The organism is Mesorhizobium sp. L-8-3, assembly GCF_016756615.1.
Taxonomy (GTDB): Bacteria; Pseudomonadota; Alphaproteobacteria; order Rhizobiales; family Rhizobiaceae.
The window spans coordinates 3,126,990-3,182,577 of sequence record NZ_AP023262.1; the positions used below are offsets into that span (position 1 = coordinate 3,126,990).

The following is a 55,588-nucleotide window of genomic DNA, read 5'->3' on the forward strand; positions in this document are numbered from 1 at the left end:
GAAGGCGACGAAGGCGACGAGGACAACGAGGGCGACGAGGGCAACGAAGGCAACGAAGGCGACGAGAGCTGACTATCGGCTCAATGCCATAGGGCTGCCGGCTGCGCTTTTGCGCAGCCGCTCAAGCCAAGCGAAGACGGGAGCCCGGTATGCCGGGCTCTCCTTTCAACAGGTGATGGCGGACTGCCGCCCCGCTTGGAACTGCCGTTCTTGCGCCCCTCCGCGACCGGATCAACCGTTCTACATCAGATCCAGACTTGAACGAGCGCAACTCGCTCGAGCTGGATGGGCAACAAGACCGCTGGACAGAATTGCCGGATCCGCTTGACCGGGTCCGATCATCGTGACGGAATCCGTATTGCGCATGCAAGACGGAAAGCCACTGCAGAACGGATGGAGTGCAGCCATGGCCGAAGGAAGAAAACCGGACTTCGATGTGTTCTCGATCAGGGAACGCGACGGCGGAAAGGACGTGTTCACCAAGATCGGCGTAGCCTTCAAACGCCACGAGGCGGAGGGAATATCGATTCTCCTCGATGCCTTGCCCCTGGGGCGCCGTCTTGCCGTATTGCCCCCTCTGCCCCCGCAGGACGAGGAAAAGCGCTAGTTGGACTGCCTATGTCGGCTGCGTGAGTTGCCGATTGCGGCGTGTGTCCTTGCGCGAAAGCCGGGCGGGCCCGGATGGGCCGCGCCGGCGACTGACGTCGAAAAAAGCCGGGCGTTGTCGTCGAACAGCTGGCGCCAGCTGTTCGACCGGCGTTTTCTTCTTGCCTTCCTCGCCCTTGCAGAAGGTGCCAACGATGCTCGATCCGACGCCGGCCTTCGCGCGGCGGCCACCGGAGGGAGCCTTCAGAACAGGTCGAAGTCGCCCGCCTCGTGCTTGCCGCCCCGAGCCTTGTCGCCGTTTCCGGCGCCGATCTTGCCGACGAGTTCGTCGAGACGCAGCTTTCCGGTCGCACGACGGGTCTCGACGTGGAAGTCGGCGGGCACGGCCTCGGCGATCATGCGCAGGAAATCCGCAATGCCGGCCAGTTTCTGTGAGACCAGGTCCGATTCCTGCATGGCCTTCACATAGGCGGTGTCCGCCGCGCCCGCTGCCCAGGTGAGGCGGGCGATCAGTGACTGGTTGTGGTCGACGAGTTGCGCCATGGCGGCGAGTTCCTGCTCGACGCGAAGCATCACCGCCGCCAGCGGCTCGTGGAATTCCTCGGCATGGGCGATGGTCTGCGCGGTGAGCATGTTATCCTCAGAAGAGTTCGACATTGCCGAGTTCCGCCGGAGCCGGCCGCTGGATCACGGGCTGCGGGGGCTCGACGGTGCTGCGCGGCAGAAGGAACTGGCGCGCCTTGCCGGTCGAGGGCTGGTATTCGAGCTTGCGGCCCTGGTCGCCGCCGACGCTGCCGCCGGCATAGCGGATCGATTCATTGTCCAGGAACTTGCGGGCGAATTCGAAGTTCTTGGCCCCGATGTCGGCAAAACCCTGCACGGTGCGGGCGCCGCCGAACAGCTTGGCCTCAAGTGTGTGCCGGGTCGCGCCGCGCTGGAGCAGGCCGTTCACCAGCAACTCCATCAGATACACGCCGAAACGTTCGGCTTCGTTCTGCTTCGCGCGCTCTCCCTCGCCGGGCAGGAGAAAGTGATTCATGCCGCCAATGCCGAGCACGGGGTCGCGCATGCAGGCGGCGATGCAGGAGCCGAGCACGGTGGTGAGCACGGTGTCGCTCTCATCCGTGACGTAGCAGTCGCCCTGGATGATATGGACCCGGTTGGGCCGTCGGGAGGCTTGGCTCAATGAAGCCTCCCGACGATCGCTTCGAGCGAGCGCCGCAGATTGTCCGGCGTGAAGGGCTTCGTCAGGTAGTTGTTGAGGCCCAGCTTGGAGCCGTCCTCGAGCACCTTGCGGTCGGCATTGCCCGTCAGGATGATGAAGGGCGTGCGGCTGAGCGGCTTGCATTCCCGGATCGCCTTCAGCAGTTGCAGGCCGTCCATCTTCGGCATGTTGTAGTCCGAGATGATCAGGTGGCAGGGGGCAGTCATCATCATCTTCAGCGCCTGCTCGCCGTCGGCTGCCACGTGGATCTGGCGGAAGCCGAGATTCTCCAGCGCGTCGCGCAGCAGGAGCCGGCTGGTGGTCGTGTCGTCGACGACGAGGATCTTCAATTGGGCGAGGAGTGACACTTTATGCTCCCTTGTTTCCGGCCCCGGTGGGGTCGAGAATTTCCTGGCTTATTCTTGTTAGGTGCACCTGTTTCTCAACCGCACCGATTTCGTGGGCGACCCGCGGCATGCCGTAGATCAGTGAACTCGCTTCGTTCTGGCCGATCGTGCGCGCACCCGCTTGGCGCATCTGCAGCAGGCCCTGCGCGCCGTCCCTTCCCATGCCCGTGAGGATGGCGCCGACGGCGCTGCGCCCCGCCGCCCTGGCCACCGAGGACATCAGCACGTCGACCGACGGGCGATGGCCGGAGACCGCATCGCCTTCGCGCAGGCGGCTCTCGAACAGATCGCCGCGCCTCGTCACCTCCAGATGGAACTGGCCGCCGGGCGCGATATAGACGTGGCCGGGGCTGAGCAACTCGCGGTCCCGCGCCTCGGTGACGGTCGGCTTGCACTGCCGGTCGAGCCGCTCGGAGAAGCTCCTGGTGAAATTCGCCGGCATATGCTGGGTTATGACGGTCGGCGGGCAGTCGGTCGGAAAGCCCGACAGCACGGTGATGAGCGCTTCGACGCCGCCGGTCGACGCGCCGATCGCGACGATGCGCTCCGGCGCCCGATAGCCGTGCGCGACCGGGGCCGCGGCGGCCGGGTGCGATTGTTGCGCCGCCTGGCTGCGTTCCTGCCGGGCCCGCCGTGATTCGCCGGCGGCCCGGACCTTGTCGGCGAGGTCGGCAAAGGTCCTGTCGTCCTGCAGCGACGGCTTGGCCACGCAGTCGAAGGCGCCGTTCATCAGGGCCTCGACGGTGACAGCTGCGCCGCTGACGGTGAGCGTCGACACCATGATGACCGGGCGAGGGCGATGTTTCATGACGCGCCGCAGGAAGTCGAGCCCGTTCATCTTGGGCATTTCGACGTCGAGGGTGATCACGTCAGGGTCGAGCGTATCGACCAGGCGAAAGGCTTCCGTCGGGTCCGGCGCTTCGCCGACGACCTCGATGCCGGGCGAGCTGCTCAGTGCATAGGAGATGATCTTGCGCATCGTGGCGCTGTCGTCGATGACCAGTGCGCGGACGGGTTTCATCGCAGGCTCCCCGGCGCGCGGCGCCATGTGGTGATGCCGTCATTGACGAAGATGTCGGCGGCCGGTCCGGCGATGCGCTCGGAATGGCCGATATAGAGATAGCCGCCCGGCAGCAGCGTGCCGGCGAAACGCGCCCAAAGCTCGGCCTGCTTGTCCTTGTCGAAATAGATCGCGACGTTGCGGCAGAAGATCACGTCGAAAGGCCGCTTCATAGGCCAGCGGGCGAACAGGTTGAGCTCGCGGAAGGCGACCAGCTCGCGCGCCTCGTCGGGCACCTGCCATTTCAGCTCGCCGCCGTCGCGGACCTTGCGCAGCCAGCGGTTCCTGATCTCGGCCGGAACATCCTCGACAGCGACGTCGCTGTAGAGGCCGGCACGGCCCTCGGCGACCATGTTGGGGTCGATGTCGCTCGCCAGGATCTTGAAATCGCAGTCGAGCACGTCGGGCATCATCTGCAGGATGACCAGGGCGGCGGAGTAAGCCTCCTGGCCGTTCGAGCAGCCGGCCGACCAGATGCGCACCTGCCCGCCCCGGCGGGCGCGGGCGACGAGCTGCGGCAGAACGGTCCGCTGCAGATGGTCGAAATGATGCTTCTCCCGGAAGAACTTGGTGACGTTGGTGGTGAGGGCGGCGACCAGCTTCTGGCGCTCGTCGACCGCGTTGCCGCTGGAGACGAGCGCGCAATAGTCGCGGAAGCTCGACAGGCCGAGCGCGCGAAGGCGCTTGGCGAGGCGGGCATAGACGAGCGCCGCCTTCGCTTCCGACAGGCTTATCCCGGCATCGTCGTGGAGGATCGCCGCGATCTGCCGGAAATCGGCCATCGTCAGCAGATACTCGCCCGGAACGAGAGCCGGAGCCTCCCTGGTCGCCGACATGGTCAATGGACGGTTCCCGCCGATTCCTGGCTCTGCGGCAGGACGCAATCCAGCGAGATGAGGCTGATCATCCGGCCTTCGATCGCCAGGACGCCTCGCATGAAGAGGCGGGCCAGCTCGGAAGCCACGTCGGGCGTCGGCTGGATCGTGTTGGCGTTGATCGTGAGGATGTCCGAGACGGCCTCGACCAATAGCCCGACGCTCTGGTTGTTGACCTGCGTGACGATGATGACGTGGCGTGCCGTCGGCTCCGTTGCCGTGAAGCCCAGGCGAGCCGCGAGGTCTATCACCGGCAGCACCGAGCCGCGCAGGTTGATCACGCCCTTCACATAGTCCGGCGAATGGGGCAGGGGGGTCGTCTGGGTCCAGCCCCGGATGTCCCGCACCGACATGATGTCGACGCAGAACTCCTGGCCGCCGAGACGGAAGGCGATCAGCTCGCTGTTCGCGGAGAGGTCTTTCTCGCTGGCTTGCATCATGCTGCGTTCCTTTTGCGATTGGAGAGGTCGGACCGATTCATCTCGGAGCGGGTGCCGGCGACGATCGCGTCGACATCGAGGATGACGGCCACACGCCCGTCACCCAGGATGGTGGCGGCGGCAACGCCGACGACGTGGCCGTAGTTGGTTTCGAGGCTTTTGATCACAACCTGCTGCTGGCCGATAATGCCGTCGACGAGCAGGGCATTCTGGGTACGGTTCTCCGATTCCACCAGGATGGCCACGCTGTTGAGCGGGTCGGCCTCCTCGTCGCGATAACCGAGCTGCAGCCCGATATCGATGAGCGGAATGAAGGAGCCGCGTATGGCGATGACCTGGCTCGTCTCACCGAGCCCGTGCACATCCTGCCGCTTGGGTTGCAGCGTCTCCACAATGGCGGTCAGCGGCACCACGAGCGTCTGGCCGGCGATGGTCACGACCATGCCGTCGAGCACGGCCAGCGTCAGCGGCAGGCTGAGCGTGAAGGTGGTGCCCAGGCCCGGCCGCGAGGTGATCGAGATGCGGCCGCCGAGAGCCTGGATCGAACGTTTCACCACGTCCATGCCGACGCCGCGCCCCGAAACATCCGAGATCGTGCTCGCGGTGGAGAAGCCGGGATGGAAAATCAGGTCGTCGATCTCGCCGTCGGTCAGCTGCGCATTGGGGTCGATGAGCCCCTTCGTGATCGCGATATCCCTGACGCGCGCCCGGTTGATGCCGCCGCCGTCGTCGGACACCTCGATGATCACACGGCCGGAACGGTGGGCCGCGGTCATGCGTACTACGCCCTGCTCGCTCTTGCCGGCGGCAAGCCGATCCTCCGGTTTTTCAAGGCCGTGGTCGATGGCGTTGCGGATCATGTGGGTAAGGGGATCCGCCAGCCTTTCGATGACCGTCTTGTCAACCTCGCAATTCTCGCCCTCGGTCACCAGGCGGACCGACTTGCCGACCATGTCGGCGACCTCGCGGACGACGCGCGACATGCGCTGGAAGATCGGCCGCACGGGCTGGGCGCGGATCGCCATGACGCTGTCCTGGATCTCGCGGGTCAGGTGCTCGAGATCGTCGAGGCCGACCGCCACTTCCGAAAGCCGCGCGATGCCGGCCTCGGTGACGCGCTGCGCCAGCATCGACTGGTTGATGACCAGTTCCCCGACGAGGTCGATCAGCCGGTCGACACGATCGAGGTCGACGCGGATCGTGGTCTGCTGTCCGGATTGGGCTGCCGCCTGCGCGGTGCCGGCCTTGATCAGAAGTTCGGTCGGTGTCGGCTCGCGCTGCGGCTGGGGAGCGGCTGCGGCCTCGACCGGAGCGACCGGACCCGGCAGTTCCGCTACCAGCGCCGAGATGTCGGCTATCGGGATCACCTGGAAGTCGGCGGATTCGGTGGCGTCCGGATCGCTCGGCGCCTTGCGGGCGATGTCGAGATCGCAGTCGAAGGTGACGAATTCGAACACCTCGCGCACCGCGCTTTCCTCGATCGACGGATCGAGCTCGATTGTCCAGGAAAGATAGGAGCCCTCGGGATCGAGTTCCGTCAGCAGCGGCACCGCAGATATGTCGCAGGCGATCCTGGCCTCGCCGAGGCGGCGCAGCTCGCGCAGCAGCACGACGGCGTCATTGGCCTTGGCATAAAGCTCGGGCTTCGGCCGGAAAGTGACCTGGAGCGGGGCCGAGGCATCGTCGCCGAAGGGCGAGTCGAGGCCGGAGCCGACCAGATCCTCGAGCGAGAAGCGGATCGGCGTGAAGCCGTTCTCGTCCGGACCGGGCTCCGGCTCGGCCGCTGCGTCCGGCGCGGTCCCTTCCGTCTGCGCGGCTGACGGGGCGGCGTCTCCCGAAGCCGCGCGCGTCAGCTCGCCATTGAGCTGCGAGATGCGGGCGCGGTCGAGATCGGTTCCGTCGCGCGAGAAGCGCACGAGGTCGGCAAGACCGTCGGCGGCGCGCAGCATGAGCTTGATCAGGCTGCTGCTGATCTCGAGCGCATTGGAGCGCATGAGGTCGAGGGTGGTTTCGAATGTGTGTGCGAAGCGGACGAGTTCATCGAGCCCGAATGCGCCCGCGCCGCCCTTGATGGAATGAACAGCGCGGAAGACGGCGTTGATCGTCTCGGAATCGCTCTCCTGCTGTTCGATCGCCAGCAGCCCGCTTTCCAGCTCGGCGAGTTGTTCCTCGCATTCCTGGAAGAAGGTCTGCCTGATTGCCGCCATCGTATCCATGATGAAATGCCCCCCGGCGGATCAGGCTGCGACGCGATTGATGGCGCTGACCAGCTTCACCGGATCGAAAGGCTTGACGATCCAGCCGGTGGCGCCGGCGCGGCGGGCGCGGTCCTTCTTCTCGTCCATGCTTTCAGTCGTGAGCACGAGGATCGGGATGGCCCGATACTGATCATTGCTGCGCACCGCTTCGATGAAACCGAAACCGTCCAGCCGCGGCATGTTGATGTCGGTGACGATCACGTTCGGCGTGGTGGACTGGAGCACCTCCAGGCCCTCCATGCCGTCCTCAGCCTGCACCACTTCCATCCCGGCGTCACAGAGCGCCGTGCGCAGCATTTCGCGGATGGTCCTGGAATCGTCGACGGTAAGAATGACTTTCTTCATCTAGCTGTTCCTCGCCGAAAGGTGGTTCATGCCTAGCCCCGCCGTTTCGAGGGCCTCGGTGAATTCGGGTGATGCTTCGGTGACTTCAAATTCCATTCCGTCCTGCGACCAGGTAGCCGCCGCCGATAGCAGCACCTGAAGGCACTGCGCCCCCATGCGCTGCACCTGCGCCGCGTTCACCGCCAGGTCCTTGCCGCGGTGCCCGAGGATTTCGCTCGCCAGCGGGCCTGCCGCGGTGATGTCGAGCAATGGCGGGAGAGCCATCGTCGCCTGGATTCCGGTCTTCTCGGTCAGCACCTCAGAACTCCTCCCATCCATCCACGTCTCCTGCGGTCAAAGCGGTGTTGCCCTGCACGGCATAGCCGGTCCGTCTCGGCGCAGGCGCGGCGCGGGTCTGCAGCACCTGGCGCGGCGCGGCGGCGCGCATGCCGTCCTCGATGCTGAAACCGGAAACCGTACGAAGCAGCTCGGCGACCTGGCTGCGCAGCGAATGGACCGCGGCCGTCGTCTGCTCGACCATCGCCGCGTTCTGCTGTGTCGCCTGGTCCATCTGGTTGATGGCGATGTTTACCTCGCCGAGGCCGGTCGACTGCTCCTGCGAAGAGGAGGCGATCTGGGCGACCAGGCTGTTGATCTCCGTGACCTGGACGATGATGTCCTCCGAGACTTTGCCGGTCTCGGCCATCAACTGCACCCCGGCCTCGACCTGAGTGGAACTGGCCGAAATCAGCGCCTTGATTTCCTTGGCGGCCTCCGCCGAGCGTTGGGCGAGCGAACGCACCTCCGAGGCGACCACCGCGAAACCGCGGCCGGCCTCGCCGGCGCGCGCCGCCTCGACGCCGGCATTGAGCGCCAGAAGATTGGTCTGGAAGGCGATCTCGTCGATGACGCCGATGATATGGGAGATCTCGCGCGAGGACTTCTCGATCTCGCTCATGGCGGTCACGGCATTCTGCACGATCTCGCCGGCATGCTCGGCCTGCACGCGTGCGGCGACGACCTTGCTGGCGGCCTCGCCGGCTCCCGCAGTGGCGCGCTTGACGCCGGCGGTCAACTGGTTGAGCGCGGCGGCCGTCTCTTCGAGGCTTGCCGCCTGCTGCTCGGTGCGGCGGGACAGGTCGTCGGCGGCCTGCCCGATCTCGGCCGAACCGCCGCCGATGGCGTTCGCCGAACGGGCGACCGAAGCGATCGCCTTCTCGAGCGAGGCGGTGGCGCTGTTGAAGTCCGATTTGAGCGGCACGAATGCGCTGGAAAGCTCGTCGCTTATCCGCGTCTTGAGGTCGCCGCCGGCAAGGCTGCGCAAAGCCGCGTTCACCGCGTCGAGCGCGACTGCCTGATGCGCTTCCGCGGCGGCGCGCTCGGCTTCCACCTTCCGCCGCTCGGCTTCGAGCTCCTCCATATAGGTCGAGATCGCGAGGCCGATGTCGACCATCACCGCCTTGATCAGCAGGCCGATGGCGTTGGTGACGTCGTCCCGGCCACCCTTGGACAGGCCGAAGCGGCGGGGCCAGTGCTCGGCCACCACTGCCTTGACGAGCTGCTCGGTGACGAGTGCGTAGCCGGCGACGTAGATGCCCGGCTCGATGCCCAGCTTCGCATGGGCCTTGCCGATGCCGCGCACCGCATTCTCGTAGGTGCTGCCGAATTCGGCATCGGCGATGATGTTCCAATGTTGCTCCTGACGACTTTTCGCCGACGCCATATGGGCGTCGTTGGCGAAGAACCGGCGCGTCTCGGAGTGGGAGCGGACCTTGTCATAGAAGACGCCGAGGGCGGGGCCGATCGCCTTGGCGACGGTCGGTTTCAGTGCCTTGAGCCGGCCGCGCGCTTCAGCGTCGAGACCCATGAATGCGAGATGGCTGGTCAAAGAGGGGCGAGCGCTGTCATGCACGGCGATATGCGATCCGAAAGATATGAAGAAGGCGAAGGCATTCCGGATCGGCCGGGCCCCAAGGCGCGGCATCATGCCTATGGTTAAGAAACAACCAAGCCCGGGTAGGCCGAGTATCGGGACCAATGGTTTCGGTCAGATTAACAGGTCGCACGCCGTCCAGGGATAATTGCGAGACTGAGTACGGCGGCGCCTGGCTGCGTGTTTCCGCCTGTTTCGGCATCAACCGGAGGTTTTGGCCGCCCCCTTCGCAGGAGCGTGACGGCCGGGCGATTTCTTTGCGAACATGGTTAACAACCGATTTCGATTAGCCATTTGTTAAGGATGTTTGTTCATAGAAGTTAACAGCAGCACAGGCCTTCTCCACGCTTCGACAGGCCTGAAGCTGCTCCGGCGGCCGGGCTGTTCCGGCGGGCGGACAATCAGGATTAAGGGCGGGTTCCATGACGAGCATCTTGACCAATGCGTCCGCGATGACGGCGCTGAGAAGTCTCCAGACCACCAACAAGGCCCTGGAGCAGGCGCAGGCGCGGATCTCGACCGGTTACCGCGTGGCCGGCGCAAGCGACAATGCCGCCTACTGGTCGATCGCCACCACGATGCGCTCCGACAACAAGGCGTTGCTGACGGTCCAGGATGCGCTCGGCCTCGGCGCCTCGAAAATCGATATCGCCTACACCGCCACCAACAGCGCCATCGACGTGGTCGACGAGATCAAGTCGAAGCTGGTCGCGGCGCGCGAGCCCGGCGTCGACCGTGCCAAGGTACAGGCCGAAATCAGCCAGCTGCAGCAGCAGCTCATCAATATCGGCGCATCGGCCTCGTTCTCCGGCGAGAACTGGCTGTCGGTCGATTCGGCCAGCCCCGACTACAGCACCACCAAGAGCATCGTCGCGTCCTTCGCGCGCGCCTCCGACGGCACCGTATCGATCGGCACTATCACCATCGACGTCGACTCCTCCAAGCTTTTCGATGCCAACGGCCAGACGGGCATTCTCGACACGACCAGCACCACCACCAATGGCGGCGTGGTCTATTCGGTGTCGACGCTCAACATCTCGACGCTGTCGAGCTCCGCCAACGATCTCGCCGATCTCGATGAGATGATCCGTACGGTCGACGCCGCCCTGCAGGCGATGACCAATGCGGCCAGCGATCTCGGCGCCGCCAAGAAGCGCATCGGGCTCCAGGTCGAGTTCGTCGACAATCTGATGGACGCCATCGAGCGCGGCGTCGGCGCCCTCGTCGATGCCGACATGAACGAGGAATCGACCCGCCTCCAGGCGCTCCAGGTGCAGCAGCAGCTCGGCATCCAGGGCCTGTCGATCGCCAATGCCAGCGTCCAGGGCATCCTCTCGCTGTTCCAGAACTGATCGCGCTGAAAGCCCGACGCCCCGGCGCCGCCTCGCAAGCGCCGGAGCGTCGCGCATTCGGATCTGACATGGCCCATCGCCGATCATTCGGCTGCGACCTTCCGCGCGGGCCGAAAATATGCGAGGCCTTTGTCCCTGCAGCATGCGGAGGACATCATGAAACGGTCGCGCGTCAACGAGATCATTCGGGAAGGCGACGCCTTCATCCGGTCCTTCGGCTACATCATGCCGCCCTTCGCCTATTGGTCGCCGCAGGAGCTCAAGGATCGGCGGCCGGCCGGCATCGTCGATGCCCGTCTCGGATGGGATATCACCGACTACGGGCTGGAGAAATTCGACGAACTCGGGCTCTTCCTCTTCACCGTGCGCAACGGCCGCGCCGCGGATCTGGCGCGCGGCACCGGCATGCTCTACGCCGAGAAGATCATGATCTCCCGCAAGGACCAGCTGTCGCCGATGCACCGCCATGTCGTGAAGGCGGAGGACATCATCAACCGCGGCGGCGGCAAGCTGGTGCTCGAACTCTTCATGTCGCAGCCGGACGGCGGCATCGACGACAAGGCCGAGGTGAGCGTGCCCACCGACGGCGTGATCCGGACCATGCCGGCCGGCTCGCGGCTCGGTCTCGATCCAGGCGAAAGCGTGACGCTGCTGCCGGGGGTCTGGCACGCTTTCTGGGGCGAGGGTGGGGACGTTCTGATCGGCGAAGTCTCGACCGTCAACGACGACCTCACCGACAACATCTTCGCCCAGCCGATCGGCCGCTTTTCCAGCATCGAGGAGGACGAGCCGCCGCAGCATCTGCTGGTGTCGGACTATGACAGATGGGTGAAGAGCGAATAGGGAAAGAGCGAGTAGCGAGTAGCGAATAGCGAAAAAGAGGGGTTGCGTGCCGCCAAATTCCGCGGACTTCTTTCGCTATTCGCTATTCGCTATTCGCTATTCGCTATTCGCTATTCGCTATTCGCTATTCGCTATTCGCTATTCGCTATTCGCTATTCGCTATTCGCTCCTACCCGCTTGCGATCAGCTTCTTCAATTTGTCCACCTTGCGAGCCAGCAGCGTCGGGTTGGCGCGGGTCTCGACATTCAGCCTCAGCAACGGCTCGGTGTTCGAGGCGCGCAGGTTGAAGCGCCAGTCGTCGAATTCCATGCCGAGCCCGTCGAGCGTGTCCACATGAGGGTTGAAGCGCTGATAGGCTTCGGCGACCTTCTGCTGGCTCGCTTTGGCGTCGGCCACCGTGAAATTGATCTCGCCGGAGCAGGGAAAGGCGGCGATGCGCTCTTCCATGACCTCGGCGAGCTGCGCGCCGGAAGCGGATAGTTCGGCCACGACCTCCAACCAGGCCAGCATGCCGGAATCGCAGTAGCTGAAATCGCGGAAATAGTGGTGCGCGCTCATCTCGCCGCCGTAGATGGCGTCCTCGGCGCGCATCCTGGCCTTGAAGAAGGCATGGCCCGTCGGACAGGGTTTCGCCACGCCGCCGGCGCGCTCCACGAGCGCGATCGTGTTCCAGGTGAGCCGGGGATCGTAGACGACCGTGCCGCCGGGGCGCTCGCGCAGCATCGTCTCGGCGATCATGCCGACCAGATAGTAACCTTCGACGAATGCGCCGCGATGATCATAGAGGAAGCAGCGGTCGAAATCGCCGTCCCAGGCGATGCCGAGATCGGCGCCGCTGTCGACCACCGCCTGCGCGGCCCTGGCGCGCTTCTCCGGAAGCAGCGGGTTGGGAATGCCGTTGGGCAGGCTCGCATCCGGCTGATGGTCGATCTTGATGAATTCGAAGGGCAGATGCCGTTCGAGGAGGTCGATGACCGGGCCGGCGCAGCCATTGCCGGCGTGGCAGACGATCTTCATCGGCTTCAGCGCCTTGCCGGCAACCTGCTGCAGCAGCCTTTCGACGTAGCGGGAACGGTCGAGCATGTCTTCGAGCCGACCACGGGCTGCATAAGAAGCGACGGCGGGTAGGTCTGTCTCGGAGAAAACGACGGCCTCGATCGCGGCGAAGGCGTTATCCCGCGTGGCTGCGGTCGCGCCCTTCAGCACCATCTTGATGCCGTTGTAGTCCTCCGGATTGTGGCTCGCGGTCACCATTAGCCCGGCGTCGGCGCCGGTGTCCGCGGTATGGAAATAGACCTCCTCCGTGCCGCACAAGCCGACCGGCAGGACGCCGACGCCGCTGTCGAGGAAGCCTTGAGTCAGCGCTTCTGCCAATGCCGGGCTGTCGCGCCGCATGTCGTGGCCGACGACGATCTTTTTCGGGTCGAGCGAACGGGCCGCAGCCTGTGCGAATCGATAGGCGAAGGGCACGTTGATCTCGGCCGGGATACGGCCGCGCAGGTCATAGGCTTTGAAAGGAGGCTTCATCCGGATTCCCGTCGCGTCTGTCGGACGGCGCACTCCTAACAAGAACCTGCCCTCCCGCATAGCGGGGTGTCGCGGGGAGGGCCCGCATGCCGTCACCTTCGATCCCCGGTTTTCCACTTCGTCCGGAGCGGGCAGGGGCGTTCGAGCCTTTATCCCGCCAGGGCCTGGTCGAGATCCGCGATCAGGTCGTCGGCATCCTCGATGCCGGCCGAGAGGCGCACCAGCGAATCGGAGATGCCGATCGCGTCGCGCTTCTCGGCCGGGATGCTGCCATGGGTCATCAGGGCAGGATGCTCGATCAGGCTTTCGACCCCGCCGAGGCTCTCGGCCAGGGTGAAGAGCCGGGTGCGCTCCAGGAAGCGCCTCGTACCGGCGAGGTCGCGGTCGAGTTCGACGGAGATCATGCCGCCGAAGGCATGCATCTGGCGTGCTGCGATCGCGTGCTGGGGATGGCTGGGGAGCCCTGGATAGACGACGCGTCGGACGTCGCGGCGCCCTTCGAGCCACCGGGCGATCTTCAGGCCGTTGGCCGAATGGCGCTCCATGCGGAGCGCCAGCGTCTTGATGCCGCGCAAAGCCAGGAAGCTGTCGAACGGCCCCGAGATCGCGCCGACCGCGTTCTGCAGGAATTTCAGCCGGTCGGCGATGTCCTTGTCCTCGCCGACGACGGCGACCCCGCCCACCATGTCGGAATGTCCGTTCAGATATTTCGTGGTCGAGTGCACGACGATGTCGATGCCGAGCTCCAGCGGGCGTTGCAGATAGGGGCTGCAGAAGGTGTTGTCGGCGACCGAGATCAGGCCCTTGCGCCGCGCCAGTGCGGCGACGCCCTCGAGATCGACGACGCGCAGCAGCGGGTTGGTCGGCGTCTCGACCCAGAGCAGCTTCGTCTCCGGGCGGATCGCCGCCTCGACCGCCTCGAGGTCGGTGAAGTCGACGAAGCTCGCCTGCAGGTTCGCCGAGCGCTTGCGCACCCTTTCGAGCAGCCGGAAGGTGCCGCCGTAGATGTCGTCGGTCGCCACCACATGGGTGCCGCTGTCGAAGAGCTCGAAAACCGTGCCGATCGCGGCGAGCCCCGAGGCGAAAGCGAAGGCGGCCGTGCCGCTTTCGAGGTCGGCGACGGCCCGCTCGAAGGCGAAGCGTGTCGGGTTCTGGCTCCTGGCATATTCGAAGCCCTTGTGCACGCCCGGGCTCTGCTGGCCGTAGGTGGAGGTCGCATAGATCGGCACCATCACCGCGCCCGTCGTCGGGTCGTGGCTCTGGCCGCCATGGATAGTGCGGGTCGAGAAGGCGAGGCGATTGCGCTGCACGGGCTGGTCGTTCATCGGTTGCGTCTCAGATGGTTGATCAGGTCGATGCGGGTGATGAGGCCGACGAACTCGTCGCCGTCGAAGACGATGGCGACCTCGTTGCGCTCGAACACCGGCAGCAGCGCGTCGAGCGTCTGGCGGGCCTGAAGCGTGTGGAGTTCGGCGGTCATGGCGGAGCGGACCGGCTGGTTGAAGCGGTCCCAGCGGCCGTCATACGGGCCCTCCACGACCGACAAGATGTCGCTCTCGTCGATGATGCCGACAAGCTTGCCGTCCTCGAGCACCGGCAGCTGCGAGACGTCGGCGCGCCGCATGCGGCCATAGGCAGTCAGCAGCGTGTCTGCGGGGCCAACGAAGACCGTGCCGCCCTCGCGATGCGAGCGGGCAACGAGATCGGAAAGGTCGCCATGCTGCTCGCGCTCGGCGAGACCCTGCTCGGCCAGCCAGAAATCGTCGAAGACCTTCGAGAGATATTTGTTGCCGCTGTCGCAGACCAGGGTCACCACACGCTTGGCGACCGTCTGCTCGCGGCAGTAGCGCAAGGCGGCGGCGAGCAGAGTGCCGGAAGACGAGCCCGCCAAAATCCCTTCCTTGGCGAGCAGGTCGCGGGCGGCGAGCATGCTCTGCTTGTCGGGAATGGAATAGGCCTTCTTCACCAGGGACAGGTCGGCATTGGGGGGGATGAAGTCTTCGCCGATGCCCTCGACCGTCCAGCTTCCTGCCTCCTCCAGCTTGCCCGTCTTGAGATAGGGGGCGAGCACCGAACCGACCGGATCGGCGAGCACCATCTCGGTCTTCGGCGAAACCTTCGCGAAGAAGCGGCCGAGGCCGGTCAGCGTGCCGCCCGAACCGACGCCGACGACGACGGCGTCGACATCCTCGCCGAGTTGCTTCCAGATTTCGGGGCCGGTGGTGGTTTCGTGCGCCAGCGGGTTGGCCGGGTTGGCGAACTGGTTGACGTAGAATGCGCCGGGAATGTCGGCCGCGATCTTCTCGGCCATGTCCTGATAATATTCCGGATGACCCTTGCCGACGTCCGAGCGCGTCAGGCGCACCTCGGCGCCGAGCGCCCTCAGATGCTGGATCTTCTCGCGGGACATCTTGTCCGGAACGACCAGGATGATGCGATAGCCCTTGGGAATGCCGACCTGGGCGAGGCCGAGACCGGTATTGCCCGCCGTCGCCTCGACGATCGTTCCACCCGGCGCCAGCCGGCCGTAGCGCTCGGCGTCGGCGATCATGGAAAGCGCGATGCGGTCCTTGATCGAGCCACCCGGATTCTGGCTCTCCAGCTTGACGAAGAGGCGGCAGCGACCGGTGTCGAAGCGTGTGAGCTCGACGACAGGCGTTTCGCCGATCAACTCCAGTACCGATCCATAAGGTCCGCGCAGGCGGCTCATGACTTTACCTCCCGTTCCGATGTTCGCTTCCATGCGCCGGCACCTCCCATCGGGGACATGCCACTGTTTATCGCAACGCAAGCGGGAATGATGGGCTGCATGCAGTGAAAAATAGCCCAGGTCGGAGAAAAGTCATTCCTGAAGATGGCCTGTTTTGTGAACACTATTCTTGGACGTACCGCTCGAGCCATCGAGTGCGCGATCTTGCGGTGGCTTTCTCTCTGCCGGCGCGATAGAGGTCTGCTCTCGTTTGCTCAAGGAACACGGGAATGACTGAAAAGGTCAAAGTCGACTTCGAGGCGCTGTGCCTGGCGCTCGAGATCGCCGACAGCTATCTCATTATGGACGAAGCCTATGTCGATCGTCGGACCGGCGAGGTCCATATTCCCTCCGACGATCCCGACCTTTCCGAGGTGACTGAGGACATGGCGGAATCCGAGGACTATGTTGCTGTTCCTTCCAAGCGAGAACTCGGTTTGGGGAGCCGTGTCGCCCGGGCTTTCGCCTGGCATGAAGTGCCGGAGGATGCCGACGCCGTTTCCGACATGTTCAGCCGGAAGGGAGGTTTTTCCCGCTTCAAGAACTGGCTGGTCCAGCGCGGCAAACTCGATGCCTGGCATGCCTTCGAAGCTGAAGCCGAAGAACAGGCCCTGAGTGACTGGTGCGAGGCGAATGGGTTCGTTCTCGACAAGGGTGGAAGCCATCACAAACTTCCCTGAGCCGGCTTGATCGAAGAACCAAGATGGAATATCTATTTCATCACGTGTAATATCTGGTTCAAATATTTCGTCTTTGGGCGGCGTCTGCTCCAATCGAGCCGACGCCCCTGGATGAATGCTGCCGGTCGGTCACGGTCTTCGGGAGGAAGTTTTCATGACAGTTCGTTTTGGCCTGCTGGGTGCTGGTCGCATCGGCAAGGTGCATGCAAGGGCCGTCGCCGCGGACCGCGATGCGAAGCTGGTCGCGGTCGCCGATGCCTTCGAAGCCCCGGCAAAGGAGCTCGCTTCGGCCTATGGCGCCGATGTGAGATCGATCGAGGCGATCGAGAAGGCGCCAGACATCGACGCCGTGATCATCTGCACCCCGACCGATACCCATGCCGACCTGATCGAACGTTTCGCCAGGGCCGGCAAGGCAGTCTTCTGCGAGAAGCCGATCGACCTCGATCTGAAGCGCGTCGAGCGCTGTCTTGCCGTGGTGGAAAAGGCCGGCGCGACGCTCATGGTGGGCTTCAACCGTCGCTTCGACCCGCATTTCGCGGCGGTGCGCAAGGCCATTGACGACGGCGCCATCGGCGATGTCGAGATGGTCAGCATCACTTCGCGCGACCCAGGGCCGCCGCCGCACGACTATATCACCCGCTCCGGCGGCATCTTCCGCGACATGACCATCCACGACTTCGATATGGCGCGTTTCCTGCTCGGCGAGGAGCCGGTGGCGGTGACGGCGCAGGCCTCCGTGCTCGTCGACAAGAAGATCGGCGAGCTCGGCGATTACGACAGCGTCAGCGTGCTTCTGCAGACCGCATCGGGCAAGCAGTGCGTGATCTCCAATTCGCGCCGGGCCACCTATGGCTACGACCAGCGCATCGAGGTGCACGGCTCCAAAGGAATGGTGGCCGCGGAGAACCAGCGGCCGGTGTCGATCGAGGTGGCCAATGCGGGGGGCTATACACGTCCGCCGCTGCACGACTTCTTCATGACCCGCTATATCGACGCCTATGCCAACGAGATCGCGTCCTTCATCGCGGCGATGAACCAGGGCGCCAAGGCCATGCCGAGCGGACGCGACGGGTTGCTCGCCTTGGCGCTGGCCGATGCCGCTTTGCGCTCGGTAAAGGACGGCAAGACGATCCGCCTTTAGATCCATAGTTATTTTGGAGTTTCGGCCATGACCGGCATGATGGAACGCAACGCGGGCACGAAGGCGATCGTGACGGGGGGCGCGCAAGGTATCGGCCTGGCCGTCGCCCGGCAGCTCGTCGCGGAGGGCTGCAGGGCGCTTGTCCTTGTCGGCCGCTCGAAAGAGAAGGGCGCCGAAGCGGTGTCTGTCATCGAGAAGCTCGGCGCCGAAGCGATCTTCGTCAGCGCCGACGTGTCGAAGCCGGACGACTGCGCCAGGGTGATGGAGGCCGGGCTCGAGCGCTTCGGTTCGCTCAACGGCCTCGTCAACGCGGCGGCGTCTTCCGCGCGCGGTTCGCTGGTGGATACGACGCCGGAGCTCTTCGACAGCCTGTTCGCCACCAATGTGCGCGGGCCCTTCTTCATGATGCAGGGCCTGGTCCGCCACCTGCTGGCCGAGAAGAAGCCGGGCGCCATCGTCAACGTCCTGTCGATGTCCGCCCACGCCGGCCAGTCCTTCCTGACCGCCTATTCGTCGAGCAAGGGCGCGCTCGCCGTGCTCACCAAGAATGTCGCCAATGCCTATCGCGGCAACCGGATCCGCTGCAATGCGGTGCTGCCGGGCTGGATGGACACGCCGGGCGAGGCGGTGGTGCAGGCCAAGTTCCACGGCGCGGGGCCGGACTGGCTTGAAAAGGCCGAAGCCGCCCAGCCGATGGGACAACTGGTCAAGACGCATGAGCTTGCCGCGCTCATCACCTATATGCTCAGCCCCCAGTCCGGCGTCATGACCGGCTCGCTGGTCGACTACGACCAGAACGTCGCGGGCGCGTTCGGGGAATAGTGGGCCGTCGCGAATAGCGATTGTTTTCGATACCAGAATTTTTCTTCGCATATGTCGGCGCGATGACCTCGGCGATTGGCATCCACCGCTCATACCGTCGTCATCCCGGGCCCGAAGGCGAGCCGAGCGAAGCCGGAGGCGACCCGGGGATCTATGCCGAGACGTCGCGACCGGCCGCTTCGGTGGAAGAAAACCATCTCGGCGTTCACGCATCACGAAGACGATATGGTGCCAATTGCCAAGTCGCCATCTTGGGGCAAATGCCGCACCGATCCCTCATCCTGCGCCGTAGCTCCCGGCATCACCGTCACGGCATGGATTCTCGGGTCGCGTCGGCTTCGCTGCGCTCGCCTCCTGCCCGAGAATGACGAAGGGAGGTGCTCTCGCCGTTAATCGTCAACGGTGGCGGCCGGCAATCGCTGATGTCGGCGACGGCATCGACGACTCGCTTCGGCCTCCGCGCCATCGTCATCCCCGGGCCCGCAGGCGAGCGCAGCGAAGCCGGAGGTGACCCGGGGATCCGTGCCGTGACATTACGGCAGCCAGATTGAGTAGAGGAAGAGCACCGCATCGGCGGCCACGTTCATCCGGAGGCGGCAATCACGGAGCCGATGTGGTCGCCGCTCAAATGCCTCACGCCTTCATCAGCCACTCATGTTCCCTGGCGTTGTGGAACTTCCAGGTCCGCTTCGGACCGGCCATCACGTTGAGATAATAGAGGTCGTAGCCATGGCAGGCGGCGCAGGGGTGGTAGCCTCTGGGCACCAGCACCACGTCGCCGTCCTCCACCGCCATGGTCTCGTCGAGCGAGCGGTCGTCGGTGTAGACGCGCTGGAAGGCAAAGCCCTGCGGCGGGTTCAGCCGGTGATAATAGGTTTCCTCCAGCAGCGACTCCTCGGGCAGATTGTCCCGGTCGTGCTTGTGCGGCGGATAGCTCGACGTATGCCCGCCCGGCGTGATCACCTCGACCACCAGCAGCGAATCGGCCGGCTCGCCTTCCGGCAGGATGTTGGTGACGTAACGCGTGTTGGTGCCTTTGCCGCGGGTCTCCTGGCCGAGGCTGTCGGGAGCGATCACACGCGCGGGCAGGCCGCCGCCAAGCCCCGGCGCCGAGCAGACGGCGAGTTCGACATCGGTCTCGGCCGTTACCTTCCAGTCTGACCCTTGCGGCACGTAGACCGACCAGGGCTTGCCTTCGAAAGGCGACAATCGGCCGCCGAGCGTACCGAAATCCTCGCCTCCCGCCGAGACCTTGCCCTTACCGGAGACGAACACCAGGCAGACCTCGCGCGCGCTGGTCGATGCAGAAGCGCTCTCGCCCGGCTTCATCTTGTGGAGGTCGAAGCCGACATAGGTCCAGCCCGCGCTTTCGGGCGTGACATGGCTCACCAGCCCGCTGCCTTTCTTCGGCTTCACCAGCAGTCGCGACATGGGCTCACTCCTCGTATCAGGCCTCGATCGCCGGTGCGGCCCGTCCGGGCCGTTCGGCTTTCGCGCCGAATGGCGTGGGCCACGCCGTCCCGCGCTCCAACGGTCGAGGAAATCGACCGTCGGCAAATCAGTTCCCGGCCGGACCCTTATAGTTGATCAGGAAGGTCCATACCGCATAGGCCGTGAAGGCGAGGGCGATCATGCCCCACAACGGCGTAGAGGTTGCGAATTCGAGCACGGCCCAGGCCGCGCAGACGATGACGACGGCGATGCGTCGCCACAGCGGCCTGAAGAACGGATGCTCGTTGTCCTTGATCACGAATGTCCTGCCTCGCTCACGTCAATCCTGCCTCGGCAAGGAAACGCGAAAGGTTCTTGTGGCCGAGCTTGGCGTATTTCGACGGCGTCGCCTTCTTCGGATCCTGCTCCGCCTCGACGACCACCCAGCCCGAATAGCCTTTCAATTCCTTGAGCACGCGAACATAATCGATCATGCCGTCCCCCGGAACGGTGTAGACGCCTGCAAGGACGGAATCGAGGAACGACCAGTCCTCGCGGTTCGATTGCCACATCACCGCTTCGCGTATGTCCTTGCAGTGTACGTGGGAGATGCGCGCCCTGTAGTGGCGGGCAAGCCGCGCCGGGTCGGCGCCGCCCCAGGTCGCATGGCCCGTATCGAGCAGCAGATGCACCGGATCGGCCGTGACTTCCATGAAACGGTCGATGTCGGCTTCCGATTGAACGGCGGTGCCCATGTGATGATGGTAGACGAGCTGCAGCCCGTAGGTCTCCCTGATCGCCTGGGCGAATTTCGTATAGCGCTCGCCGAACTGCTTCCAGGCTTTCTTCGGCAGCACCGGCCGCGCCGAAAGCGGCAGCTTGCGGTTGGAGTGGATGGCGTTCGAGGTCTCTGCCGCGATGAAGACCGTCGAGCCCATCTCCTTCAGCAGGGTTGCATGCGCCTTCGCCGCCTTGAGTTCGGTGGCCACATTACGCGTCAGCAGCTCCGTGGAATACCAGCCACCGACCAGGGCGTGGCCGAAACTGTCGAGGATCGGCCGCAGTGCCTTGGCCTCGCGCGGAAACTTGTTGCCGAGCTCCATGCCGACGAACCCTGCCGCCTTGGCCTCCTTGAGGCATGTTTCGAGCGATATGTCGCCACCGATCTCAGGCATGTCGTCATTCGACCAGCCGATTGGGTTCGCCCCGATGCGGATCATTCCGTCCCTCTCCAAGAATATGGTCGCGCTCGCTTCGCCGACATCCCGCGCCGGCCGAACGAAAGCAGCGACCTAAGCTGGCTTGCGTGGCTTCGCCCACGCTTCACCTGCTTAGCCACTTCTTTTTGCCGCAGGTTTTTGCCGGAAAACCGTGGGACACTTTTCCGAAACCTGCTTAGTCCCCGACACGCTGCAGCTTGACCTTGTCCTCATAGGTCTTGCGGGCCTTTTCCACTTCCTTGCGCGAACTGACCTCGGGGACCGCGACATCCCACCAATGGCCACCCGCTTCGGTCGAGATCAGAGGATCGGTCTCGATGACGACGACGGTCGTTCGGGCATTTTTCTTCGCCCTGCCGAGCGCGGCTTCGAGATCCGCGATCGACGTCACCTTTTCGGCGATCGCCCCGAGGCTTGCGGCATGGGCGGCAAAGTCGATCTCGGGCAGCAACTCGTGCCGCGCATCCTTCAGCAGATTGTTGAAGTTGGCGCCGCCCGTGCCCATCTGCAGCCGGTTGATGCAGCCGTAACCCCGGTTGTCGAGCAGCACGATCACCAGCTTCAGGCCGAGCATCACCGAGGTGGCGATCTCGGAATTCAGCATCAGATAGGAGCCGTCGCCGACCATGACGACGACCTCCTCGCCTGATCTCGCCATCTTGGCGCCGAGCCCTCCGGCGATCTCGTAGCCCATGCAGGAATAGCCATATTCGGCGTGGTAGGAACCGGGCTTTCCGGCCTGCCAGAGTTTGTGCAGCTCGCCGGGCAGGCCGCCGGCGGCATGGAGCAGCGTCACATCGGAACCCATGGCGCGCTGGACGGCGCCGATCACCTGGGCGTCGGAGGGCAGAGCCGTATTGGTCGCGGCCGTCGCCTCGGCCGCCGCCTTCCGCCATTCGGCTTTGCCGCCCTTGGCATCTTCGGTCCAGGCCGCAGGCGCGGCCCAGCCTTCGGCGGCTTTTTCCAGCTCCTCGAGCCCTTCGCGCGCGTCCGCAACCAGGGTCAGCGCCTTGTGCTTGCCGGCATCGAAGGGCTGAATATTGAGGCCGACGATCGTCTTGCCGCTGTTCTTGAACAGGGCCCACGAGCCGGTGGTGAAATCCTGAAGCCGCGTGCCGATGGCCAGCACCAGGTCGGCTTCCTCCGCCATCCGGTTGGCAGCCGACGTCCCGGTCACGCCGACGGCACCCATGTTCAGCGGATGGTCGTCGGGCAGCGAGGACTTGCCGCCCTGCGTCTCGCAGACCGGGATGCCGGTCGCCTCGACGAACCGGGCGAGTGCGGGGGAGGCCTGCGAATAAAGCACGCCGCCGCCGGCGACGACGAGGGGCTTGTTGGCGCGGCGCAGGGCGTCGGCGACATGCTTCAGCTCGGCAAGATCCGGGCGCGGGCGCCGCGGCGTCCGCAGCCGTTCCTCGAAGAAGGTTTCGGGATAGTCATAGGCTTCCGCCTGGACGTCCTGGCAGAGGGCGAGCGTCACCGGTCCGCACTCGGCCGGGTCGGTCAACACCTGCATGGCGCGGGCGAGCGCCGGGACGATCTGCTCAGGCCGCGTGATGCGGTCGAAATAGCGCGACACCGGGCGGAAGCAGTCGTTTGCCGAGACCGTCCCGTCGCCGAAATCCTCGACCTGCTGCAGCACCGGATCGGGGATGCGGTTGGCGAAGACGTCGCCGGGCAGAAGCAGGAGCGGCAGCCGGTTGACATGGGCGAGTGCCGCCGCCGTGACGAGGTTGGTCGCGCCCGGTCCGATCGAGGTGGTCGCGGCCATGATCCGGCGGCGGAAACTGGCCTTGGCATAGGCGATCGCGGCATGCGCCATCGCCTGCTCGTTATGGGCGCGGTAGGTCGGGAGCTCGTCCCTGACCTGGTAGAGCGCCTCGCCGATGCCGGCGACATTGCCATGGCCGAAGATCGCCCACACGCCGCCGAAGAGCGGCACCTTCTCGCCGTCGATCTCGGTCATCTGGCGCGCGAGATAGCGCGTGAGCGCCTGCGCCATGGTCAGGCGGATCGTCTTCATGGTGGTTTCCTCCCGCCGGAATTATGCGGCCTTGCGGCTGCGTGCCGCAAGCCAGGCTTCGGTCAGCTTTTCGAAGCGCGCGGCCATGTCGGCGATCGCCGCCTCGTCCGAAATCGTTCCGGGCAGCCATTTCTCCGCGGCGTCCATGAAGATGGTGCGGCCGACCGCGAAACCCTTCACCACGGGTGCCTCTGCAGTCGCGGCGAAAGCCGCTTCCAGCTCGTCATGCGGCGCCTCCAGGCCGAGCAGTACGACGCCGCGGCAATGCGGGTCGTTACGGGTGATCACTGCCTCGATCTGCCGCCATGCCGTTGCCGACGCCTGCGGCTCGAGTTTCCACCAGTCGGGCCTGATATCAAGCGCATAGAGCTCTTCCAGCGCCCGGGGCACGGTATCGTCGGCGAGCTTGCCATGCTTGCCCGCGATGATCTCGACCAGCAATTCGCGGCCGACCTTGCGGGCCGCCCCGAACAGGCTCCTGAGCTTTTCCTGCTGCTCCGTCTTCAAGGCCAAGGGATCGTCGGGATGATAGAAACAGAGGCATTTGATGCAGTGCTCGATCGGCCATTCGACGAGATGCGAGCCGATATCCTGCGAGAATTCGAAGCGCAAGGGCCGCGAGCCGGGCAGTTCGACCGGGCGGCCGAGCCACGCGAAGCCGTGGCGCGCGAATTCGAACATCGCCTTGCGGCCGAACCTTTCGTCGATCAGCATGCCGTAGCCGTCGCGGCCATCGGCGACCCGGGCCGCAGCCTTCACGGCCAGAACCTTGAAGTCCTCGATGCGGGCGGCATCAGCTCCGGTCTTGCGGGCAAGGTCTTCAAGTTGTACGCGGTGGTCGACGGCGAGCGCCATGAGCGACGGGATGACGCGCCGCCGCGTCGTCGCCCAGTGGATGTGATTGATTGCCTCGTCCTTGCGCAGGGCCCGATACGCGCTGCCTTTCTCCATGAAGAACCGGAGCTCTTCCCAGGTCGGATATTCCGGCGAGCAGAGCAGGCGCGACACGGCGAAGGCGCCGCAGGCGTTGGCCCAGGTCGCCGCCGTCTCGAAGTCCTCGCCGCCCAGCCATCCGCGCAGCAGCCCGGACATGAAGGCGTCGCCCGCGCCCAGCACATTGAACACCTCGATCGGGAAACCCTTGCCGACGATGCCGTCCTCGAGATCGTCGCTGATCGGGCCGTCATAGACGATGCAGCCCATGGCCCCGCGCTTCAGCACGATCGTTGCCGGCGACAGCGAGCGGATGGTCTTCAGCGCGCCCAGCACGTCGTCCGCGCCCGAGGCGATCATGATCTCCTCTTCGGTGCCTACGATGAGGTCGCAGTCGGGCAGCACGGTCTTCAGCTTGCCGGAGACCTTGTCCGACTTCACGTAGCGCTCGAAACCCTCGGCATGGCCGGCAAGCCCCCACAGATTGGGCCGGTAGTCGATATCGAACACGACCTTGCGGCCGTTGTTTTTTGCGATCCCGATGGCCTTTCGCTGCGCAGCCTCGGTGTTCTCACGCGAGAAATGCGTGCCGGTGACGACGATCGCCCGGGCCGAGGCGACGAAGGTTTCGTCGACATCCTCCGGCGACAGCGCCATGTCGGCGCAATCGGAACGGTAGAAGATCATCGGCGAGACACCCTCGTCCTCGACCGAGAGGAGGACCAGCGCAGTCAGCCGCGCGGGATCGGTGACGAGCCCTTCGACGGACACGCCCTCGCGTTGGAGCTGCTCGCGTATGAAACGCCCCATCTGTTCGTCGCCGACGCGGGTGAGCAGGGCCGAGCGCAGGCCGAGCCGAGCGGTCCCGACCGCGATATTGGCCGGGCAGCCGCCGACCGATTTTGCGAAGGAGGCGATATCTTCGAGGCGCGAGCCGATCTGCTGGCCGTAGAGATCCACCGATGCCCGGCCGATGGTGATGACGTCGAGCTGCGCTTGGGCGGCGCCCTGAGTCATGGTTTCCTCCGAGGAATGCGGGCGTTGATCGATTGTATGAAATATCAATTCCATCAAACAGTCAATATGGAATGAACATTCCTGATTGCCCGGCCGGAGGGCGCGGTCACGCCTGCTGGCGACGTTCCGCCACTGCGACGGTGAGGGCCATTGCGAGCGCCATGGTGGCGGAAAGCGAGCGGAAGCCCGCGCAATCGGCCTCCGCGACCTCGAACCATTCCTTGGCGGACTGCGCCAGCGGCGAGAACGAACTGTCGGTGATGGCGATGACGGGGACGCCCTGCCCGGAAAGAAAGCGCGCCGTTTCGATCGTGGCCGCGGCATAGGGCGAGAAGCTCACCGCAATGACCGCATCCTTCTGGGTTGCGAAGGAAACCATCTCGGGCTCGAGGCCGGAGGAGGACTCGATGAGCTGATAGCGGATCTTCAGCTTGCCGAGCGCATAGGCCATGTAATTCGCGATCGGATAGGCACGGCGCCGGGCCAGCAGATAGATCGTCTCTGCTTGGGCGAGGATGGTCACGGCCCGCTCGAAGATGTCGTCGTCGAGGGTGCGTGAGACCGTCTCCAGCGACCGGCTCGCCGCCGCGATGAAGCCGCGTACGATCTCTCCGGCCTGAGGTTCCTCGGCGTCGCCACGCAGGGCCTTCAGGCGATCCTCGTAGGATGTCGTGCGCTCGCGCAGCCTTTCGCGGAACACAGCCTGCAAGCTGGTGAAGCCGTCGAAGCCGAGATGCTGGGCGAAGCGTATGAGCGTCGAAGGCTGAACGCCCGCCGAGGCGGCTATGCTCGCCGCCGTGCCGAAGGCGATCTCGTCAGGATTGTCGAGTGCGAATGCCGCCACCTGGGCGATGCGCTTGGGCAGCACATCCCTCCTTTCCAGGATTTTGGCCCGGAGTGTCTCGAAGTCGCGTGGCAGGTCTGGTTCGGCATTCATGGTCGCAAGGTGCGTTGCATGGTCAAAAGCTGCAAGAGCCTAACTGTCGCCCGCCGAGATGTCCACAAAATGAATTGTATGTTCCATTTCCGGAAAGAATGGACTAATTCATTCAAAGTCGGCACGACGTCGACATCAGAGGAGCGCTGGGAAATGATCGGTGTCGGTCTCATCGGTTCGGGTTTCATGGGCAAGTGCCATGCCATGGCCTGGAACTCGGTCAGGATCGCCTTCGGCGACATGCCCGAGATCCGTCTGGTCCATCTCGGCGAAGCCAATGCCGAACTCGCGGCCCGTCGCGCCGCCGAGTTCGGCTTCGCCAGGGCATCCGGAGACTGGCGCGCCGTGATCGACGACCCTGAAGTGGACGTGGTGTCGCTGACGACACCGAACCAGTTCCATCCCGAAATGGCGCTGGCTGCACTTCGCGCCGGCAAGCATCTGTGGTGCGAGAAGCCGATGGCGCCGAGTTTCGCCGAAGCGGAAGCCATGGCCGCGGCCGCAAGGGCATCCGGCAAGGTGGCGGTGCTCGGCTACAACTACATCCAGAGCCCCGCTATCCGCCACATCCGCCGGCTGCTCGACGAAGGCGCCATCGGCACGGTCAACCATCTGCGCGTCGAGATGGACGAGGATTTCATGGCCGATCCGGACGCGCCCTTCTTCTGGAAGCACGAGGCCGCTTCGGGTTATGGCGCGCTCGACGACTTCGCCGTCCATCCGCTGTCGCTGATCCAGAACCTGTTCGGCCGCGTCACGCGCGTTCTCTGCGACATGGCCAAGCCCTATGCCGAGCGTCGCACCGAGGCGGGAGGCCGCAGGGCGGTCGAGACCTACGACATCGCCTCCTGCCTCATCCGCCTGGAGACCGGCATTTCCGGCACGCTGCTCGCCAACCGGTCCGCCTGGGGTCGCAAGGGGCGCATCGCGCTGCAGGTCTTCGGCTCGCAGGGTTCCATCCTGTTCGACCAGGAACGTTTCAACGAGTTCCAGCTCTACGTCACGTCCGATCGCGCGACCGAACAGGGTTATCGCACCATCCTGGCCGCCCCCCAGCACGAGCCCTATGGCCGTTTCATCCCTGCGCCCGGCCACGGGCTCGGCTTCAACGACCTGAAGACGATCGAATGCCACGAACTGGTAGCGAAGATCGAAGGCCGGCCGGCCAATGTCATCGGCTTCGACGACGGCCTCGACATCGAACGGACCGTGCATGCGATGGCGCGGTCGTTCGAGACGGGGGGATGGATGGAAGTTGGTGGTGAATGGTGAATGGTAAAATGGTGAATGGTAAGAATTGGTGAGTAGTATCTAGGCGGGCAGCTGTTGTCGGAGAGCGCTGTCTACTACATTCCATTCACCATTCACCATTCACCATTCACCATTCACCCCTTTCATTCGATGTCGAACGACACCCCCTGCGCCAGCGGCAGCGCCTTGGAGTAGTTCACCGTGTTGGTGGCCCTTCGCATATAGGCCTTCCAGGCGTCGGAGCCCGATTCGCGGCCGCCGCCGGTCTCCTTCTCGCCGCCGAACGCGCCGCCGATCTCGGCCCCCGACGTGCCGATGTTGACATTGGCGATGCCGCAGTCCGAGCCGTCGGCGGCCAGGAAACGCTCCGCCTCCTGCAGGTCGAGCGTGAAGATCGACGACGACAGCCCCGCCCCCACCGCATTGTGCTCGGAAAGCGCGGTGTCGAAGTCGCCGTAGCGCATCACATAGAGGATCGGTGCGAAGGTCTCCTCCGTCACCGGCGCCACCTGGCGCGGCATCTCGACCAGCGCCGGCTTCACGTAATAGGCCGCGTCGTGGCCGGTCTCCACCCGGGTGCCGCCGGTGATGCGGCCGCCTTCGGCCTGCGCCGCCGTCAGCGCCTTCTGCATGGCCTCATAGGCCGCCTTGTCGATCAGCGGACCGACCAGCGCGTTGGTCTCCAGCGGGCTGCCGACCGAAACGCTCTCATAGGCCCGCCGCAGCCGCGGCAGCAGCGCCTCATAGACGCTGTCATGCACGAACAGCCGGCGCAGCGTCGTGCAGCGCTGGCCGGCCGTGCCCATCGCGCCGAAGGCGATCGCCCTGAGCGCCATGTCGAGATCGGCCGACGGGCACACGATGCCGGCATTGTTGCCGCCCAGTTCCAGGATGGCGCGGGCGAAGCGCCTGGCCAGCCGCGGCCCGACCTCGCGGCCCATGCGGGTCGAGCCGGTGGCCGACACCAGCGGCACCCTGGCATGGTCGACCAGCACCTCGCCGATCGCCCGGTCGCCGATCAGCACCTGGCTCAGCCCCTCCGGCACGCCGCCGAACCGCGCCGCCGCCCTGGCGAAGATCGCCTGGCAGGCAAGCGCCGTCAGCGGCGTCTTCTCCGACGGCTTCCACACCACCGCATTGCCGCAGACCAGGGCGAGCGCCGCATTCCACGACCACACCGCGACCGGGAAGTTGAAGGCCGAGATGACACCGACCACGCCGAGCGGATGCCAGGTCTCCATCATGCGGTGGCCGGGGCGCTCGGTGGCGATGGTCAGGCCATAGAGCTGGCGCGACAGGCCGACGGCGAAGTCGCAGATGTCGATCATCTCCTGGACCTCGCCGAGGCCTTCCGACGGGATCTTGCCGGCCTCGATCGAGACCAGGCGGCCAAGATCGGCCTTCGCCGCGCGCAGTTCCTCGCCGAACAGGCGCACCAGCTCGCCGCGCCGGGGCGCCGGCACCAGGCGCCAGGCCCGGAAGGCGGCGTCCGCTTTGTCGATCATGGCGGCGGCCTCCGCCGGCCTCGTCGCCGGCAGCGACGCCACCTGCTCGCCCGTCACCGGGCTGAAGGACGCCATCGTCCCGCCCGCAAGGCTCTTTTCATCCACGCCCAGCTTGGCGAGAAGTGCTTGCGTTTCCTTCACAAGGGTCATGGCTCACCTTCCCGATAGTCGGAGCGCAACATCCGCTGGGAAGCGAAGAAGGGCCCGACATCTCTGTCTGTGCGCCATCGATCCGAGGCCGTCAGGGATTCCGGATCGATGCGCCGGTTTCAGCCTTGCTCATCCCGGCTGGGGCCAAAGTCAAGGCCCGGCGTGACGCCGTCGCGGAAAGGTCTATCCTGCCTGAGCCTGCGACGTACCGCCGGCTCCACAGGCGAAAGGCCAGAACCAGCATCGGCACGCCGACGAGCGATGGCATAGCCTCCCAGCCGCCGGGTCGGGGGAGAGTGTGGCTCGTCCTCTTGGTGGATGCCGAAGCCTCCAAAGATGTGAGCGCGAATCTTGGTCCTGCCCCTCCGACGCCACGGTGAAGCCTTGTTTCGGGATAGGATGCCACTCAACGAACGACCAGGCCGATTTGCCCGGAGCCGATCCATCGGAATCGACCGGAGGCGGGTGGCCGTGGCCATTCGTTGTCATTGTTCCGCGTATGCCGCCCGGCGTTCCAAGGACCTCCGTCAGTCATCAAAGCTGCATGGTGCGGTGCTAGATTCCGGGCAGTACGGAGCGAGACGAAGTAAGGGAGATATCATGTCGAAGACCCACTTCCAGGAAAGAACCGTCAGCTACGTCGTCGATCAGTACGTTGAATCCCGCAGGAATCCGGAATGGCCGATTTCCACGGGCTACGCGCTCCGCGCGATACGCACGGTGCTGCCGAATTGCGACCTGTCGGACCGCCAGCTCGCGGAAATGGTGGCCGCTTCCGCCATCAGCCGCGGCCGCAATGTCGCCTTCGATTTCGCGGTCGAGGCCGGGATGCGCAGCCAGCAGCGACACGCAGGCCTCTGAAGCCGTCCCAGGGCGCCATCTTTCCCGAAACGGCGCGCCGGAACCCATCGCGAAACGCCTTTCGCAAACTCCCGAGAACCCAGCAGTTTCAAGGTCGCGAATGGCGACCGAACCAGGAACTGCCTCGAATTCGAGCCCGGCGCGGCCCCTACAGCGTGTCGTGTGAAAATGGTTTCACGCGACACGCCGTCGGTCCTTGACTTGACGCATGTCTGTTTCCTGAAACCGGTGCCCACTTTCGGGAGACATGCCGCAGACTATCACGCCTCCTCGCCGACTGATCGCGTCATCCTCGAACTGCAGATGTACGGCCGCCGTCCGCATCAGGACGAGCCCGATCCATTACCTGACAAAACCGTGATCGGGGCCGGCCTCGCCGGGATCGTCGAAACCTTCGCCGGCATACTTGGCGACACCAGTCCGGAACCCGACCTCGACGACCTGCTCCGCTCCTTCCTCCGTGCCGCCGAGCGCGTCACCCACAACCTCGACCGCCACGAGGAAGCATAGCGCTCGAACCAGCGCGACCAGGATGGCTCAGAGATTTCGTTCCGGCGCAACGACCAGCTGCTGTCGGCATTGCCCTACGGGATGATCATATTCCCAGGCTCTGGCATCACCGAGAACCTGACCGACAAGGCCCGCCGCCTCGGCATCCCGGTCTGGCGCTTCATTGATGGCGGCGCGCGAGCGCGTTTTCCTGCAAATGCGGAAAATCTGGATAATATGGAGATAGGAGTCCAGCCATGCGACAGTTCACGACAGGCGATCTCAACAAGCAGGTTGGCGACGTCACCGACGTTGCCAGCCGTGAACCCGTTATCCTCACGAAACACCGGAAACCCCGGCTCGTGTTGATGAGTTACGAGCACTACGAACGGATGCGCACCGCTGGCGGAGATCCCGCCGCGCACACCGTGCCTCCGAGATGCCGGGGGACCACGCGGAACTCTGCACCGCCGAGATCGACAGACTGGCGAGGGGCGAGGGATATGACGATGGGCGGTAGATTCCTGCCCGTCAGGTCATCTCTTACCCGTATCTGTGGGCATGGCAACACGAGCGCGGCGAAACGGAAGGTCGCAAGACCCGGCCGACTTGCGTGGTCGTCGCTGTCCGCGGCACAAAAGACGGCCTGATCCGTCTGGCGCTCCTGGCGATAACCACCCAGCCACCGCATGCTGATCGCGTCGCTTTGGAAGTCTCCGCGATCGAGTGTCGCCGCGCCGGTCTGACCGACCTCAATCGCTGCTGGGTCGTCGTTGACGAATACAATTACGATATTGCCGAACGCTCCTGGTACATCGAGCCCGACGGGAAGATCCTCGGCCGGTTCAGCAAGGCATTCATGATGAAGATCGCGGGCGCCTTTATCGACGCGCGCAGCTATGGGCGACGCGTCAGCCGTCTGGATTGATGTTTTCTGTTCTCGGCAGCGAGCATGCCTCGGCTCGAGCCAAGGCTTGTCGGAAAATCTTCCATTTCGACTTATCCATGGCCGAATCGGCGAAGACGGGTTAGCCCGCCGGGCATCCCGTTTTCGGGCCATGCCGTCCGGATCAGAACCTCCGGCTCAAATGGGCTGAAGCCGCCAGGCCGAACCGCCAGGGACGGTCTGTCGCGCGGGTAATGCCGATACGCGTCCCCACGGCGACCTTGGGTTTCGTGTCGGGCAGGCGGAGTCGGAAAGGCGGCCGATCGAGCGCCAGCCCGTCGAAAGAACCGTCGATGCCGAGCGCCTGGCAAAGCCGACCCGGTCCGGAGCAGAGCAGGCGGGCCTCGCCGCGTGCGCGCCGCGCCTTCATGTCCTCGATCCCGAATGCCGGCTCGAGCGCCCGGATGAGGACTGCGCTGCCGGGAAGGCAGACCACGTTGAGGCACCAATGGATGCCATAGGAGCGATAGACATAGGCATGTCCGGGCGGCCCGAACATCACCCGGTTGCGCAGCGTCTGGCCGGCGAAGCTATGGGAGGCGGGGTCATCGGGCTCGTAGGCCTCGGTCTCGGCGATGATGCCGCCGGCCGATCCGACCGACAGTTCCACGCCGATCAGGTCCTCGGCGACGGAAACGGCGTTTTTGGCAAAGAAGTCGTTTGTCGGGGTCATGCTGACGTCGTGAAGAAGCTTGCCGGAAGGCTGAACGCCTTCCGGCAGGGTGGGAAGGCGAAAAGATACCCGTGGCTCGCGCGACCGCCAAGCCGGAAGCGGTTGTCGCGCGGAACCCGCGTCGCCGACACCCGTTGTAACGGTCGACAGTGAATCGGGCCGCCAACAGCGGCCTTCCAGGGACCGTGATACGCCATGTTTCACAAAGCTGCCTCGACTGCGCTCTGCCTGTTTGCCGTGCCTGCGTCCGCCTCGGCGCAGGATAACTCCGGGTTCCCTCCCGACAATGCGCTGAAACTCTCGCAGATCGTCACCACGGTCGAGAAACGGCCGGACTTCCGCTACATCTACTCGATCGACTGGAACGACGACGGTTACTATGAGGTGACATATTACACCACCGACAAGGCCAAGGTGGAGATCAACTACAATCCCGTCACAGGTGAGCCGCAATGATCCGCGCCGCTGCGCCCGGGCCGAGACCGATCCCGACGCCCGATCCCATCCCGCCGATGCCGGACCCGCAGCCCGACCCATCGCCCTTTCCCGGCCCGAAACCGACGCGACAGGCAATATGAAGCGGCTGCTTCCCGCAAGGCGCTACTCGCTAATCGGGTCTTCCAGATAGCCCAGACCGCCCGCGCTGGTCTGGGCAGTCTGGACCGGAATCTCGGCCGTGCCGGGGGCACGCGAAAAGGCGCAGGCTTCGGCGCCCAGCGCGAAGCTCGCCAGAACGTTGGCCGCGATCACCGCCGCGGGATTTTCCTCAAGGGCGCGCCGCATATCCAGCGAGGTTTCCTCTGCGGTGCGGCTTTGAATGCGCGCCGACAGGTCTTGGAGATGATCCGCCGCCTGCCCGAGCAGGGAGGCGACCGAGCCGGGCTCGGCCGTGGCCAGCACATTGCTGGCCTTGTGGATGGTCTCGGCGATCGCGCGCAGCCCATCGACCGTGCGGTCACGCAAATCTTTCTCGCCGGTCAGCTGGCTGGGGGAAGGGGGCTCGTGACTGTCCATGAATGGCTCCCGTCTGTGCCGAAGCCACCGCCCTGATCGTGCGCGATCAGGTCGTTGGCGGCTTCCTCGGCGAGGGTAACGGGGGGCTGCAGGGTTGGTTCCTGCGAACTGCCCGGCGGCCGTCGTCAAATATCAATGGCGGACGCAGACCCTTCGGCGTCTTCCGGGGATGACGATGCGGGCCTGGCCACGAGGAAATCGAAGTCGCAGCCCTGATCCGCCTGCAGCACGTGATCGTGATAGAGCCGCGCATAACCGCGGGCCGGCCGCTCGACTGTCGGCCGCGTGGCCGCGGCGCGCTGCGCAAGTTCGGCATCGTCGACCAGCAGTTCCAGCCGTCGCATCTCGACATCGAGATTTACGGGGTCGCCGTCGCGCACGAGGGCAAGCGGCCCGCCGACCGCCGATTCCGGCGAGACGTGCAGCACGATGGTGCCGAAGGCGGTGCCGCTCATGCGCGCGTCGGAGATGCGGACCATGTCCTTGACGCCCTGCGCCGCCAGTTTCTTCGGGATCGGGATGTAGCCCGCCTCCGGCATGCCCGGCGCTCCGCGCGGCCCGGCATTGCGCAGAACCAGGACATCGTCGGCCGTCACGTCGAGATCGGGGTCGTCGATGCGCTGCGCCATATCTGCGACCGTCTCGAAGACGACCGCCCGGCCGGTGTGCCGCATGAGGGCGGGCGAGGCGGCGGAATGCTTGATGACCGCGCCGCGCGGGCAGAGATTGCCATAGAGCACCGCGATGGCGCCTTGCGACTTCAGCGGCCGGTCGATCGGACGGATGATCTGCTGCTCGTGCATCTCGGCAGTCTTCATGACCCGGCCGGCCAAGGTTCCGCCTTCGACCACCGGAACCGACAGGTCGAGGAAGTCGACGAGTTCCCCGAGCAGCCGGGGCACGCCGCCGGCATGGTGGAAATGCTCCATATAGTGTTCGCCCGACGGCTTGAGGTCGACGAGCACGGGCACGTCCCGGCCGATCCGGTCGAATTCGACAAGGTCGAGCGCATGGCCCGCCCGGCCGGCGATCGCGGCGAGATGGATGATGCCGTTGGTCGAGCCGCCGATCGCCTGCAGCGCCACCATGGCGTTGCGCAGGGCGGCGGGGGTGACGAGCGCCGCGGGCACGGGCGCGCCGGCGACGGCGATTGCGGCGGCGATCCGCCCCGAAGCCTCGGCCGAACGGACACGCTCCGCATGGGGCGCGGGAATGGAAGCGGCGAAGGGAAGCGCGAGTCCCAGTATCTCGGTGACGATGGCCATGGTGCTCGCCGTCCCCATCACCATGCAGGTGCCGACCGAGGGCGCGAGCCGGCCGTTGACCAGTTCGATCTCGGTCTCGTCGATCGCCCCGGCCCGGTGTCCGGCCCACAGGCGCCGGCAGTCGGTGCAGGCGCCGAGCATCTCGCCCTTGTGGTGGCCGACGACCATCGGTCCGACGGGGACGACAACGGTCGGCAGGCCGGCGCTGACCGCGCCCATGATCTGTGCCGGCAAGGTCTTGTCGCAGCCGCCGATGACGACGACGGCGTCCATCGGCTGCGCCCGCACCATCTCCTCGGTGTCGATGGCCATCAGGTTGCGCAGCACCATGCTGGTCGGATGCGCGAAGGATTCGTGGATGCTGATCGTGGGGAAGACCATGGGCAGGGCGCCGGACAGCATGACGCCGCGCCTGGCCGCCTCGACCAATGCGGCGGCATTGCCGTGGCAGGGATTGTAGTCGCTCGCCGTATCGACGATGCCGACGATCGGCCGGTCGAGCGCGTCGTCGGAATAGCCGGCGGCCTTGATGAATGCCTTGCGCAGGAATAGCGAGAAAGCCTCGTCGCCGTAGCTGGTCATTCCCTTCCTGAGGCCGCGATCGGTCAAATCGGCACCTTTTCGACAATCCGTCGCTGTCGCCTACCTGGGGCCTGTCGGCAACGGCGCCGCCACACGTAGCTCACGGAGATTATCAATGATCTCGTCCGAGAATGAAATCGCCCAATGAAACGAGTTGGCGGCTCGTGATTGTCGATGGTCCGACCTCGCACATTCGGTCGCGACGTCCTGGATTGCCTGACCGTTCCCAAGCGACAGATACGGAGTACGCCCCCTTGTGGAAATCCTGTTGCCCGGTTGTAGGATGATATGTATGTTCCGATGAAAGTTTGAAACTCGGTTCGGCGAGAGGCCATGCTCCGCGACGTTGCAGCGATCTTCAGCGAAGTGCTCGGCTCCGGTGCCGTCGTCGCCGATGAAGCCGGCATGGCCGGCTATCTGACGGACTGGTCGGGCGATCATCGCGGCATGGCGGCCGCCGTGCTGCGGCCGCGTTCGGTCGAGCATGTCAGCCGGGTCGTCCATCTCTGCCGCGAGCACCACTTGGCCATTATCCCACAAGGCGGCAATACCGGCCTGGTCGCCGGTGCGATCGATGGTCAGGGCCGTCGAGCCGTCGTCGTCTCGACCGAGCGGATGGACCGCATCCGCTCGGTCGATCCCGTCGACTTCACCTTGCGTGCCGATGCCGGTTGCACGCTGCAGGCGATCAGGGAGGCGAGCGAAGCGGCGGACTGTCTTTTCCCTCTTGCGCTCGGGGCGCAGGGAAGCTGCCGCATCGGCGGCAATGCGGCGACCAATGCCGGTGGGGTCAACGTGCTGCGCTACGGCATGGCGCGCGATCTCATCCTCGGCCTTGAGGTCGTGCTGCCCGACGGCGAGGTCTGGAATGGTTTCTCGGGCCTGCGCAAGGACAACCGCGGCTACGATCTCAAGCAGATCTTCATCGGCAGCGAGGGCACGCTCGGCATCGTCACCGGCGTCGAGGTGAAGCTGTTTCCGCGCCCGACCAGTGTCGAGACCGCCTATCTCGGGGTCGCGTCCTTCGCCGACGCCATGCGGCTTTTCGCGCATGCGCGGCGGGCATGCTCCGACCTCATGACGGCCTTCGAGGTGATCGGCGCCGAATGCATCGAACTGGCGCGGCTGATCCATCCCGAACTCAACGTTCCGGTCACCGCGCCGGTCCACATCCTGATGGAAGTATCAGCCAGTGGCCCGATTGACCTCCGCTCGACGGTTGAGACCTTCCTCGCCTCTGCAGTGGGAGATGGCCTCGTGAGCGGCGCAGTGCTGGCGCAAAGCCAGTCCCAGGCGCGCGCTTTGTGGTCGATCCGGGAAGGGCTGGTCGAAGGCCAGGCGCGGCGCGGCTACCACGTGCGCACCGACGTCTCCGTTCCTCTCTCCTCTGTTCCCGCCTTCGTCGACGAGGCCCGTGCCACGATCGCAGAGGGTTTTGCGGGCTGGCTGCCGCAGGCCTATGGTCATGCCGGCGATGGCAACGTCCATTTCAACGTGCTCCCGCCCGTCGGGCTGAACGACGCCCAGGCGCGCTCGACAGGAAAATCGATCGAGACGGTGCTGCTTGCGCTCGTCGCCCGGTTCGGCGGCTCGATCAGCGCCGAGCACGGCATCGGCCGCAGCAAGCGCGATGCCTTCTGGGCCACGGCCGCGCCCGTCCACAAGCGCCTGATGCGCAGCCTCAAGGTGGCGCTCGACCCGCAAGGCCTGATGAATCCCGGCTGCCTTTTGCCGGCGGAGGATGCCCTATGAAACAACGCTCGCCCATGATCGGAACGGTGGAGGCCCTGCCGCATCGCGTGGCTGCCCTCCTCAACCGCAAGATCGCCTCCGGCGATCTCAATCCCGGAGCCCGGCTGCCGACGGAGCAGCAGCTTTCAGAAGAATTCGGCGTCAGCCGCAATGTGGTGCGCGAGGCGATCGCGCAACTGCGCGCCGACGGCATCGTCGAGGCGAGGCAGGGCGTCGGCGCCTTCGTGCTGGCGCCGGAGCAACGGGCGGCGATCCGCATCGACCGCGAAGCGCTTGCCGACATCGGCAATATGGAGCGGCTGTTCGAACTGCGCTGCATTCTCGAGGTGGAATCGGCGACGCTCGCCGCTGCGCGACGCGAGCAGAAGCATCTCGACGCGATCAAGGCAGCGCTCGACCGCATGAGCGGCGAAGAGCGCTGGGAGGAGGGCAGCATCGACGCCGATCTTGCCTTCCATAGGGAGATCGCGCAGGCGACCGACAATCCATACATCCATACCTTCATCTCCTTCGTATGCGAACAGATCCGCCGCTCGATCCACTATGCCCGGCTGACCAACCCGCTCCACGACCTCGTGGAGGTCAATGTGGGCGAACATGTGCGCATCTACGAAGCGCTCGTCGCCGGCGATCCGGCGGCGGCGGGCACCGCCATGCGCGCCCACATCATCGGCGCCGCGAACCGTGTCGGCGTCTCGCTGCCGCTCGGCGACCGGCCGAAAGCCGCCGTCCGCAAGCCCCGGATAGAACAATCATGACGCTCGGCCCCATCAGGAAGATCACCGATGTCTGCCTGCTGGTCGAAGACATCGGCCGCACGGTCGATTTCTATGCCGGCAAGCTCGGCTTCGAACTGCGTCGCCGTGCCGAAGGCTTCGCCGACTTCCACGGTTCGGGCGTGACCCTTGCTGCCTGGGAACTCGATCATATCAATCACCATGCGGGCGTTTCGAACCGGCGCTCCCCGCGCGGGGCGCACAAGGTCTGTGTCGCGGTCGAACTCGACCGGCCGGAAGACGTCGATCGCATCCACCAGGAACTGAGCGCCAGGGGCGTGCCCTTCTACGGCGCACCGGCCGACTATGTCTGGAATGCGCGCTGCGCCTATTTCACCGACCCGGACGACACGTTGTGGGAGCTCTATGCCTGGCTCGACGGCGGGCCCGGCGACTATCACGAGGAAAGCCCTGAAACAGAAACCGCGAAGGGCGACCGGTAGGCGGCAAGCCGGTCCCCGACGCATCGCAGAGGAGAACAATAATGAGCGGGAACACATCTTCGATCGATCGCCGGCTGTTCATGAAGGCAGGAATTGCCGGGCTGGCGGCTTTCTCTCCCGGGATGCAGCTCATCCTCGGCAAGGAGGCCAAGGCTGCCGGCAAGGTGGTCATCCAATATGACTGGCTGGTCTCGAACGGGCAGATCGGCGACGTGATGGCGCTCGAGAACGGTTTCTTCAAGGAGGCGGGACTGGAGGTCGAATTCAGCCCAGGCGGGCCGAATGCGGCGACCGTGCCGCCGGTCGTGTCGGGCGCTGCCTTGCTCGGCCAGTTCTCGGAGACGCCGCAGCTTTTCAGCGCGCGCGCCAGCGGTGTGCCGGTCAAGATCCTCGCCTGCGGCTACCGCACCGGTCCTTACGCGCTCACCTCGAAGCCGGCCAAGCCGCTGCGCACGGTCGCCGACCTGAAGGGCATGCGCATCGGTATCCAGCCGACCGCGCGTTTCGTCATCGACGCCATCGCGGCCACGAACGGCATCGACATCGACGATATCACCGTCGTCAATGTCGGCTTCGACAAGGCGCCGCTGGTGCGCGGCGAGGTGGACGCGATCGGGGGCTGGATCACCAACACCCAGGCGCTGAGCGTGGTCGGCGACGACCGCATCGACCTCCTGACGCGCGATCTCGGTCTCTCCTCCTATGCCGATGTCTATTTCGCCACCGACACCGCGATCGAGAAGGATGCGGAGACGCTGGCCAGCTTCATCGGCGCCGTCGGCAAGGGCTGGGGCTGGACCCATGCCAACCCTGAGGAGGCGGTCAGGAAGCTCGTCGCGGCGCGGCCCGAACTCTCCGTCGAATGGGAGCAGAAGACCATCGACCTCGTGCTGAAGCTCAGCTTCGACGCCGACACCGCCCGCGACGGCTGGGGCACTTTCGACCCTAAGTCGATCGGGGAACAGATCGCGCTCTTCGACAAGATCGGCCAGTATCCGAACGGTGCGCCCAAGGCAGAGGACGTCTATACGACGAAGATCCTCGAACTGTCGGCGGCGGAGCGACCCAAGCTCGACGCGCCGGGCGCCTGATGGCCAACGCGATCGAGGCCCGGCGTCTGGATGTCGGCTATCCCGGCAAGCACCAGGCCATCAAGGTCATCTCCGGTCTCGACCTGACGGTCGGGGCCGGAACCTTCCTGTCGATCCTCGGCCCGTCCGGCTGCGGCAAGTCGACCTTCCTGCGTGTGGTTGCCGATCTGCTCGATCCGCTGGCCGGCGACATCACGATCCTGGGGACCAGTCCCAAGGTGGTGCGTGGCCGGCGTGACGTCGGTTTCGTCTTCCAGGACTCGACGCTCCTGCCCTGGCGTACCGTGCGCGACAACATCCGCCTGCCGCTCGTGATCGGACAGGGGCGCCTGACCCGCGAGATCGCCGACCGCAGCGAGGAGCTTCTCCAACTGATGGGCCTGTCGGCGCTCTGCGACCGCTACCCGCACCAGCTTTCCGGTGGACAGCGCCAGCGCGTGGCCATCGCGCGCGCCTTGCTCGGCGAACCCAGGCTGCTCCTGATGGACGAGCCCTTCGGCGCGCTCGACGAGATCACGCGCGACCGGCTGAACGACGAACTGCTCAATCTGTGGCGGCGCACCGGCACGACCGTTCTGTTTGTGACCCACTCCATCGCCGAGGCCGTCTATCTTGGCGAGCGGGTTCTGGTTCTCGCGGCCAATCCCGGCCGCATCCTTTTCGACGGCGATCTCAGGTCGATCAAGCAGGAGGGCAATCGTTGCAGCCGCGACGACCAGGCGATCGCCGCGGCGATGGCCGAAATGCGTCAGGCCCTGGGAGAGGCTTCATGAGCCGTCAGGCTGCCTTGTCGCCGCTCGCCCAGGGCCTCCTGCCGGTCTTCGGGGCGGCCTCGATCCTGATCGCCTGGCAGTTCGCCCTGCCGGTCGCCGGCGTACCGGCCTATATCGTGCCCACGCCGGCGGCGATCTTCTCGACCTTCGCGGCAAGCTGGCCGCTGCTTCTTTCCAATCTCTGGCCGACCGCGATCGAGGCCGTCGCCGGCTTCCTGATCGGCAACCTCGCCGCCATGGTGATGGCGATCGCCTTCGTGCACAGCCGTTTCCTGCAGGCGGCCTACTTTCCTGTCGTGCTGTTCTTCAACACCATCCCGATCCTGGCGCTGTCGCCGATCATCATCCTGATCTTCGGCCTGGGCATGACGCCGAAGATCGTGATCGCGGCCGTGATCTCCTTCTTTCCGACGCTGGTCAACATGATCCGTGGCCTGGATTCGGCGACTTCGAACGAGCATGAGCTGTTCCGGGTGCTCTCGGCGACGCGTGCCGAAGTGTTCTGGCGGCTGCGGTTCCCGCGTTCGCTGCCGATGCTGTTCTCCTCGCTCCGCATCGCCTCGGCCACGGCGGTCATCGGCGCGATCGTCGGCGAGTGGATCGGCTCGGACAAGGGGCTCGGCGCGCTGATCATACAGGCGACCTTTAACTACCAGTCCGACCGGCTCTATGCCGCGATCGTCCTGTCCTCGTCCCTGTCGATCCTTCTGTTCCTGCTGGTAGCCGCAGTCGAGCGCAAGGTGGTGAAATATTGACGGCCCCGCCCGGGCTTCCGCGTCGCGGGAGACGGCGGCGAGGGAGCGGCCGATCCTCAAAGCGCCTTGTACATCAGCGTCGTTGAATCGAGCCGGCCGTCGATCGGGTCGAGGCAATAGCCGGGGATGACGCCCGCAGTCTGGTAGCCGAGCGAGGCGTAGAGCGGTTCGGCCTTGTCGCCGGTACGCGTGTCGAGCGTGATCAGCCGCCGTCCCATCCGCCGCGTCAGCTCCTCCAGCTCCGCCATCAGCAGGTGGGCGATGCCGCGGCGGCGGAAATCGGGATGCACCAGCAACTTGCGGACCTCGACCCGATGCGGCTGGTTGGGCGGCGTGTCGTGATCGAGCTGGACGGAGCCCGCGATCCGGCCCTCAAGGCGTGCGACGAACAGGGTAAGGCGTCCAGTACGCACCGCCGGCAGCACCTTGCCGCTCCAGAAGAGCTCGCCCTCATGCCGGGTGAAGGGCAACACGAAGCTGATGCTGGCACCATCATGGACGCAGGCAAAGAGCAGCGCGGCGAGTTCACCGAGATGGGCCCCGATGTCGTCGGCGTGAAAGGTCGAGATGGAGACGGCGTCCTTCATTGGGCCTCACAGGATAAAAAGCAGATATCGGGCCGGAGCATGCGCCGGCGTGCAGAAGGCGCTCGGACCGAATAGCTGGTAACGCAAGCAGTCACCGGGGCCGAGATCATGGGTCCGTCCGTCGACGTTGACCTGCAACTGGCCTTCGAGCATGAGAAGGTGATGCTCCAGGCCCGGGCTCGGGGAAGCGTCGTATATGATGCGCGTATCCGGTTGCAGCTTGCACTCAAGTACTTCGGCCGCGAGATTCCGCGCCGGCGGGGAGATGGAGCGGCGGCGGAAGCCGTTTTCCGGATCCGTCCAGACGGGTTGCGCATTGCTGCGGACCACAGGAGCAAAGTCGTCCTCGACCATGCGCATCAGTCGGGACATGGTCAGGCCATAGGCGGCGCAGAGCTTGCCAAGCACGGCCGCCGTCGGGCTCACCTCGGCGTTCTCAAGTCGGGAGAGAGTGGCGCGGCTGACATCGCAGCGCCTGGCGAGTTCGTCGAGCGACCAGCCGCGCTCGGCCCTCAGGCCTTTGAGGCGCTGCGCGATTCGCTGGTCGATGGTGATGTCGTCTTGCCCGGATTCTTCCATATCAGAGAAATCATCCCAAATATGAGAAATGTCAAGATCGACGCTTTTGCGGCGTACCAGTTCGGCGACCGGCGGCTCGATAATGCGATGTCGTCCGTTCCCTCAACAGCGAGCCGGACTGGCAGCAGACCCGCGGGACGCGAACCGCACCAGGTTTCGGCGCCACGCATCGGCTATCCGGAAATCGATTCCGATTTTCTGGCCGATGCGGTAGCGTCGGGATTGCCTATTGCATGTATCGGGCGGGTCATGAGGCGTGTCCTTCAGAGCAAGCCGATCCAGGTGGCGCTCATCGGGGCCAGCGTGCTTTTTGCCGCAGTGCTGCTGCGATCCCATGATCCCGAGTTTCTTCAGCGCGCACGTGACCTGACCTTCGACAACTACCAGCGCCTGAGACCGCGCGCCCCGCCGCGGTTGCCCGTGAGGATCGTCGACATCGATGACGCGTCGGTGCGCCTTTATGGCCAGTGGCCGTGGCCGCGCACGGAACTCGCCGAGATCGTCGACCGGCTCGCACAACTGGGCGCGGCCACAGTCGCCTTCGACATGGTGTTTTCCGAGGCTGACAGGAGCAACCCCGCTGAGATCGCCAAGCGGATCCTGCAGGACCGGGACAATCTGGACGAGGGCCTGCGCGACGCGCTGGCCGCCTTGCCGGATAGCGACGCGGCGCTTGTCCGCAGCCTCGCACAGGTTCCCTCCATCGTCGGTTTTTTTGGGACGACAACGGCCAATTCGGTCCGTCCTCGCCAGACCGCAGGCATCGCCATCACCGGCGACGATCCCAACTTGGCGCTTCTGCGCATGAACGGCAGCATCGTCTCCCTGCCGCGGCTGCAGGAGGCTGCCTCCGGCATCGGCAGCATCAGCCTCGGCCGCAATCGGCAAGACGACGTCATCCGGCGCGTGCCCCTGCTGATCACCGATGGAACTGCCGTCTATCCGGCATTGTCGATCGAGGCCCTGCGTGTCGCGACGGGTGCCTCGACCTTCATCCTGAGGTCATTGGGAGCGAGCGGCGAGATCAGCGGCGGAAAGACGGGGTTGGTCAGCATCAAGGTCGGCGATCTTGTCGTGCCGACCACGACAGCCGGCGAAATCCAGATGTACTACAAGCGCGACGACCCTGCCGACTACATCTCGGCCAGCCGATTGCTCAGCGGCGATGCGGCGGGCCTGGCAGCGTTGATCGAGGGGCATGTCGTGCTCATCGGGACGTCGGCTGTCGGGTTGTCGGATCTGCGTCTGACCACACTCGGACAAACGGTGCCCGGCGTCTCCCTGCACGGCCAGATCATCGAGCAGATTCTGTCCCAGACATTTTTGCAGAGGCCCGACTGGGCCGACGGTGCGGAACTGATGATGACAGTCGTCGTCTGCTTGCTTCTGGCGGCCATACTGCCCTTCAGCGGTGCGTTGGTTTCGGCGGTCTTCGGGGCGGTCTGCGCGGCATTCCTCGCGGTCCTCAGTTGGATTGCCTTCTACCGGTACGGGATCCTCATCGACCCGGTGTTCGCCATGCTGACCGGCGGCGTGCTCTATATCCTCGCGATCACGCTTGTTTTTGCGACCGCCGAACGTGAGCGCCGTTTCGTGCGCGACGCGTTCCAGCATTATCTCGCCCCCAGCCTGCTGAAGAAGCTCGAGGCGGCGCCCGAACAACTCAATCTCGGCGGCGAGATCCGCAATCTGACGGTACTTTTCATAGATATCCGTGGCTTCACCGGCATATCCGAGAAACTGCCGCCGAGCGATCTCGTCTCGTTCCTCAACCAGCTCTTCTCACCATTGACCGAGATCGTCCAGAGGCACGAAGGCGCCATAGACAAATATATCGGCGATTCGATCATGGCCTTCTGGAATGCGCCGCTGCAGGTCGACGATCATGCCCGAAAAGCCTGCCATGCGGCCTTGAGAGTGGCCGAAGCCGTCGACCGGCTGGATCGGGACGACGCCTTCGGCTTCAGACGGCGATCCCTCGACATTCCCAAAGTCCGGATCGGGATCGGCCTCAGCACCGGCGACGCCTGCGTGGGCAATATGGGCTCGGCCGAGCGGTTCAACTATTCCGTGGTCGGCGACACCGTGAACATCGCGGCGCGGATCGAAACCGAGGCCAAGGTGGTCGGCTGGCCGATCCTGGTCTCGGAAACCACGGCACTTGCGGCCGCAGGCATGGCGTTCCTGTCGGTCGGCGCGCTCGTGCTCAAAGGCAAGTCGCACGGCATCGGCATCCATGCGCTCGTCGGAGACGAGAGATACGCAGATTCTCCGGAGTTCGCCATGATCAAGGAGAACCACGAGCATCTTGTGGCTGCGCTGGCCCAGCGCCGGCATCACGACGTCGCTGTCGCGCTCGAACGGTGCATTGCGCAGGCTCCCGACCATCTCGTGCCGCTCTATCGCGCTTACCGGCGTAGCGTGATCTCGGCCGAAAACAGGCACCACCCTCACCAAGAGAAATAGCGCCACCGATCATCGGGACCAACGCCGTGAGCCGGCTACGCATTTCGATTGATGCGCACCGTTCCGTCTGCCTGCCGACGATCCGATATGAAACAACTTTAACGTGAAGTGCTGCGATCAAGGTTTCAACCGGTTTCGTCCAGATGCCCGCGCCGAGAGGATCTTCTCGGTGGCGCTGCCGGAGCACGCATGGACAAGCTTTATGGCCGGTACTAACCTCATTTTGCCTGAACAATTTAGCTGGCTGGGCATTCGACAATGCAGCGCGCCGTAGCAATCGGGTTGTTCTTTGCCTTGGCTGCCCTGCAACCAGCGCGAGCGGCGCAGCAGATCGGGGTGGCGGTCGACTCGAAGCTGCGGGTTTCGTCCGTCGGAGCATCCGGCAGCAAGATTCTCATCACCTCGGCCCCGGTATTCAGGAACGACCGGCTCGTCGCGAACTCGACCGGCCTGGCACAGATCAGATTCGTCGATGACACCAAGCTCGTCCTCGGCCCGAACTCAAGCGTCACCTTGGACAAGTTCGTCTTCTCGGGCGACAGCTCGGCCAGAACGGTCTCGGTTTCAGTGACCAAAGGCGCGTTCCGCTTTATCAGCGGAAGAAGTGGCTCGAGTGCATATTCCATCAACACTCCGGCCGGCAGCATCGGAGTCAGAGGCACGGCGTTCGACGTGACGGTCCAGGGCGGGACCACGAATGTCGTCCTGCTGCGCGGTCAGGTGAACATCTGCCCGCGCAACGGCGATTGCCGCCGGGTGCGCACAAGATGCGAATATGTTGCCTTCAACAGGCGCGGTTTCCTGCAGCGGAGCAGTGCGTCAGGGCTGACGAATGCGGGACGCTTCCGGAACCTCTTTCCGCTCCTTTCGAACGCCCGGGGAATCCTCCCCCAATTCAGGGGAGGGTCTGCAGGCTGCCAGGGCTCGACGACACAGTCGGGCGTCCAGCATGCGCGGACTACCATAGCGCCGGAAGAACCTCCCGCGCCGCCCGTCTCCCCTCCCACGTCACCGCCCCGCGCACCTCCGACACCGCCGGAACCTCCTGCAGTGACGCGCGGCAACCCTGGAAACACCAAAGCGGTGGGCCGTGCCGGGCTCAGTCCGAGCGGTCGCGATTTCGGCGCCCCCGGTCGTGGTCGCAGCGATGCGAATGAAACGGGCGGCTTTGGCGCTTCGGCGACTGGCGGCTCGACGGGCGGTCTGGGCGGTGGATCCGGTGCCGGTGGTGGCAGCAGTGGCGGTGGGACCGGCGGGAATGGTGGCGGAAAAGGCAGTAGTAGCGGGGGTAACGGCAACGGTGGCGGAAACGGCAACGGCGGCGGGCATGGCAATGGCGGCGGGCATGGTGGCGGTCAAGGCAACGGGAATGGCGGCGGAAACGGCGGAGGCAACGGAAATGGCGGTGGCCAAGGCAATGGTGGCGGGAATGGCGGTGGCAATGGAGGTCGCTGACGAGTGACGGGCTTGGCGCCGGCTGGGAGCCCGGGGCGCATAGGCCACCATCGGCCGATTCACCGGGACTGTCAGGAATTCTGTGCGCGAGGCCCGTTTTCGTCACCGACCGACGAACCGTTCGCCGAAGACAATGGCGAATTGGGTCTTGGCCTCGAACCACTCGCGCGGCGGTCGTTTCCATTCCTCGGCCGCGTGGTTCAGAACCAGATATAGCAGCTTCATGGCGGCGTCGTCATTGGGGAAATGGCCCCGGGTTCGGACGGCGCGCCGCAGCTTGGAGTTGAGCGCCTCGATGGCGTTTGTGGTGTAGATGATGCGGCGCACGCCCTCAGGGAAAGCAAAGAACGGAATGACCTGTTGCCAATTGCGCCGCCAGCTCTGGGCGATCGCCGGGTAGCGCTGGCCCCAGTGACCGGCCTCGAACGCCTCCAGGGCCTGCAGGCCGGCCTCGGCGTCCATGGCCCGGTAGATCGCCCTGAGCGCCGGCACGACCGCCTTGCGGTCCTTCCACGACACGAACTCCAGGGAATGGCGGATCAGGTGCACAATGCAGGTCTGCACCACGGTCTGGGGAAAGACGGCGTTGATCGCCTCGGGAAAGCCCTTCAGCCCGTCGACGACGGCGATCAGGACGTCGCCGACGCCGCGGTTCTTCAACTCGTTCATGACGCGCAGCCAGAACTTGGCGCCCTCGGTCTGTTCGATCCAGATGCCCATGACCTCCTTGGTGCCGTCGGGCAGGATGCCGAGCGCGATGTAGACCGCCTTGTTGCGCACGAAGCCCTCGTCGCGGATCTTGACCCGAATGGCATCGAAGAAGACGACGGGATAGACCGCGTCCAGCGGCCGGTTCTGCCATTCGGCGACCTCCTCCAGCACCGCGTCGGTGACCGCCGAGATCAGGTCCGGCGAGACCTCGATGCCGTAGAGCTCCTCCAGATGGCCGCGGATCTCGCGCACCGTCATGCCGCGCGCATACATCGAGATGATCTTGTCGTCGAAGTCGGGAAACCGCCGCTGGTACTTGGCGACCAGCTTCGGATCAAAGGTGCCGGCCCGGTCGCGCGGGATCGCCAGCGTCATCTGTGACGTCCCCGTCAGCACCGTCTTCTTCGAATGATCGTTGCGGCGATTGGCGTTGCCGTCGGCACCTTCGTCCGCCAGGTGCTCGTCGAGCTCGGCGTTCAGAATGCGCTCCGAAAGCGCCTTCTTCAGGTCGTCGAGCAGACCGTCCTTGGCAAACAAATCCCTCGGATCACGACCGGCAAGCAGCTGATCCAGCAGTTCTTTCTCGATAGCCATGTGATGATTCTCTCCTTTCCATCATCATGGCCTCACGCACAAAATTTTCGACACTCCCGATTCACCTCCTCCAGGACCTTACCGTTCGGCTCGACAGGCGCGCTGGCACGCTCCGCGCCGCAACACTCAGTCTCGCAATCTTCCGTAACGGGCCAGCACGTCGACCAACGCTGCATGATCGATCGCAGTGACAGTCGCGCGGTCCCACTCGGTGCCACCCAACGTCCTTGCCGCGACCATAGAATTGATGATCGCTTCTTCGGTTGCCTGCACGGCGGCCTCATAGACGGGGTCGAGCAGGTCGTCGTTCAATATCTCGATCGAGAAGCGGGCCGGAGAACGGTGGGGCAGCGGCCTTTCGCCCGCGGTCGAGAAGGCGAGGAAGATGTCGCCGGAACTGTTGCCGCCCACGGTTCCGGTGCGGCCGATGCCGAGCCCACCGCGGCGGGCGAGGCGCTGCAACTGGTGCGGCGCCAGCGGGACGTCGGTCGCGATGACGACGATGATCGAGCCACGCTCCCCGACCTCGCGCAGCAGGCGGTTGCCGGTCAGATGCCGGCCGACGGGCACGCCCGAGATGGTCAGCCAGTCGCGCATGCCGAAATTGGCCTGGACGAGGACGCCGACCGCGTGCCGCCGCCCTCCGGCCTCGACCAGCCGCGAGGCGGTGCCGGTGCCGCCCTTGAATTCGTAGCAGATCATGCCGGTGCCGCCGCCGGTATTGCCTTCGGCGACCGGGCCGCCCGCCGCGGCCTCCAGGGCCTCGATGACGTCGTCCTCGGTCACCGGCTGCCCATTGATGTCGTTGAGCAGCCCGTCATAGGTTTCGGCCACGACCGGCATCAGCCAGAGATGATCCTCGCCGCTATAGGTCCGCGGATAGCGGCGCAGCATCCATTTGACCGCGGCGTGATGGGCGATGCCGACGGCGTGGGTGTTGGTGAGCAGCACCGGCCCGACGAAATAGCCGCCATCGGCGATCCAGTGGCTGCCGGTCATCTCGCCATTGCCGTTGAAGCGATGGAAGCCGGCCCAGACCGGTCTCGGTTCGGCAGCGGCCGCATGGGGCATGATCGCCGTGACGCCTGTCCGTACCAGGCGCTTGCGGCCGGGCCGCGGCCGCTCTTCGATCATGGTTTTGAGGCCGACTGCGATGCCGGCGACGTCGGTTATCGCGTTCAGCGGGCCGGTGGTGCCCGGCAGATCGAGCCCGAGGTCGCGGGCACGGATGGTCTTTGGTTCGACAGTCATTGAGATGCGTTCCGGTTAGCCGCGGCGAGTACGGAAATAGAGGCCGAGCGATGCGACGGCAAAGGAGAAGAGCAGCATCATCACGGCGATCGCGTTGATCTCCGGCTTGATGCCCCGCCGCAGCATGCCGAAAATGAAGATCGGCAGCGTCTGCGTGTCGACGCCGGCGATGAAATAGGTGATGACGAGGTCGTCCATCGAGATGATGAAGGCGAGCAGGGCGCCGCCGATGACGCCGGGCATCGCCTGCGGAAGGATGATCCGCCGGAAGGTCGTCCATTCATTGGCGCCGAGATCGGCCGAGGCGTTCTCCAGCGACCGGTCCATGCCGGCGAGCCGCGCCGAGACGACGATGAAGACATAGGACACCAGGAAGCTGCATTGCCCGACGATGATCGTGGCGATGCCAAGCGAGGCGCCGATGCCGACGAAGAAAATGAGCAGCGCGATGCCGAGCACGATGTCGGGCATCAGCATCGGGGCGAACAAGAGCACGCGGTAGAACCGTTTCCCCAGGAAATTGAAGCGGTAGAGCGCCAGCGCCGTCGCGGTCCCCAGCGCCGTCGCGATCGTCGTGGTGAAGGTGGCGACGATCAGGCTGTTCTTGACCGCGTTGAGAAGCTGCTCCGTCGATTCGATATAGAGCGCGTTCTCCGACACGGTGTTGCGCAGGCCGAAGATCTGCCGGTACCAGTCGAAGGTGAAGCCCGACCAGCGCATCATGTTCACCGGATCGGCATTGAAGGAATAGATGACGATCAGTGCGATCGGCAGGTAGATGAAGGCGAAGAAGAGCAGCGTGTAGGCTGTCAGGCCGGCATTGCCGAGATGGCGCAACACTCTCATGGCAGCCTCACCGGATCACCGGCGCGTCGTCGCCGCGCCGCGCTTCATAGCGCACATAAAGGAACAGGATGACGAGGACCGTGGCCATCACCAGCATGGCGAGCGCCGCGCCGAAAGGCCAGTTGCGGGCGGCCAGGAACTGCTGCTCGATCAGGTTGCCGAGCATGATGACCTTGGCGCCGCCGAGTACCGCCGGGACAACGAAGTTCCCCGGAGCCGGAATGAAGACGATGGTGGAGCCTCCGACGATGCCGGGCAGGGTCAGCGGCAGGATCACCCGACGGAAGGTCTGGAAGGCGTTGGCGCCGAGGTCCTGCGAGGCGCGCACGAGCGACCAGTCGAGCTTCTCGACGCTGGCATAGACCGGCAGGAACATGAAGGGAATGAAGACATAGACCATGCCGAGAACGATGGCGCCGTCGGTGTAGATGAGCTCCAGCGGCTCCGAGATCAGCCCCAGTTGCTGCAGCACCATATTGGCGAAGCCGGTCTTCTTCAGGATCAGGACCCAGATGAAGAGGCGCACGATCAGGCTGGCGAAAAAGGGCAGGGTGATCAGGAACAGAGCGAAATTCTTCCAGCGCGCCGGCAGCCTGCTCACCTGGAAGGCGGCGGGATAACAGACCAGCAAGGCAGCAAGCACTGTGATCAGTGCAATGCGCACGGAACGCAGGAAGATGGCGAGATAGACCGGATCGAACACCTCGAATTCCGGGTCGGCGAAGCCGAGGATGCGCCCGTAGTTGTGCGGATAGAATTCCCATTCGACGCCGCCATAGAGGCCGGGCGCGAGGAGGCTGTAGACGATCATGATCGCCAGCGGGCAGATGAAGAAGACGAGAAGGAAGATCGATGCCGGCCCGAGCAGCAGGCCAAGATGAGCGAAGCGCCGCCGGCGCTGGCTGGAAGCCTTCATGACGCTGTCTCCGCCGCGTCGATCAGATGGACCGCGGCGGGGTCGTAGGCGAGGCGTGCGGAGCGGCTCGCTTCGATCCTGGCGATCTCCTCCTGATGAGCGGCGGCGATGATCGCGAGCACCTTCTTGCCGGGCCTGGTTCTGCCGTGGATCTCGAAATTCGAGCCGGTGAAAACCACCTGTTCGACATCGATGTCGAGTTGCGCGGAACGCCTGCCGTTCGCCGCGTCGCTGATCGAAAACTGCTCGGGGCGGATCAGGGCAGTAACGGTTTTGCCTTCCGCCGGTCCACCGCCCGACTTTGTCGCTGCGCGGATGAGGTCGCCTTCCGAAGAGGCCAGTTCGACGACTTCCGCGTCCCGCCGCCGAACCGTGCCGGGAAAGAGGTTGCTGGCGCCGACGAAGCGCGCCACGAAGCTGTTGCCGGGGTGGTTGTAGACCTCACGAGGCGTGTCGATCTGCTGGATCGATCCCTTGTCGAGGACGGCCACCCGGTTCGACATCGTCAGCGCCTCTTCCTGATCGTGGGTGACGAAGATGAAGGAAATGCCGAGTTCGGCCTGCAAGGTCTTGAGCTCGATCTGCATGGCCTGGCGCAAATTGCGGTCGAGCGCCGAAAGCGGCTCGTCGAGCAGAAGCAGCTTCGGACTGGCGCGCGCCAGCGCGACCCTCTGCTGCTGCCCGCCCGATAGCTGGCGCGGCTGCCGGCCCTGCAGGCCGGCGAGCCCGACGCGCTCCAGTGCCTCCCCGACCCGGCGATTGCGCTCGTCCCTGGCTGTGCCTGCGATGTCGAGCGCGTAGCCGACATTGTCGCCGACGCTCATATGCGGAAACAGCGCGTAGTTCTGGAACACGGTGTTCACGGGCCGCCGGTGCGGGGGCCTCTGGGTGACGTCCTCCCCGTCGATGCTGACCTTCCCGCCGTCGAGTTCGACGAAGCCGGAGATGGCATGGAGCAAGGTCGTCTTGCCGCAGCCGGAAGGGCCGAGCAGAGTCAGGAACTCGTTGCGGGCCACGTCGAGGTCGATGGCTTTCAGCGCGGCGATCGTCCCACCCTCAGGCAAGGGGAATTCTTTGGTCACCCGTTCCAGCCGAACGATGCTCTGCCGCATCCGCCACCCTCCTCGCGTCCCATGTCCGGATTGTTATCCTGATACCCATTGTGGAATGAAGTTACTTTGGTATCATGCCAGGGTTCATGTCAATGCCCGGCTTCATGCCGCTGGGAGACCGCGGCGACGGCCAGGGAACGGCCGACCGGGCACCGAAAGACCTCAGAGGGAGACGACAGGATGAAATCCGACTGGACCACGAAACCGCAGAAACTGCCGGACCGGGCCGCCCGCCGGTGGTGCTCGCTCGCGGGAGCAGCACTTCTCGCAATGGCCGCCGCCGCGGGGACCGCCAGGGCCGACGGCGAGCTCAACATCTACAATTGGGGCGAATACATCAATCCGGAGGTCCTGAAGAAGTTCGAGGCCGAGACCGGCACCAAGGTCAAGCTCGACACCTACGCCTCGAACGAGGAGATGCTGGCGAAAGTTCAGGCCGGCGCGACGGGCTACGACATCGTGTTTCCGTCGGTCCATATGCATGACATCATGGCCAAGCTCGACCTCCTGGAGAAGACCGACATCAACCAGTATGAGGGCTTCAAGAACATCGAACCTTCCTTCCTTCGCGCGCAGTCCGATCCGAAGGGCGAATACTGCCTGCCCTATGCCTGGGGGTCGGTCGGCATCGTCTACAACAGGGACATCCTCGGCAAGGACATCACCGGCTGGCGCGACCTGGTCGAGACCGTCAAGGCGAAGAACCTGAAGTTCAATCTGCTCGACGACATGCGCGAGGTGCTGGGCGTCGGGCTCATCCTCAACGGCAAGTCGGTCAACTCGACAGACCCGGAGGACCTGAAGCAGGCGGCCGATACGATCATAGCGATGAAGCCCTATGTCGCCGCCTTCACCTATGAAAGCCGGCCGATGGTCGAAGCGGGCGACGTCGCCGCCGGCCACTTCTTCGTCGGCGCCATGATCGATGTTTTCCGCGCGCCCGAGAAGCTCGGCTATGTGATCCCCGAAGAGGGCGCCACAATGTACCAGGAGGACATCTGCGTCCTGAAGACGGCGCCCAACAAGGAGAACGCGATCAAGTTCATGCAGTTCTACACGCGTCCGGAGGTGGCCGCGCTGAACATCGCCCAGCAGACTAACGGCACGCCGAACGCCCCGGCACGCGCGCTCACGCCCGACAACATCAAGAATTCCAGGGAGATCAATCCGCCCGACGAGTTGATGGAGCGGCTGCAGATCTTCGTCGATCTCGGCCAGGACATCCGCAAGGTCGATCGCGCCTGGACCTCGGTCAAGACCGCGCAATGATGCCTTGCGGCCATCGCCGGGTTATGGAAGGCGGTGGCCGCGGCTTAATGTGCGGCGCGAAGCCCAAGGGAGCGGTCGAGATGCGGGCCAGAAGCATAGCGTCCAAATTGCGGTCTCCCGACCTGCGCCAGACCAAGTCGGACATATTGATCGCCAACTATATCGAGCGGAACCTGGCCGAGCTTCCGTTCGAGACAGCAAAGTCCATCGCCCAAAACGTCGGCGTCAGCCAGATGACGGTGGGGCGCTATCTGCGCAGGCTCGGCTATGACGGGCTCGAGGAGCTGAAGCGCGAGATGCGCCACGGCGCCAGCCGCACCGCCTGGCAGGTGAAAGGCAAGTTCGACCGGCTGCGGCAGGATGTCCGCGACGGCAGGCTGCTGGCGGAGTTGATCCAGCAGCAGATCGACGATCTCGGGCATATGTACGAGATCACCGTCTCGCGCCAGTGGCAGCAGGCAGTCGACGTGCTGGTCAATGCCGAGGAGGTGTTTGTCGCCGCCTATCAGAATGTCCGCGGCGTTGCCCAGTATTTCGCCAGCCAGCTTTCCTATGCCCGGCCGAAGGTGCAGTTCGTCGACGGGCTCAACGGCACCTATGTCGAGCTGCTCGACGGCAGCGGCAAGGATCGCTGCCTGTTCCTGTGCGACGTCCGGCGTTTCGCGAGCAAGGCCAAGCCGCTTGCCGAACAGGCGCGCGCCGCGGGCGTCAAGGTGATCCTCGTCTCCGACGATGCCTGCGTCTGGGCGCATGAGGTCTCCGACATCCCGATCATCATGCCTGGCGCGCGCGGCCCCCTTTGGGACGGTGCCGCGACGATGGTGGCGCTGCTCGACCTGATGATCAGCAACGTCGTCGTCGAGCTCGGCGACAACGTCAACGCCAGGGTCGACCGGCTGACCCGGCTCCAGGACGTCTTCGGCGACTTCGAGGATTAAGGTCGCCGCGTTCACAAAATTACTTCGCGTGTGAATTAACTTGACAGGATCGCCGGTCGTTGTCAGTCTATAGTTAAAACACGGGTTCAAATAATGAACCGATGACGGGAACATAGGCCGGGCATTTCCGGCCGGGGCGAGGACCACGAGGCCGCACGATAGGCCATTGGAATCCCGCCCATGAAGGGAGGATCTCCGGCATGCCGATCGCCGATCTCGTTCTGACCAACGGCCGCTTCTACCGCATGGACCGCGACCGCAGCTGGGCGTCGGCCGTCGCGGTCAAGGGCGGCCGCATCGTTGCGGTCGGCGATGCCTCGACGGTCGAGCAATTGACCGGGCGTGAAACCAGGACGATCGATCTCGGCGGCAGGATGGTCATGCCGGGGATCGTCGACGTCCATGCCCATCTCATGATGGGCGGGCAGGCCGAGCTGTTCGAACTGCGTTTTCCTTCGACCTCCCGTTTCGAGACGCTGATCGACAAGGTTCGCGAAAGGGCGGCCGCGGCGCCTGAGGGCAGCTGGATCATCGGCGGCCAATGGGGCAGCGACCTACTGCCGAAGCTCAACACGGCCGAGGCGCTTGCCGCGCTCGATGCGGCGAGCGGCGGGCATCCCGTCATGCTGCGCGACGACACCTATCACAACCGCTGGGTCAATTCCGAAGGGCTGCGGCTGGCCGGCGTGACGGCCGCGACACCCGATCCCGAAAAGGGTTCGATCGGTCGCGACGCGGCGAGCGGCGCGCCGACCGGCATGATGATCGAGGCGGCCGCAGGCATCATCGAATGCACAATCGCGACATCGGGCCACTACACGGCCGAGATGGACCGCGCCGCCATGGCAAGATCGATCTCCACCCTCAATTCCTACGGCGTGACGGCCTTCCTCGACGCCGCCGCGATGCAGCCGATCCTGGCGGCGCTCAAGGGCCTCGACGATCGCGGCGAACTCACCGCCTGGTCGGTCTCGGCCATGCCGGCGGTCGAGCCGTCCTTCATGTTCGGCATCGCCGGCGACGAACTGATCGCGCTCAGCGACCAGTATCGCGGCGCCCACGCCCGGCCTGATTTCGTGAAGATCTTCCTCGACGGCGTGCCGGGCGCCCGCACGGCGGCCTTCCACGAACCCTATACGCCCGACCCGGTGCTCGGTTGTTGTTTCCGCGGCTCGACCATTGTCACCGTGCCCGATCTCATTCGCTGGGTCGGAAAATGCGAGAAGCTCGGGCTTGCCGTGAAGATCCACTGCGCCGGCGACGCGGCCGTCTCCCAGGCGCTCGACGCCATCGATGTCGTGCGCTCCTTCAACGGCCCGACCAAACTTATCCATCACATCGCACATGCCAGCTACATCGTGCCCGCCGACATACCGCGCTTCGCCGATCTCGGCGTCGCGGCCGATCTCTCGCCTTTTCTCTGGTATCCGACGAGCTTCCTCGAAGGTCACAAGCAGACGATGGGCGAGGAGAGGGCGCAGCGTTTCTGGCCGAACCGTGAGTTGATCGCCTCCGGCGCGCTGCTCGCGGGCGGCTCCGACTGGCCGGTGATGCCCAATCCCGACCCCTGGAACGGCATCGAGGGCCTGGTGACGCGCAGGAACCCCGGCGGCGAGTTTCCCGGCGTCGCGCTCTGGCCGGAACAGGCGATCGACGTCGCCACCGCACTCGAGATCTTCACCATCAATTCGGCGCGCGCGGTCGGGCTCGGCGACACGGTCGGCTCGATCGAGATCGGCAAGTCGGCCGACCTGATCGTGCTTGACCGCAACGTTCTGGAAATCCCGGCCGACGAGATCGCCGACGTCAAGGTGCTGACCACCTTCTTCGAAGGCCGCGTGGTCTACGAGCGGAACTGAGGTCATGGGCGCCATCCCCGTCACCATCCTCACCGGCTTCCTCGGCAGCGGCAAGACCACGGTCCTCAACCGGCTGCTGCGCCTGCCGGAGCTCGACGGCGCGGTGGTCATCGTCAACGAATTCGGCGAGGTCGGCCTCGACCATCTCTTGATCGAAGCCAGCGAGGAGCAGTTCGCGCTGCTCGACAATGGCTGCGTCTGCTGCACCGTCCGAGGTGACCTCGTGGCCACGCTTGCTGAGCTCGACCGGCGCGGCCGCGACGGCGCGCTGCCACGCTTCACCAGGGTCCTGGTCGAAACGACGGGCCTCGCCGATCCCGCGCCCATCCTGCATACCCTGATGGCCGAGCCGGAGCTTGCGAGCCGCTACAGGATCGGCGGCGTCGTGGCCACCGTCGACGCGGTGAACGGATCGGCGACCCTGGAGCGGCATCCCGAAGCCGCCAAGCAAGTCGCGGTCGCCGACCGGCTGCTCGTCACCAAGACCGATCTCGTTGCCGGCGACGTGCTGGCGCGGCTGGAACAAAAACTCGCGGCGCTCGCGCCCACGGCCGAGCGGCTGATCGTCAGCCACGGTGATGTCGCCGCCGCCGATGTGCTCGACATCGTCGCCTTCGATGCCGGCGATGCCAGGGTTCTGTCCTGGCTGGACGCGGCCGGCGCCCGGGCCGCCGATCACGACGGGCATGACCATCACGGTTGCGGGCCGGGCTGCACCCATCACGACCACGCGCGCCACCACGGCATCTCTTCCTGCAGCTTCGTCATCGACGAGCCGGTCGAATGGGCGGCCTTCGCGCGATGGCTCGACTATGTCGCCGCGCTGAGAGGCGAGGACCTGCTGCGGATGAAGGGCCTCGTCCATGTGGCCGAGGATCCGGAGCGCCCGCTGG

The 55,588-nt window shown here is 64.9% G+C and carries 54 protein-coding genes and 2 pseudogenes (2 of these 56 only partly in view); 26 read left to right on the forward strand and 30 right to left on the reverse strand.

What is annotated here, in order from left to right:
• A protein-coding gene (locus JN302_RS14655) for a hypothetical protein (RefSeq protein ID WP_202333364.1) crosses the window boundary here: on the forward strand, positions 1-72 show its 3' portion. Its footprint begins 1,335 nt before the window's first position; only the last 72 of its 1,407 coding nucleotides appear in the window; its start codon lies beyond the left edge, outside the window; the stop codon is at positions 70-72.
• A gap of 334 nt (positions 73-406) precedes the next feature.
• Complete coding sequence (locus tag JN302_RS14660) at positions 407-607, forward strand: hypothetical protein (RefSeq protein WP_202313082.1); 201 nt, start codon at positions 407-409, stop codon at positions 605-607.
• Between the two features lie 242 nt (positions 608-849).
• Here the strand turns inward: JN302_RS14660 and JN302_RS14665 are convergent, their stop codons facing one another.
• The 10 genes from JN302_RS14665 to JN302_RS14710 are packed head-to-tail and all read right to left on the reverse strand — an operon-like array spanning position 850 to position 9,086.
• The gene (locus JN302_RS14665) at positions 850-1,263 is read right to left on the reverse strand and encodes a hypothetical protein (RefSeq protein ID WP_202333365.1); all 414 of its coding nucleotides are present in this window, start codon (positions 1,261-1,263) and stop codon (positions 850-852) included.
• A complete protein-coding gene (locus JN302_RS14670; RefSeq protein ID WP_202333366.1) occupies positions 1,247-1,792 on the reverse strand; it encodes a chemotaxis protein CheD in 546 nt (181 codons plus the stop codon). The genes JN302_RS14665 and JN302_RS14670 overlap by 17 nt, the downstream gene beginning before the upstream one ends.
• Positions 1,789-2,178 carry a response regulator gene (locus JN302_RS14675; protein ID WP_202313087.1) on the reverse strand — a complete coding sequence of 130 codons (390 nt, stop codon included), beginning with the start codon at positions 2,176-2,178 and terminating at the stop codon, positions 1,789-1,791. The genes JN302_RS14670 and JN302_RS14675 overlap by 4 nt, the downstream gene beginning before the upstream one ends.
• Position 2,179: 1 nt before the next feature.
• On the reverse strand, positions 2,180-3,238 hold the full coding sequence (locus JN302_RS14680; RefSeq protein WP_202333367.1) for a protein-glutamate methylesterase/protein-glutamine glutaminase: 1,059 nt from the start codon (positions 3,236-3,238) through the stop codon (positions 2,180-2,182).
• Entirely contained in the window at positions 3,235-4,113 is an 879-nt protein-coding gene (locus JN302_RS14685) for a CheR family methyltransferase (RefSeq protein ID WP_202334292.1), read from the reverse strand. The genes JN302_RS14680 and JN302_RS14685 overlap by 4 nt, the downstream gene beginning before the upstream one ends.
• A 2-nt stretch (positions 4,114-4,115) precedes the next feature.
• Positions 4,116-4,589, reverse strand: a complete 474-nt coding sequence (locus tag JN302_RS14690) for a chemotaxis protein CheW (RefSeq protein ID WP_202314774.1) — start codon at positions 4,587-4,589, stop codon at positions 4,116-4,118.
• On the reverse strand, positions 4,589-6,808 hold the full coding sequence (locus tag JN302_RS14695) for a chemotaxis protein CheA (RefSeq protein ID WP_202333368.1): 2,220 nt from the start codon (positions 6,806-6,808) through the stop codon (positions 4,589-4,591). Before JN302_RS14695 ends, JN302_RS14690 begins: the two co-directional genes overlap by 1 nt.
• Positions 6,809-6,829: 21 nt before the next feature.
• Positions 6,830-7,195, reverse strand: a complete 366-nt coding sequence (locus tag JN302_RS14700; protein ID WP_202313092.1) for a response regulator — start codon at positions 7,193-7,195, stop codon at positions 6,830-6,832.
• Positions 7,196-7,492: an STAS domain-containing protein gene (locus JN302_RS14705; protein WP_244846332.1), complete on the reverse strand. Its 297-nt coding sequence runs from the start codon at positions 7,490-7,492 to the stop codon at positions 7,196-7,198.
• 1 nt (position 7,493) lies between these two features.
• Positions 7,494-9,086, reverse strand: coding sequence for a globin-coupled sensor protein (locus JN302_RS14710; RefSeq protein WP_244846343.1), 1,593 nt, complete (start codon positions 9,084-9,086; stop codon positions 7,494-7,496).
• Positions 9,087-9,529: 443 nt separating this feature from the next.
• Between JN302_RS14710 and JN302_RS14715 the strand changes: the two genes are divergently transcribed.
• Both JN302_RS14715 and JN302_RS14720 read left to right on the forward strand, forming a co-directional pair.
• On the forward strand, positions 9,530-10,459 hold the full coding sequence (locus tag JN302_RS14715) for a flagellin N-terminal helical domain-containing protein (RefSeq protein ID WP_202333371.1): 930 nt from the start codon (positions 9,530-9,532) through the stop codon (positions 10,457-10,459).
• 156 nt (positions 10,460-10,615) lie between these two features.
• Positions 10,616-11,302, forward strand: a complete 687-nt coding sequence (locus tag JN302_RS14720) for a D-lyxose/D-mannose family sugar isomerase (RefSeq protein ID WP_202333372.1) — start codon at positions 10,616-10,618, stop codon at positions 11,300-11,302.
• 169 nt (positions 11,303-11,471) lie between these two features.
• Here the strand turns inward: JN302_RS14720 and JN302_RS14725 are convergent, their stop codons facing one another.
• The 3 genes from JN302_RS14725 to JN302_RS14735 all read right to left on the reverse strand — a co-directional run bounded on the left by JN302_RS14725 (position 11,472) and on the right by JN302_RS14735 (position 15,540).
• On the reverse strand, positions 11,472-12,830 hold the full coding sequence (locus JN302_RS14725) for a phosphomannomutase (RefSeq protein WP_202333373.1): 1,359 nt from the start codon (positions 12,828-12,830) through the stop codon (positions 11,472-11,474).
• 149 nt (positions 12,831-12,979) lie between these two features.
• Positions 12,980-14,155 carry a cystathionine gamma-synthase gene (locus tag JN302_RS14730; protein WP_202313099.1) on the reverse strand — a complete coding sequence of 392 codons (1,176 nt, stop codon included), beginning with the start codon at positions 14,153-14,155 and terminating at the stop codon, positions 12,980-12,982.
• Positions 14,152-15,540, reverse strand: coding sequence for a pyridoxal-phosphate dependent enzyme (locus tag JN302_RS14735; protein ID WP_202313100.1), 1,389 nt, complete (start codon positions 15,538-15,540; stop codon positions 14,152-14,154). Before JN302_RS14735 ends, JN302_RS14730 begins: the two co-directional genes overlap by 4 nt.
• Positions 15,541-15,809: 269 nt before the next feature.
• Between JN302_RS14735 and JN302_RS14740 the strand changes: the two genes are divergently transcribed.
• From JN302_RS14740 to JN302_RS14750, 3 genes are all read left to right on the forward strand, one after another.
• The gene (locus tag JN302_RS14740) at positions 15,810-16,259 is read left to right on the forward strand and encodes a hypothetical protein (RefSeq protein WP_202333374.1); all 450 of its coding nucleotides are present in this window, start codon (positions 15,810-15,812) and stop codon (positions 16,257-16,259) included.
• Between the two features lie 154 nt (positions 16,260-16,413).
• Positions 16,414-17,403, forward strand: coding sequence for an inositol 2-dehydrogenase (gene iolG, locus JN302_RS14745; RefSeq protein ID WP_202313102.1), 990 nt, complete (start codon positions 16,414-16,416; stop codon positions 17,401-17,403).
• 27 nt (positions 17,404-17,430) lie between these two features.
• Positions 17,431-18,225 (forward strand): SDR family oxidoreductase, encoded by a 795-nt coding sequence (locus JN302_RS14750; protein ID WP_202333375.1) that lies wholly within the window; start codon positions 17,431-17,433, stop codon positions 18,223-18,225.
• 633 nt (positions 18,226-18,858) lie between these two features.
• Here the strand turns inward: JN302_RS14750 and iolB are convergent.
• The 6 genes from iolB to JN302_RS14780 all read right to left on the reverse strand — a co-directional run bounded on the left by iolB (position 18,859) and on the right by JN302_RS14780 (position 25,786).
• Positions 18,859-19,656, reverse strand: a complete 798-nt coding sequence (gene iolB / locus JN302_RS14755) for a 5-deoxy-glucuronate isomerase (RefSeq protein WP_202333376.1) — start codon at positions 19,654-19,656, stop codon at positions 18,859-18,861.
• A gap of 127 nt (positions 19,657-19,783) precedes the next feature.
• Entirely contained in the window at positions 19,784-19,972 is a 189-nt protein-coding gene (locus JN302_RS14760) for a DUF3329 domain-containing protein (RefSeq protein WP_202314775.1), read from the reverse strand.
• Positions 19,973-19,991: 19 nt separating this feature from the next.
• Positions 19,992-20,876 carry a myo-inosose-2 dehydratase gene (gene iolE / locus JN302_RS14765; RefSeq protein WP_202333377.1) on the reverse strand — a complete coding sequence of 295 codons (885 nt, stop codon included), beginning with the start codon at positions 20,874-20,876 and terminating at the stop codon, positions 19,992-19,994.
• A 175-nt stretch (positions 20,877-21,051) separates the two neighbouring features.
• A complete protein-coding gene (gene iolD, locus JN302_RS14770; RefSeq protein WP_202333378.1) occupies positions 21,052-22,899 on the reverse strand; it encodes a 3D-(3,5/4)-trihydroxycyclohexane-1,2-dione acylhydrolase (decyclizing) in 1,848 nt (615 codons plus the stop codon).
• Positions 22,900-22,920: 21 nt separating this feature from the next.
• Entirely contained in the window at positions 22,921-24,849 is a 1,929-nt protein-coding gene (locus JN302_RS14775; protein WP_202333379.1) for a bifunctional 5-dehydro-2-deoxygluconokinase/5-dehydro-2-deoxyphosphogluconate aldolase, read from the reverse strand.
• 106 nt (positions 24,850-24,955) lie between these two features.
• Positions 24,956-25,786, reverse strand: coding sequence for a MurR/RpiR family transcriptional regulator (locus JN302_RS14780; RefSeq protein ID WP_202313110.1), 831 nt, complete (start codon positions 25,784-25,786; stop codon positions 24,956-24,958).
• Between the two features lie 153 nt (positions 25,787-25,939).
• Here JN302_RS14780 and JN302_RS14785 point away from each other — a divergent pair, with 153 nt between their 5' ends.
• Complete coding sequence (locus JN302_RS14785; protein ID WP_202333380.1) at positions 25,940-27,058, forward strand: Gfo/Idh/MocA family protein; 1,119 nt, start codon at positions 25,940-25,942, stop codon at positions 27,056-27,058.
• A 122-nt stretch (positions 27,059-27,180) separates the two neighbouring features.
• On the opposite strand, the gene amaB is transcribed toward JN302_RS14785, so the two are convergent.
• Positions 27,181-28,692: an L-piperidine-6-carboxylate dehydrogenase gene (gene amaB, locus JN302_RS14790; RefSeq protein ID WP_202333381.1), complete on the reverse strand. Its 1,512-nt coding sequence runs from the start codon at positions 28,690-28,692 to the stop codon at positions 27,181-27,183.
• A gap of 600 nt (positions 28,693-29,292) precedes the next feature.
• Between amaB and JN302_RS14795 the strand changes: the two genes are divergently transcribed.
• From JN302_RS14795 to JN302_RS14810, 4 genes and pseudogenes are all read left to right on the forward strand, one after another.
• On the forward strand, positions 29,293-29,553 hold the full coding sequence (locus JN302_RS14795; protein WP_202313116.1) for a hypothetical protein: 261 nt from the start codon (positions 29,293-29,295) through the stop codon (positions 29,551-29,553).
• 201 nt (positions 29,554-29,754) lie between these two features.
• Positions 29,755-30,063, forward strand: coding sequence for a hypothetical protein (locus JN302_RS39930; RefSeq protein WP_446720726.1), 309 nt, complete (start codon positions 29,755-29,757; stop codon positions 30,061-30,063).
• Between the two features lie 236 nt (positions 30,064-30,299).
• Positions 30,300-30,562: pseudogene (locus JN302_RS14805) on the forward strand (type II toxin-antitoxin system prevent-host-death family antitoxin).
• Positions 30,563-30,970, forward strand: a complete 408-nt coding sequence (locus JN302_RS14810; RefSeq protein ID WP_202334293.1) for a hypothetical protein — start codon at positions 30,563-30,565, stop codon at positions 30,968-30,970.
• 142 nt (positions 30,971-31,112) lie between these two features.
• On the opposite strand, the gene JN302_RS14815 is transcribed toward JN302_RS14810, so the two are convergent.
• Positions 31,113-31,661, reverse strand: a complete 549-nt coding sequence (locus tag JN302_RS14815; RefSeq protein ID WP_202333382.1) for a DNA-3-methyladenine glycosylase — start codon at positions 31,659-31,661, stop codon at positions 31,113-31,115.
• A 195-nt stretch (positions 31,662-31,856) separates the two neighbouring features.
• Here JN302_RS14815 and JN302_RS14820 point away from each other — a divergent pair, with 195 nt between their 5' ends.
• The gene (locus tag JN302_RS14820) at positions 31,857-32,117 is read left to right on the forward strand and encodes a PepSY domain-containing protein (RefSeq protein WP_202333383.1); all 261 of its coding nucleotides are present in this window, start codon (positions 31,857-31,859) and stop codon (positions 32,115-32,117) included.
• Between the two features lie 144 nt (positions 32,118-32,261).
• Here the strand turns inward: JN302_RS14820 and JN302_RS14825 are convergent, their stop codons facing one another.
• Together JN302_RS14825 and JN302_RS14830 are read right to left on the reverse strand one after the other, a co-directional pair.
• Positions 32,262-32,675 (reverse strand): hypothetical protein, encoded by a 414-nt coding sequence (locus tag JN302_RS14825; RefSeq protein WP_202333384.1) that lies wholly within the window; start codon positions 32,673-32,675, stop codon positions 32,262-32,264.
• Between the two features lie 125 nt (positions 32,676-32,800).
• Positions 32,801-34,522, reverse strand: a complete 1,722-nt coding sequence (locus tag JN302_RS14830) for a dihydroxy-acid dehydratase (RefSeq protein WP_244846346.1) — start codon at positions 34,520-34,522, stop codon at positions 32,801-32,803.
• 333 nt (positions 34,523-34,855) lie between these two features.
• Between JN302_RS14830 and JN302_RS14835 the strand changes: the two genes are divergently transcribed.
• Genes JN302_RS14835 through JN302_RS14860 form a run of 6 tightly spaced genes read left to right on the forward strand, consistent with a single transcriptional unit; the run spans position 34,856 to position 40,112 of the window.
• Complete coding sequence (locus JN302_RS14835; protein WP_202333386.1) at positions 34,856-36,274, forward strand: FAD-binding oxidoreductase; 1,419 nt, start codon at positions 34,856-34,858, stop codon at positions 36,272-36,274.
• Positions 36,271-37,032, forward strand: a complete 762-nt coding sequence (locus JN302_RS14840; RefSeq protein ID WP_202333387.1) for a FadR/GntR family transcriptional regulator — start codon at positions 36,271-36,273, stop codon at positions 37,030-37,032. The genes JN302_RS14835 and JN302_RS14840 overlap by 4 nt, the downstream gene beginning before the upstream one ends.
• Entirely contained in the window at positions 37,029-37,493 is a 465-nt protein-coding gene (locus JN302_RS14845) for a VOC family protein (protein ID WP_202333388.1), read from the forward strand. Before JN302_RS14840 ends, JN302_RS14845 begins: the two co-directional genes overlap by 4 nt.
• Before the next feature lie 41 nt (positions 37,494-37,534).
• Positions 37,535-38,584 carry an ABC transporter substrate-binding protein gene (locus JN302_RS14850; RefSeq protein ID WP_202333389.1) on the forward strand — a complete coding sequence of 350 codons (1,050 nt, stop codon included), beginning with the start codon at positions 37,535-37,537 and terminating at the stop codon, positions 38,582-38,584.
• Complete coding sequence (locus JN302_RS14855; RefSeq protein ID WP_202333390.1) at positions 38,584-39,357, forward strand: ABC transporter ATP-binding protein; 774 nt, start codon at positions 38,584-38,586, stop codon at positions 39,355-39,357. The genes JN302_RS14850 and JN302_RS14855 overlap by 1 nt, the downstream gene beginning before the upstream one ends.
• Complete coding sequence (locus JN302_RS14860; protein WP_202333391.1) at positions 39,354-40,112, forward strand: ABC transporter permease; 759 nt, start codon at positions 39,354-39,356, stop codon at positions 40,110-40,112. The genes JN302_RS14855 and JN302_RS14860 overlap by 4 nt, the downstream gene beginning before the upstream one ends.
• A gap of 56 nt (positions 40,113-40,168) precedes the next feature.
• Here JN302_RS14860 and JN302_RS14865 read toward each other — a convergent pair whose 3' ends face one another.
• Both JN302_RS14865 and JN302_RS14870 read right to left on the reverse strand, forming a co-directional pair.
• The gene (locus JN302_RS14865; protein ID WP_202333392.1) at positions 40,169-40,699 is read right to left on the reverse strand and encodes a GNAT family N-acetyltransferase; all 531 of its coding nucleotides are present in this window, start codon (positions 40,697-40,699) and stop codon (positions 40,169-40,171) included.
• A gap of 6 nt (positions 40,700-40,705) precedes the next feature.
• Complete coding sequence (locus JN302_RS14870) at positions 40,706-41,278, reverse strand: helix-turn-helix domain-containing protein (protein WP_202333393.1); 573 nt, start codon at positions 41,276-41,278, stop codon at positions 40,706-40,708.
• A gap of 249 nt (positions 41,279-41,527) precedes the next feature.
• On the opposite strand from JN302_RS14870, the gene JN302_RS14875 reads away from it, so the two are divergent.
• From JN302_RS14875 to JN302_RS39135, 3 genes and pseudogenes are all read left to right on the forward strand, one after another.
• Positions 41,528-43,744, forward strand: coding sequence for a CHASE2 domain-containing protein (locus JN302_RS14875; protein ID WP_202333394.1), 2,217 nt, complete (start codon positions 41,528-41,530; stop codon positions 43,742-43,744).
• Between the two features lie 258 nt (positions 43,745-44,002).
• A pseudogene (locus JN302_RS39935) lies at positions 44,003-44,407 on the forward strand (FecR family protein); the annotation flags it as partial.
• Between the two features lie 490 nt (positions 44,408-44,897).
• Positions 44,898-45,206, forward strand: a complete 309-nt coding sequence (locus JN302_RS39135; RefSeq protein ID WP_244846352.1) for a hypothetical protein — start codon at positions 44,898-44,900, stop codon at positions 45,204-45,206.
• Between the two features lie 95 nt (positions 45,207-45,301).
• Here JN302_RS39135 and JN302_RS14885 read toward each other — a convergent pair whose 3' ends face one another.
• The 5 genes from JN302_RS14885 to JN302_RS14905 form a co-directional block, all read right to left on the reverse strand.
• Positions 45,302-46,504 carry an IS256 family transposase gene (locus JN302_RS14885; RefSeq protein ID WP_202333396.1) on the reverse strand — a complete coding sequence of 401 codons (1,203 nt, stop codon included), beginning with the start codon at positions 46,502-46,504 and terminating at the stop codon, positions 45,302-45,304.
• A gap of 126 nt (positions 46,505-46,630) precedes the next feature.
• Entirely contained in the window at positions 46,631-47,755 is a 1,125-nt protein-coding gene (locus JN302_RS14890; protein WP_202333397.1) for a DmpA family aminopeptidase, read from the reverse strand.
• Between the two features lie 15 nt (positions 47,756-47,770).
• A complete protein-coding gene (locus tag JN302_RS14895) occupies positions 47,771-48,601 on the reverse strand; it encodes an ABC transporter permease (RefSeq protein ID WP_202333398.1) in 831 nt (276 codons plus the stop codon).
• 7 nt (positions 48,602-48,608) lie between these two features.
• Complete coding sequence (locus JN302_RS14900) at positions 48,609-49,517, reverse strand: ABC transporter permease (protein ID WP_202333399.1); 909 nt, start codon at positions 49,515-49,517, stop codon at positions 48,609-48,611.
• Entirely contained in the window at positions 49,514-50,629 is a 1,116-nt protein-coding gene (locus tag JN302_RS14905; protein WP_202333400.1) for an ABC transporter ATP-binding protein, read from the reverse strand. Before JN302_RS14905 ends, JN302_RS14900 begins: the two co-directional genes overlap by 4 nt.
• A 180-nt stretch (positions 50,630-50,809) precedes the next feature.
• On the opposite strand from JN302_RS14905, the gene JN302_RS14910 reads away from it, so the two are divergent.
• The 4 genes from JN302_RS14910 to JN302_RS14925 form a co-directional block, all read left to right on the forward strand.
• Positions 50,810-51,898, forward strand: coding sequence for a polyamine ABC transporter substrate-binding protein (locus JN302_RS14910; protein ID WP_342215961.1), 1,089 nt, complete (start codon positions 50,810-50,812; stop codon positions 51,896-51,898).
• Positions 51,899-51,978: 80 nt separating this feature from the next.
• A complete protein-coding gene (locus JN302_RS14915; RefSeq protein WP_202333401.1) occupies positions 51,979-52,836 on the forward strand; it encodes a MurR/RpiR family transcriptional regulator in 858 nt (285 codons plus the stop codon).
• Positions 52,837-53,027: 191 nt separating this feature from the next.
• The gene (locus JN302_RS14920) at positions 53,028-54,695 is read left to right on the forward strand and encodes an amidohydrolase (RefSeq protein WP_446720757.1); all 1,668 of its coding nucleotides are present in this window, start codon (positions 53,028-53,030) and stop codon (positions 54,693-54,695) included.
• Positions 54,696-54,699: 4 nt separating this feature from the next.
• A protein-coding gene (locus tag JN302_RS14925; protein WP_202333403.1) for a CobW family GTP-binding protein crosses the window boundary here: on the forward strand, positions 54,700-55,588 show its 5' portion. 194 nt of this gene lie beyond the right edge of the window; the window shows 889 of its 1,083 coding nt (coding positions 1-889); it begins with the start codon at positions 54,700-54,702; its stop codon lies beyond the right edge, outside the window.

Excerpts from the sequence above, each read along its gene's own strand:
- JN302_RS14870 (WP_202333393.1), bottom strand. The coding sequence starts at position 41,278 with ATGGAAGAATCCGGGCAAGACGACATCACCATCGACCAGCGAATCGCG.
- iolD (WP_202333378.1), bottom strand. The coding sequence starts at position 22,899 with ATGAAGACGATCCGCCTGACCATGGCGCAGGCGCTCACGCGCTATCTC.
- JN302_RS14660 (WP_202313082.1), top strand. The coding sequence starts at position 407 with ATGGCCGAAGGAAGAAAACCGGACTTCGATGTGTTCTCGATCAGGGAA.
- JN302_RS14720 (WP_202333372.1), top strand. The coding sequence starts at position 10,616 with ATGAAACGGTCGCGCGTCAACGAGATCATTCGGGAAGGCGACGCCTTC.
- JN302_RS14820 (WP_202333383.1), top strand. The coding sequence starts at position 31,857 with ATGTTTCACAAAGCTGCCTCGACTGCGCTCTGCCTGTTTGCCGTGCCT.
- JN302_RS14700 (WP_202313092.1), bottom strand. The coding sequence starts at position 7,195 with ATGAAGAAAGTCATTCTTACCGTCGACGATTCCAGGACCATCCGCGAA.
- JN302_RS14680 (WP_202333367.1), bottom strand. The coding sequence starts at position 3,238 with ATGAAACCCGTCCGCGCACTGGTCATCGACGACAGCGCCACGATGCGC.
- JN302_RS14725 (WP_202333373.1), bottom strand. The coding sequence starts at position 12,830 with ATGAAGCCTCCTTTCAAAGCCTATGACCTGCGCGGCCGTATCCCGGCC.
- JN302_RS14850 (WP_202333389.1), top strand. The coding sequence starts at position 37,535 with ATGAGCGGGAACACATCTTCGATCGATCGCCGGCTGTTCATGAAGGCA.
- JN302_RS14840 (WP_202333387.1), top strand. The coding sequence starts at position 36,271 with ATGAAACAACGCTCGCCCATGATCGGAACGGTGGAGGCCCTGCCGCAT.
- JN302_RS14715 (WP_202333371.1), top strand. The coding sequence starts at position 9,530 with ATGACGAGCATCTTGACCAATGCGTCCGCGATGACGGCGCTGAGAAGT.
- JN302_RS14830 (WP_244846346.1), bottom strand. The coding sequence starts at position 34,522 with ATGACCAGCTACGGCGACGAGGCTTTCTCGCTATTCCTGCGCAAGGCA.
- JN302_RS14865 (WP_202333392.1), bottom strand. The coding sequence starts at position 40,699 with ATGAAGGACGCCGTCTCCATCTCGACCTTTCACGCCGACGACATCGGG.
- JN302_RS14785 (WP_202333380.1), top strand. The coding sequence starts at position 25,940 with ATGATCGGTGTCGGTCTCATCGGTTCGGGTTTCATGGGCAAGTGCCAT.
- iolE (WP_202333377.1), bottom strand. The coding sequence starts at position 20,876 with ATGATCCGCATCGGGGCGAACCCAATCGGCTGGTCGAATGACGACATG.
- JN302_RS14750 (WP_202333375.1), top strand. The coding sequence starts at position 17,431 with ATGACCGGCATGATGGAACGCAACGCGGGCACGAAGGCGATCGTGACG.
- JN302_RS14815 (WP_202333382.1), bottom strand. The coding sequence starts at position 31,661 with ATGACCCCGACAAACGACTTCTTTGCCAAAAACGCCGTTTCCGTCGCC.
- JN302_RS14795 (WP_202313116.1), top strand. The coding sequence starts at position 29,293 with ATGTCGAAGACCCACTTCCAGGAAAGAACCGTCAGCTACGTCGTCGAT.
- JN302_RS14855 (WP_202333390.1), top strand. The coding sequence starts at position 38,584 with ATGGCCAACGCGATCGAGGCCCGGCGTCTGGATGTCGGCTATCCCGGC.
- JN302_RS14895 (WP_202333398.1), bottom strand. The coding sequence starts at position 48,601 with ATGAGAGTGTTGCGCCATCTCGGCAATGCCGGCCTGACAGCCTACACG.
- JN302_RS14665 (WP_202333365.1), bottom strand. The coding sequence starts at position 1,263 with ATGTCGAACTCTTCTGAGGATAACATGCTCACCGCGCAGACCATCGCC.
- JN302_RS14685 (WP_202334292.1), bottom strand. The coding sequence starts at position 4,113 with ATGTCGGCGACCAGGGAGGCTCCGGCTCTCGTTCCGGGCGAGTATCTG.
- iolB (WP_202333376.1), bottom strand. The coding sequence starts at position 19,656 with ATGTCGCGACTGCTGGTGAAGCCGAAGAAAGGCAGCGGGCTGGTGAGC.
- JN302_RS14875 (WP_202333394.1), top strand. The coding sequence starts at position 41,528 with ATGAGGCGTGTCCTTCAGAGCAAGCCGATCCAGGTGGCGCTCATCGGG.
- JN302_RS14910 (WP_342215961.1), top strand. The coding sequence starts at position 50,810 with ATGAAATCCGACTGGACCACGAAACCGCAGAAACTGCCGGACCGGGCC.
- JN302_RS14775 (WP_202333379.1), bottom strand. The coding sequence starts at position 24,849 with ATGACTCAGGGCGCCGCCCAAGCGCAGCTCGACGTCATCACCATCGGC.
- JN302_RS14890 (WP_202333397.1), bottom strand. The coding sequence starts at position 47,755 with ATGACTGTCGAACCAAAGACCATCCGTGCCCGCGACCTCGGGCTCGAT.
- JN302_RS14825 (WP_202333384.1), bottom strand. The coding sequence starts at position 32,675 with ATGGACAGTCACGAGCCCCCTTCCCCCAGCCAGCTGACCGGCGAGAAA.
- JN302_RS39135 (WP_244846352.1), top strand. The coding sequence starts at position 44,898 with ATGAAACGGGCGGCTTTGGCGCTTCGGCGACTGGCGGCTCGACGGGCG.
- JN302_RS14905 (WP_202333400.1), bottom strand. The coding sequence starts at position 50,629 with ATGCGGCAGAGCATCGTTCGGCTGGAACGGGTGACCAAAGAATTCCCC.
- JN302_RS14695 (WP_202333368.1), bottom strand. The coding sequence starts at position 6,808 with ATGGATACGATGGCGGCAATCAGGCAGACCTTCTTCCAGGAATGCGAG.
- JN302_RS14690 (WP_202314774.1), bottom strand. The coding sequence starts at position 4,589 with ATGCAAGCCAGCGAGAAAGACCTCTCCGCGAACAGCGAGCTGATCGCC.
- JN302_RS14860 (WP_202333391.1), top strand. The coding sequence starts at position 39,354 with ATGAGCCGTCAGGCTGCCTTGTCGCCGCTCGCCCAGGGCCTCCTGCCG.
- amaB (WP_202333381.1), bottom strand. The coding sequence starts at position 28,692 with ATGACCCTTGTGAAGGAAACGCAAGCACTTCTCGCCAAGCTGGGCGTG.
- JN302_RS14845 (WP_202333388.1), top strand. The coding sequence starts at position 37,029 with ATGACGCTCGGCCCCATCAGGAAGATCACCGATGTCTGCCTGCTGGTC.
- JN302_RS14885 (WP_202333396.1), bottom strand. The coding sequence starts at position 46,504 with ATGGCTATCGAGAAAGAACTGCTGGATCAGCTGCTTGCCGGTCGTGAT.
- JN302_RS14740 (WP_202333374.1), top strand. The coding sequence starts at position 15,810 with ATGACTGAAAAGGTCAAAGTCGACTTCGAGGCGCTGTGCCTGGCGCTC.
- iolG (WP_202313102.1), top strand. The coding sequence starts at position 16,414 with ATGACAGTTCGTTTTGGCCTGCTGGGTGCTGGTCGCATCGGCAAGGTG.
- JN302_RS14780 (WP_202313110.1), bottom strand. The coding sequence starts at position 25,786 with ATGAATGCCGAACCAGACCTGCCACGCGACTTCGAGACACTCCGGGCC.
- JN302_RS14835 (WP_202333386.1), top strand. The coding sequence starts at position 34,856 with ATGCTCCGCGACGTTGCAGCGATCTTCAGCGAAGTGCTCGGCTCCGGT.
- JN302_RS14730 (WP_202313099.1), bottom strand. The coding sequence starts at position 14,155 with ATGAACGACCAGCCCGTGCAGCGCAATCGCCTCGCCTTCTCGACCCGC.
- JN302_RS14735 (WP_202313100.1), bottom strand. The coding sequence starts at position 15,540 with ATGAGCCGCCTGCGCGGACCTTATGGATCGGTACTGGAGTTGATCGGC.
- JN302_RS14900 (WP_202333399.1), bottom strand. The coding sequence starts at position 49,517 with ATGAAGGCTTCCAGCCAGCGCCGGCGGCGCTTCGCTCATCTTGGCCTG.
- JN302_RS14915 (WP_202333401.1), top strand. The coding sequence starts at position 51,979 with ATGCGGGCCAGAAGCATAGCGTCCAAATTGCGGTCTCCCGACCTGCGC.